The following is a 57671-nucleotide window of genomic DNA, read 5'->3' as shown; positions in this document are numbered from 1 at the left end:
GCAGGACCTGGAACGTGGCCGGGTCAGGCTTCGCGACCATGTCGGATTCGTAGACGCGTGCGAACCCTTCGATGGCCGATCCGTCGAAGCCGATGCCCTCGCTGAAGGCGCCCTCGAGCTCGGCGGGCGCCACCGCGACGGACTTGAGGAAGCCCAGCACATCCGTGAACCAGAGCCTGACGAAACGGATGTCGCGCTCTTCCAAGGTACGGAGCACGAACTCCTGCTGGCGATCCATGGCCGCACCCTAACGAGAACGTGTTAACGACATGTTTCGCGACGCGCCGTTCAAGCGGAAGTGGTGGACACCCCCGCCGGAACCGGCTCGGGTTTGGCCGCCTTGGTGATCGACAACGAGGCGATCGAAGCCAGCACCGCGAGGCCCGCGGCGATGTACCAAGCGAGCGCGTAGCTGCCGGAAGAGTCGCGGATCGCGCCCGCGCCGAAGGCCGCGAGACCGGCGCCGAGCTGGTGGCTGGCGAAGACCCAGCCGAAGACGATCGGACCGGCGGAGCCGAATTGGCGGACACAGAGCGCGACCGTCGGCGGAACCGTCGCCACCCAGTCGAGGCCGTAGAAGACGATGAACGCCCACATGCTCGGCTCCACCGATCCGCTCAGCAGTTGCGGGAGCAGGGCGAGCGAAACGCCGCGAAGGGCGTAGTAGACGCCGAGCAGGATGCGCGGATCCACACGGTCGGTGAGCCAGCCGGAGGCGATCGTGCCGACGACATCGAAGATCCCGACGAGGGCGAGCAGTCCGGCGGCGGTGGTCTGGGGCATGCCGTGGTCGTGCGCCGCGGGCACGAAGTGGGTGCTGACCAGGCCGTTCGTCGTGGCACCACAAATCGCGAAGCCAGCCGCGAGCAGCCAGAACGTCTTCGTGCGTGCTGCCGTGCCGAGGACGGAAAGCGCGCGGCGGGCGGAACCACCCGTGCGGGCGACGGGGGCGACTTCGCCGGGTTCGGCGCCGTAGGCGGTCGTCCCGGCGTCGGACGGGTGATCGCGAACCACCAGGAGGACGACGGGGACGACGGCCAATGCGGCGATGGCGATGACGAGCGACGCCGTCCGCCAGCCTTCGCCGATGGCGAGATTCGCGACGATCGGGAGGAAGATCAGCTGGCCGGTGGCGCCCGCCGCGGTGAGGACGCCGGTGACGACGCCGCGGCTGCGGACGAACCAGCGGGCGGCGACCGTCGCGGCGAAGCTCATCGCCATCGAGCCGGTGCCGACGCCGACCAGGACGCCCCAGCAGAGGATCAGCTGCCAGCTCGCGTTCATGAACACCGTGCCGCCCGCGCCGAGCGCGACGACGAACAACGCCGTCGAGGCGACACGTCGCATCCCGAAGCGCTCCATGAGAGCTGCCGCGAAGGGCGAGAAGAGGCCGTAGAGCACGAGGTTCACGGAGACGGCTGACGCGATCGTCGCGCGGGACCAGCCGAACTCGTTGTGGAGCGGGTCGATGAGGACGCCGGGGGCCGCGCGGAAACCGGCGGCGGCGAGCAGGGCGATGAACGCGGCGGCGGCGACGAACCATGCGCGGTGGAGTCGGGTCTCAGGGTGCACGAGTACAGCGTCATCGCCGCCAGGCCCTGGCGGAAGCGGCCGGAAGGACACTGTGCGAAAGATTCGGGCCAAGGTCATAGGCTCTGGCCATGCGCTGCCGTCACCTCGTGCCGGCGCTGCTGCTCACGTTCGGGCTCATCGGTGGCTGTGCGGGGTCTCCCCCGTTGCCTCCTGCCCAGGAACTCGTGAGCGCGGCGGCCGACTCCCTCGTCTCGTTGCGCAGCGTGCGGTTCACGCTCGGGGTGAACGGCGTCGTCTCCGGGCTGCCGGTGCGGGGGCTCGACGGCGAGGTCAGCCTCGAGGGCGACGCCGTCGGTAACGCCGACCTGCAGGACGACACCGGGCGGATGAAAGTGAAGTACCGGCTGTCCGGCTCCGAGATCACGCTCAGCGGGCCTGACGGCGAGCGGGTGATTCCGGCTTCGGCGGCTTACACACCGCGGGCGATGCTCGGGGCGGACGGCGGGTTGCGGCGGCTGCTGACCGGGGCGACCGACCTGCGCGGCGAACGATTCGAGCGGGTGCAGGACACCGATTCGGTCCGGATCGGCGCGAAGGTGCCGGCCGCGGTGATCGGCGGGATCGTGCCGGAGATCAAGTCGGACGTGGTCGTGAAGCTGTGGATTTCGAAGGACGAGCCGCGACGGCTGGTGCGAGTGTGGCTGCAGGTGCCGCCGACGAGTCCGCAGGACTTCGCGGTGATGCTGGAGTTGGCGTTGACCAGGCACAACGCGGTGGTCGTCGGGGGCGGGCGATAGCAAAGGTCCCTTGCTCCCCCGGCTGGTCCGGGACGGGAGCAAGGGACCTTTGCTATCGCTTCGTCACTTGGCGGTGCAGCGGGTGCCCTCGTCCGGCAGGGCGCCGTTCACCAGGTAGTCGATGCCGATCTTGTCGACACACGAGACGCCCTGGAGAAACACCGTGTGCTGGTTGCCCTCGAACGTCAGCAAAGCTCCCTTGATCGCTTTCGCCAGGTTGACGCCCGCCTGGTAGGGGGTCGCCGGGTCGTTCGTCGTGGAGATGACCAGCGTCTTCGGCAGGCCTTCGATGTTCGGCAGGTGCGGCTCCGACGTGTTCGGCACCGGCCAGAAGGCGCAGGCGTCGCGCGCGGCACCGTCCGGCCTGCCGTCGTCGAGGAACGGCGCCGCCTCCGCGTACCGCTTCTGCGCGTCGAGGAGCTTCGCCGGATCGGTGACCCGCGGGTCGTCGACGCACCGGATCGCGATGAAGGCGTCCTGCGTCGTCCCGTAGCGGCCGTCGGCGCCGCGTTCGTTGTAGAGGTCGGCCAGTTTCTCCAGGCCGTCGCCGCGCTGACGCTTCAGATCGTTGAGCGCGGTGTTCAACGGTTCCCAGAGATCTTCCTGGTAGAGGGCCTGTATCACGCCTGTCGTCGCGTCCTCGTACGACAGTTTCCGGCCGTCGCTGACCGGAACGGGGAAGTCGATCAGCGGCCGCACCAGGTCCTGGAACGCCTTGGTCACGCCTGCGGCGTCACGCCCCAGCGCGCAGTCCTCGCGCGCGGCGCACCAGTTCGAGAACTCCCCGAACGCCTTGCCGAAGCCCTGTCCCTGCGCGACCAGCGACTCCACCGCGTCCTGCTCCGGGTCGACGGCACCGTCGAGGACCAGCGCGCGGACGTTCGCCGGGAAGGCCTCCGCGTAGGCCGATCCGATCCGCGTCCCGTAGGAGTAGCCGAGGTAGCTCAGCTTCGGTTCGCCGATGACCGAGCGCAGGATGTCCATGTCCTTGACGACGTCACGGGTGCCCACGTTCGCGAGCATCGAGGGGCCATGTTCGGTCCGCTCGGAGCATTTGGCGGCGAAGTCCTGGGACTCGGCCTCCTGCTTTTTCACTCCCTCGGGTGATCCGTCCGTCTCGCCGTCGTCCGCGCGGTCCGCGTCGCGTTCGGCGTCGGTCAGGCAGCGGATCTGCGGCTCGCTCGCACCGATCCCACGCGGGTCAAAACCGACCATGTCGAAGCGTTTGCCCAGCTCGTTCGTCGCCGTCCGGGAGGCGAGGCCGGCCGCGGCCTCCATCCCGGAGGCGCCGGGGCCGCCGGGGTTGACCACGAGGGCCCCAATCCTTTCGTCGGTTTCCAGCGCCTTCCGGCGCAGCAGTCCGAGCGTGATCGAGTCGCCTTCGGGCTTCGCGTAATCGAGCGGGACGGTCAGCCGGGCGCACTGTGCGTCCTTCACTCGAAACGCCGCTTTTGCGTCACCGGATGTCGCGTAGGGTGCACAGTCGGCCCAGGTCAGACTCTGTCCGTAGAACTTCTCGAGTCCTGCGGGCACCGGTCCGGACGGAGCGTGCGACTCGGTGGCCGGAGGCGGCGGCTGGGTTCTACCCTCTCCCGACGAGCACGCTGCGACGGTGACGGCGAGCAGGCCGGACAGCGTGATCGCGGCGAATCGTCGGGCACGGGACCTGGCGCTGACATGAGTGAACACGGTTGGATCGTGCCATCGGCCGCGGAACTCGGCCGCACCACCACTGCGTTGGTGATACGGGTGCGGACGGCAGAAGAACAGACGGGAGCACAGGGGTGGCAGCACTGATCAGCCGGGTGGGCAAGAAGCTGCGCCGGATCATCCAGCGGCCGGGCAGCGTCGAGCTGACCCGCTACGAGGCGCTGCTGCCGGCCATCGAGAAGCTCGAGCCGGAGTTGGAGAAGCTCTCCGACGAGGAGCTGACAGAGCGGGCCGGCAAGCTTCGGGACGCCGCGGTCTTCGGCAACGAGCAGCTCATCGAGGTCTGCGCGCTCGGCCGTGAGGCCGCCCGGCGCGCACTCGGCGAGCGCGCCTTCGACGTCCAGCTGCTGGGCACGATGGGCCTGCTCAGCGGACATATCGTGCAGATGGAGACCGGTGAGGGCAAGACGCTGGCCGGTGCGCTGGCCGGTGCCGGGTACGCCCTGCGCGGCAAGCACGTCCACGTCGTCACGGTGAACGACTACCTCGCCCGTCGTGACGCGGAGTGGATGGGACCGATCTACGACCTGCTCGGCGTGTCCGTCAGCTGGATCGAACCCGCGCACTCCCGCGACGAGCGCCGCGACGCGTACGCGAAGGAAGTCACCTATGGCGCCGTCAGCGAGATCGGCTTCGACGTGCTGCGTGACCGCCTGGTCACCCACGAAGAGGACCTGGTCCAGCGCGAGCCCGAGGTGGCGATCGTCGACGAGGCGGACTCCGTGCTGGTCGACGAGGCTCGCGTGCCGCTGGTGATGGCAGGGTCGATCGACCACACCGACGCCGACGAAGAGGTCGCGAACATCGTCCGGCGGCTGCGGCTCGGGCTGCACTACGAGACCGACGCCGACGGCCGCAACGCCTGGCTGACCAAGGCGGGCGCGTCGGTGGTCGAGAAGGCCCTCGGCGACGACATCAACCTCTACGACGAGACCGGCTCCGACCGGCTGCCCGCGGTGAACGTGGCGCTGCACGCGCACGCGTTGCTCACTCGCGACGTCGACTACCTCGTGCGCGACGGCAAGGTGCAGCTGATCAACGCCGCGCGCGGCCGTGTCGCCGAGCTGCAGCGCTGGCCGGACGGCCTCCAGGCCGCGGTCGAGGCGAAGGAGCAGGTCAAGGCGACCGACCGGGGCGAGATCCTCGACTCGATCACCGTGCAGGCGCTGCTCGCGCGCTACCCCGAGGTCGCGGGGATGACCGGTACCGCGGTCGCGGTCGCCGAGCAGCTGCGTGAGTTCTACAAGCTCGAGGTCGCGGTCATCCCGCCGAACACGCCGAACATCCGCGAAGACCAGGAGGACCGGATCTTCGGATCGCCGTCGCAGAAGCTGCGCGCGATCGAGGAGGAGATCCGGCGGGTGCACGAGAGCGGGCGGCCGATCCTCGTCGGCACCCAGGACGTCGCCGAGTCGGAGGAGCTGGCGGAGAAGCTGGCGAAGGTCGACCTCGAATGCGTCGTGCTCAACGCGCGCAACGACGCCGAGGAAGCCGCGATCATCGCCGACGCCGGCAAGAAGGGCGCGGTCACCGTTTCGACCCAGATGGCAGGCCGGGGTACCGACATCCGACTGGGCGGCAAGGACGGCGACGGCCGCGACGAGGTCGTCGAGCTGGGCGGCCTGCACGTCATCGGCACCGCCCGCTACCCGTCGAGCAGGCTCGACGGCCAGCTGCGCGGCCGGTCCGGACGGCAGGGCGACCCGGGCAGCGCGGTGTTCTTCGCGAGCCTGAACGACGAGCTCGTGCTGTCGAACGCGCCGGACGTGCCCGAGGGCATCAGCTCGGACGTCGGCAGCGGCGAGGTCACCGACCCGGCGGCCTTGCGGCAGATCAACCACGCGCAGCGCGTCGCCGAGGGTGTCGACCTGGAGATCCACCGGAACACCTGGCGCTACACGCGGCTGATCGAGCGGCAGCGCGGCGAGCTGCTCGAACACCGCGACAAGGTGCTCCGGACCGCGCACGCGGCGGAGGTGCTGGAGAAGGCGCACCCGGAGAAGTTCAAGGAGCTTTCGGAAGCGGTCGACGACGAGGCTCGCGTCGAACAGCTGAGTCGTGAGGTGCTGCTGTTCCACATCGACCAGCTGTGGTCGGACCACCTGGCGTTCCTGACCGACGTGCGGGAGAGCATCCACCTGCGGGCGCTGGCGCGGGAGACGCCGATCGACGAGTTCCACCGCGCGGCGATCCCCGAGTTCCACAAGATCATCGGCGAGGCGGCCGACCGGGCGGCGAAGACGCTCGAGGAGGCCGAGATCACCGAGGACGGGATCGACCTCGGCGACGCGGGGGTGCGGCGGGCGAACACGACGTGGACGTACCTGGTGCACGACAACCCGTTCGACTCCGACTTCGAGCAGACCATCAAGAAGGTGCGGAGCATGATCAAGCGCAAGTAGCGCGGCGGTCCTGAGCGGGGAGCGGGGGACCTTTGCTGTCACTCTCTTTTGGAGAGCGACAGCAAAGGTCCCCCGCTCTCTTTTCGGGCGAAACCCCAGGTCAGGCGCCCGGCGATAGCAAAGGTCCCTTGCTCCCCCGCCGGTCGGGCAGCAGCAGGCCGGACCCAGGTGGGCGATTCGGCACATCCACTCGTCCCCGCGGAGGCCGGTGGGTGAGAATGACGGCATGCCGCAACTGCGCATCGCACTGGCCCAGGTCAACACCACCGTCGGGGATCTCGAAGGCAACGCCGAGCTCACCGTCGAGTGGACCCGCAAGGCCGCCGAAGCAGGCGCCCACATCGTCGTGTTCCCGGAGATGTCCCTCACCGGCTACCCCGTCGAGGACCTCTCCCTCCGCCCGACCTTCGCCTCCGCCTCGAAGCAGATGGTCGAAGCGCTCGCCCGGCGGCTCGACAACGCCGGTTGCGGCGAGGTGCTCACCTACATCGGGTATCTCGACCTGGACGAGACCGGCCCGCGCGACGCGGCGGCCGCGCTGTACCGCGGCGAAGTGGTCGCCCGCCAGTTCAAGCACCACCTTCCCAACTACGGCGTCTTTGACGAGCACCGCTGGTTCAAGCCGGGCCAGGACCTCGAAGTCGTCCGCTTCCACGGTGTCGACGTCGGCATGGTCATCTGCGAGGACGTCTGGCAGGACGGCGGCCCGATCTCCGCACTGGGCAAGGCGGGAGTGGACCTCGTAGTCGCACCGAACGCTTCGCCGTACGAGCGCGCGAAGGACGACATCCGCCTGCCGCTCATCGCCCGCCGCGCGGCCGAGGCAGGGGCGCCGCTGGTGTACACGAACCAGATCGGCGGCCAGGACGACCTCGTCTTCGACGGCGACTCGATCGTGGTCGGCGCGGACGGCCGCTTGCTGGCACGCGCGCCGCAGTTCGTCGAGCACCTGCTCATCGTCGACACGGACCTCGTCGCGGGCGGGCACACCGCCGAGGGCGAGTTCGAAGGTCTGCGGGTCAAGCGCCGCACGCTCAGCGAAGAACCGGTCCCCGCCTACGAACCGAGCACCGGCTCGGCGATCAGCGAGCCGCTGTCGGACGAGGCCGAGGTGTGGCACGCGCTCGTCGTCGGCCTGCGCGACTACGTGCACAAGAACGGCTTCTCGTCGGTGACGTTCGGATTCTCCGGCGGTATCGACTCGGCTGTCGTGGCGGCGCTGGCCGCGGACGCGCTCGGCGGCGACAACGTCTACGGCGTCTCGATGCCTTCGGAGTACTCCTCGGAGCACTCGAAGGGCGACGCCGAGGACCTCGCCCGCCGGATCGGCGCGCACTACCGCGTCGAACCGATCGCGGACATGGTCAAGGTCTACGTCGAGCAGCTTCAGCTGACCGGTCTCGCCGAGGAGAACATCCAGGCCCGTGTCCGCGGCATGCTGCTGATGGCGCTGTCCAATCAGGACGGTCACCTGGTGCTCGCCACCGGCAACAAGACCGAACTCGCCGTCGGCTACTCGACTATCTACGGCGACGCCGTCGGGGCCTTCGCGCCGATCAAGGACCTGTTCAAGACGCACGTCTGGCACCTGGCCAAGTGGCGCAACAAGGAAGCCGAGAAGAACGGCGAAACCCCGCCGATCCCGGAGAACTCGATCACCAAGCCGCCGTCCGCCGAGCTGCGGCCGGGTCAGCTGGACAGCGATTCGCTGCCCGACTACCTGATGCTCGACGACATCCTCGACGACTACATCGAGGGCGACCGCGGCTACGTCGACCTGGTGGACGCGGGCTTCGAGCCCGAAACCATCGATCGCGTGGTGCGCATGGTCGACAAGGCCGAGTACAAGCGCCGCCAGTACCCGCCGGGCACCAAGATCACGTTCAAGGCGTTCGGGCGGGACCGGCGGCTGCCGATGACCAACGGCTGGCGCGAGGGCACGGTCGTGGCCCGCTCAGCTCAGCGTGACCTGCTTCCCGGCTGAGTTCGTCAGCACGGCCACCAGGCCGGGCTTGGTGTCACGCCGGACGAGCATGTCCATCCCGAGTGCCCGGACCGCGGCTTCGACCGCGGTGGGCTCGGGGTGGACGCCGGTGACCAGGAGCAGCGGGATCGACGGGAGCCCCCGCGTCGTCGGATGCGGGGTGCTCCCCCAGTCGATGAGGAAAGGCGCGAGTCCGTCGAGGCCGCCGGCGCCGGTGAGGCGCCAGGTCAGCAGTTCGCCGTCGTCGGTGGCGCGTGACATCTCGGACGCCTCGCCCGGGTCGTAACCGCGTTCGCGGGCTTCGGCGATCGCGTCGTCGATGCCCTCCGCCCGCGCCGCCCAGGTGACCAGGGCGGGCTCGGTCAGCTCGTCGACGCCGAACGGGCGCGGTCCGACGTGCTCCGGTTGATCCGGGTCGGGCCCGACCACCTCGAGGTAGGCGCCGGCGCCCAGATCGGCCAGATAGTTGGCCGTCCCGAAGCCGACATGCCTTCCGCCGCGTACAGGCGTGACGCCGGTCAGCTCGGCGACGCGCGCGACGGCCTCTTCGAGATCCGGCCCGGCGTAGACGAGGTGATCAAGCACGAGGTCGCTCATGCCCATAGTCCTATCGCAGCCGCCGCGCCGGTGGCATCGCGGCATGGCGGTGCCACCCGAAAAGCGGCGCGGCCGAAACTGTCGGACCGGGCTCGTACCCTGGTCTGCATGACGGCACAGGGCTACGCCGTGTTCGGCACCGCGATCGGCGACTGCGGCATCGCGTGGAACGAACGCGGGGTCATCGCGGTCCAGCTGCCGGAGGGCAGCGAAGAGAAGACGAAGGCGCGACTGACCGCGCGCCTTCCCGAAGCGACCGAAACCGCGCCTCCGGGCGAAGTCCAGCGCGCCATCGACGGGATCGTCTCGTTGATGGAGGGCAAGCGCACGGACCTCACCGAGGTCGGCCTCGACTACGAAGGAGTACCGGACTTCCATCACCGAGTGTACGAGTTCATCCGCACGATCCCGGCGGGCAAGACGCTGACCTACGGCGACATCGCGAACATCCTCGGCATGCCTGGTGGGGCGCAGGCCGTGGGACAGGCGATGGGCCGGAACCCGTTCCCGATCATCGTGCCGTGCCATCGCGTGCTCGCCGCCGGTGGCAAGGACGGCGGGTTCTCAGCGCGCGGAGGAGTCGCCACCAAGCGCCGGATGCTGGTCATCGAAGGCGCCTTGGCGGACGAACCCACGTTGTTCTAAGCGGTGACGGCGGGCGTCCAAGGCTTCAGCCAGGGCGTCTCCGGCCAGCTTTCCGCGGCGGCCATCAACGGGATGGCGGTCGCGCCGTCGATGTGCTCGCGGATGATGTCGGCGTGCCCGGCGTGCCGCGCGGTCTCCTCGATGAGGTGGAACAGCACCCAGCGGACCGACCAGGCTTCGACGTCCTGCGGGTACCAGGGCACGCCCTTCGGCACCGGGACCGGCTGGCCCAGATCGGGGATGCCAGCGATGACGTCCGCGGTACGGCGGGCGACCTCGTCGTAGCGCGCGAAGACGTCTTCGAGCGTCTCGCCGTCAGCCATCACGTAGCCGGCTTCGTAGTCCTTCATCGCCTCTTCCATGGGCTTCGAAGGCTTCTGGAGAAGGATGTCGATCCAGCCGTCTTCCGTGAACGCGGTGTGTTTGATCAGGCCGCCGACGCTCAGTGAGCTCTTGGTCGGGACCGCTCTGGCCTGTTCTTCGGTCAAGCCGTGCGCCGCGATGCGCAGGACGTGGCGCTGCTGCTCGAGGTAGGCGAGGAGACCTTCGCGCTCGTCGGCGATCGGGGGGACGTTTCCGGCCATGACGGTTCCTTCCGTTGGGAAGGGGATCATGACATTCGGCGGCGGCTTTCCGAGGTGATTCGACCTGGAAGAGAGCAAGGGACCTTTGCTATCGCCTCGGCGCTCGGAGGGGGTGTGTGGAAATGAGGACGTTGAGTGTTCCTATTTCCACACGGCCCGTACTCCGCGTAGTGGCGGGTGGCGACTGTGTGGGCGGAGAGAGCAAGGGACCTTTGCTGTCGCTCGTTAGTGACGCTAACTAGCGATAGCAAAGGTCCCTTGCTACTCACGTGGGGTGGTCAGGAGGCGGCGTCCAGTTTCGCCCGCTGTTCTTCGGTCAGCGTGATGTCGACGGCTTCGAGGCTTTCGTTCAGCTGGGCGACCGAAGAAGCGCCGACGAGCGGGATGACCGGGGCCTCGCCGCCGATCATCCACGCGAGCACGACCTGGTTCAGGGTCGCGTCGATCTCCTTCGCGACCTCGCGCAGCGCGGCGAGGCGGTTCGGGGTGCCGGGGTGGTCGTAGTCGAACTCCAGCGGCTTGTCCTCACGGACGTACGCGCCCGCGAGCAGCGGCGAGTAGGCGACGAGCCAGAGTCCGGGGTTCTCGGCCAGGTAGGTGAGCAGTTCACCGGTGAGGAATCCGTTGGCGCCTTCGGGCGAGCGCCGGGCCGGGCGGTCGGTGCGGGCCCGGAGGTACGTGTGCTGGTACTGCAGCACGTCGTACCCCGGAAGTCCCTTCGCGGCGGCGTGGGCACGGCTGCGCTCCACCTTCCACGCGAAGTGGTTGCACACGCCCAGAAGGCCCACCGAACCGTCGGCGACGACCTGCGCGAAACCCTCGACGGTCTCTTCGAGCGGAACCGACCGGTCCTCGACGTGCGCGTACAGCAGGTCGAGCTTCTCCACGCCGAGGTTCTCCCGGCTGCGGTCGACGGCTTCCTTGATCGCCTTCGGGGACAGGCCTTCGATGTTCTCGAACTTGCCGGTGTCGGCGAAGCTCATGCCCGCCGCTTTCGCCCGCGCGCCCATCTTGGTGGCGATGGTGACCTCATCGCCGATGCCGCGGTCGGCACGCCACCGGCCGAGCAGCGCTTCGCTCTCGCCACCCTGCGTCCCGTTGTGCCAGAAGGCGTAGTTGTTCGCGGTGTCGACGAACGAACCGCCCGCCTCGACGAACCGGTCGAGGATCGCGAACGACGTCTCCTCGTCAACGCCGGTGCCGAACGGCATCGCACCCAGCGCCAGCGCGCTCACTTCGCGCCGCGAATCCGGGTTCAGGCCGATCGTGCGAAATTTCATGGGTCCCATCACTTCCTGCGGTCACGGTTGGCGAGCGATCAGGTGCTCACACAACGCTATCGGAACGGATCGCGTTCTGGATCAGATTCATCACGGCTTCCCCGGAATCCATCACGTACATGTGCGCGCCGGGGATCTCGACCGCGTCGAATCCGGCGGTGGTGAACGCCGCCCACTCGCGGATGTCCCCCGCGGCAACCAGTTCGTCGCCCGTGCCGCGCAACGCCGTGATCGGCACGGAAAGCGGTTCGGTGGTGCTGGGGACGTAGTTCTCGTGCATGGTCACGTCCGCGCGCAACGCCGGAAGAAGCAGTTCCCGCAGATCCGGGTGGTACAGCGCCTGATCGACGTGCCCGGACAGAACCTGCACCTGGGCGAGGAACGCGTCGTCGTCCTCACGCACGGACGCGCGGATCTCCTGTGGCCGTACCGTGCTCGGGCCGGGCGAACCGCTGACGAACACGTGGCGCACGGACGGCAGCCGGTGCGCGAGTTCGTAGGCCAGCACGGCGCCGACGCTGTGCCCGAACAGCACCAGGTCCGTCGTCTCGCCCAGATCGGCGACGAAAGCGTCGACGGCGTCGTGCACCGACTGGTACGGCTCGACGTCGATCAGCCGTTCCCGGCCGGGCAACCGCATCGGCACGATTTCGAGATCGTCGGCGGCGAAGGCCGACCACGGGTGGAAGAAGGCGGCACCGCTCCCGCCGAAGGGCAAGCACACCAGTGACGTCATCGCGGCAGCTTCCGGTCGTACCGGATCGGCAGCCGTTCGAGCCCGCGGCTGGCCGAGTTGTCGAAGCGCCACGGCAGGTCCTCCGGCGCCACGGCCAGGCTCAACCCGGGCAGCCGCCGCAGCAGCGTGGTGAACGCGACGGCGCCTTCGACACGGGAAAGCGGCGCACCGGGGCAGAAGTGCACGTTGCCCCCGAACGAGAGGTGCCGGTTCGGTTTGCGGGTGATGTCCAGCTTTTCCGGGTCCTCGAACACTTCCGGATCGTGGTTGGCCGAGTTGATGAGCAGGTGGACGACGCTCTCCTTGCCGATCCGCTGCCCGCACAGCTCCAGGTCCTCGGCCGCGAACCGTTGCGGCGCGCGGTAAACCGGTCCCTCGAAGCGCAGGAACTCCTCGATCGCCGTCGTCACGAGCTCCGGTTCGCCCTTGAGCTTCTCGAACTGGTCCGGATGCCGCAGCAGCGCCTGCATGCCGTTGCCGACGAGGTTCGCGGTCGTCTTGTGGCCCGCGATGATCAGCAGGATCAGCGTGGAGACGATCTCGTCGTCGCTGTAGGCCTCGTCGGCGTCGGCCGTCTTGAGGATGACGCTGACCAGGTCCTCGCGCAGATCCGCGCGCCGCTCGGCGATCAGCTCCACCAGGTACTTCTCGACGTCGTCACTGACCTGCTTGAGCCGCCGGTTTCCCTCGTCGTCCGGGTACGGCGCGTTGCTGAGCACCATGCCCCAGTCGTGCAGCAGCGGCCAGTCCTCGATCCGGACGCCGAGGAACTCGCAGATCACCCGCATCGGCAGCTGCAGCGCGAAGTCGTTGTAGAGATCGGCGACGCCTTCGTCGGGCAGCGCGTCGATCAGGTCGTCGGTGATCTCCTGGATCCGCGGCCGCAGTTCGTTCATGCGGCGCGGGACGAAGGCGTTGCCGACCAGCTTGCGCAGGCGGGTGTGCTTCGGCGGGTCCGCGGTGAGCATGTTCTTGATCAGGATCGGGCTGCTCTGTTCGAGCGCCTCGCGGAACCAGCCGGGCGCGTTGTCCACGCTCTTCGACAGCCGGCGGTCGGCGAAACCCTTGCTCACCGTCTCGTAGTCGGCGACGACATAGGCCTCGGAATTCGGCGGGTACTCGATCGACCGCACCGGGCAGGTGCCCCGCACCTCGGCGTAGCCCGCGTACGGATCCGGACCGGGGTGCGTGCAGAACTCGGCGGGAAGCGGCTCCGGGGAGACGGACGTCTGCTCAGGGGTTTCCAGGCTCATTTTCCATCCTCCGAAGTCGTTTGCTTGGCGAGCTCTTCAGGGGCGGGCAGCGTGCGGATGCGCTTGCTGAGGGTCGGCAGCGCGAACAGCGTCCCGGCGGCGGCCATGAAGACGAAGACCCAGGTCGGACCGGCGAGGTCGAAGATCGCGCCGACGGCGAAGATGCCGATCGGCTGGGCGATCATGCCGACGAACATCACCGCGCCGATGACCCGGCCCTGCAGGTTGTCCGGCACCAGCGCGGCGATGTAGCCGTAGATCAGCGCCCCGACGACACCGGCGCGCAGGAAGATGCAGGCGACGATGACGCCGAGCGGCAGCGTGCCGGGCACGAAGGTTAGCAGGACCGCCGCGACCGGGCCGATCCAGATGGCGTAGGCCATGATCACCGGCGGCCGCACGTACTTCAGCACGATGCCCGCGAGCAGCGCGCCGGTCAGTCCGCCGCCGCCCGCGATGGCGAGCGTCGTGCCGATCAGGGCTTCCGACGCGCCCCGGTCCTGCGCGGTGGCGATCAGGGCGAGGAACATCCCGGAGTGGTTGAAGGCCATGTTCGAGCCCATCGCCCACAGCACCAGGGTCAGGATGATCGGCTGCTTCAGGATGAACTTGAAGCCGTCGAGCATGCTGCCCTTGGGCGCGGCCTTCGTTTCGACGGTCTGGGGCGCCTGCGTCGGCTTCTTGACCAGCAACAGGATCACGGCGGACGCGAGGAACGACAGCGCGGCGGCGAAGAACGGCAGCGCCCTGGCGAGGGCGAACAGCGCACCGCCTGCGGGCGGGCCGGCGACGGTGGCGCCGAAGAACCGGATCTGGTTCTGCGCGGTCGCCTGGGTCAGCTGCGACGCGGGCACGAGCTGTTTGATCGCCGCCATCCCGGCGGGGTTGGACACGCCGAGACAGGTCGCGGACAGGATCACGATGGCGAAGGTGAGCCAGATGTCGACGCCGCCGCTCATCACCAGCACGGCGAACAACGTCAGCAGCACCAGCCGCGCCAGATCGCAGACGATCATGATCAGCTTGCGGTTGAAGCGGTCGGTCAGGCTGCCGCCGGGCAGCGACATCACCCCGGCCACCACCAGCTGCACCGCGCCGACCGCGCCGGCGTAGGTCGCCGACCCGGTGGTCGCGAGAATCAGCAGCGGGTACGCGATCTCCGCCGCTTCCTTGCCGAAGGCGGCGAAGAACTGGCTGATCCACATGGCCTGGAAATCACGGTTGCGGAAGAGCGGCTTCTCCTGGGCCGGGGGTTCCGGCGCCGCCGTGACGGTGGGTTGACTCGTCGCTGTGGACTCAGCCGACATGATCCATCCTCTCGGCGCCCGCGAGAGCACCGTTCAATTCGCGGGCGAGAACGCCCACATGGGGTTGCGTGAGCAGTGACCAGTGATCGCCGGGGGTGGTGAACACCTGGACACCGCCGCCGTACAGCGGGGCGAGACGGGCGTGGAGCCGGGCGGCCCCTCGCCGGTCCGAACCCGCCCGGAACACCAAGGCCCTGGCGGGAACGAAAGGAGGCCGGTAAGGCACCAGCGCGCGGGCCTTGTCCAGCAGTTGCGTGCGCAGCGCCGGATTGCGCCGCACGGCACGGCCGATCGCGCCGAACCCGAAGGCCGCGTCGACGAGGGTCCGCCCGTGACTCACCAGGAAGTCGGGGTCGACGGCCATCGGCAGGTCACGGCGTCCCTGCACGAAACCGTCGAGACCGACCACCGTGTCGACGTCCGCGCCGCGCCGGGTCAGCTGCCGCGCGACCTCGTGGGCCAGCACCGCGCCGAAAGACCAGCCGCCCAGGACGTACGGGCCATCGGGTTGTGTCCGCAGCACCGCGTCGACGTAGCGGGCGGCGATCGTCTCGATGCCTTTTTCCCGGGTGGAAAAGATTTCGAGCCCGTGGACGGGACGTGATCCGGCCAGTTCCTCGGCCAGCGCGCGATAACTGAGCGCGCTGCCCGCGGAATCCGCGATGAGCAGCAAGGGCCTGCCGGGACCGTCCTCGTGGAAGGTCACGACGTCGACAGCGTGCCGAGGCCCCGGCTTCGCGGCCCGTTCCGCGACCAGTCGCGACAACCGGCCGAAGGTGGCCTCCTGGTCGAACTCGGCGACCGGCACGGAAGCGCCGGTCCGCTCGCGGATCTTCGACATCAGGTTCACCGCCATCAGCGATTCGCCGCCGAAGGCGTAGAAGTCGTCCGAGGCGTCCACCGACGGGACGCCGAGCGCCGCGCACCACAGTTGTTCCACTGTGGACTCTTCGTGTCTATCCACAGTGGACTTGACTAGCGATGGCCGTACGACGGTGAAGTCCGGTTCCTCGTCGCTGAAGGGATAAGTCGGCAGCGAGCAGGTGACCGGCCGCTCACCGGGCTCGTCCAGCAATACGGCGACGGCGTCCGCGCCGTGTTCCCAGAGCGAGCCGAGCGCCCGGAGGACACCCCGATCCCCGTCCTCGGCCCGGCCCAGCAACGGCACGGTCACGTGCCCGGCCTTCCAGCCCGCGTGACGGCGGAGCGTGGCGAGCATGGACGTGCCGGGGCCCAGTTCGAGGAAGGTGTCGCACTCGGAACCGAGCAGGGTGCCCGCGCAGTCCTCCAGCAGCACCGGACTGCGGAGCTGCCCCGCCCAGTAACCGGGGCCGCGCACCGCTTCCGGATCCGCCCAGCCGCCGGAAGTGTTGGACACCAGCGGGAATCGTGGCGCCGAGTTCGGCGTGGCGGCCACCGCCTCGGCGAGTTCGTCGGCGGCGGGATTCATCAGCGTGCTGTGGAAGGCCCGCGGGATGTCGAGCACCCGGACGTCGAGACCGGCCAGGAGGTCGCCGTCGAGCAGCCGCGTCATCGCCGCTTCCGGACCCGAGACGACGACGCGTCCCGGACCGCGCACGGCCAGCGAGAGTTCGTCGAAACCCTTGTCCGACAACCGATCCACGAGTTCGCCGGCGCTGGTTCCGACGGCCGCCATCCGGCCGGGCCGGGTGGCCAGCATCGCCGAAGCCCGCAGGTGTACCAGATCCACCGCGTCCGGCAGGGTCCAGAGCCCGGCCAGCGCGGCGGGCGCGTACTCGCCGATGCTGTTGCCGAGCATCGCGCGCGGCCGGATCCCGAGCTCCAGGAGTTGCCTGCCCAGCGCGTAACCGACTGCGAACAGCCCGACCTGGTGCGGCACCAGCTGGGAGAACCAGGCCGGTTCGGCGTCCTCGGTGACGATCGGCGAAAGGTCGAGCCCGTGCCGCTCGCGGACGAGGTCCCGGACTTCGTCGAAGGCGTCCCGGAAACCGGGCAGCAGCCGGTGCGCGGCCGCCCCGGCGGGATGGGTCAGCAGGCCGTGTCCCGGGAACACGAACGCGACCTTGTCGAGCGTGCCCGGTACGGACGCCCCCGGCGCCGCGAGCAGCGCCGCGGCGTCGGCGGTGTCCTCCGCGACGACGGTCTGCCGGTGCCGGTAGACGCGACGGGAAGCCAGCGTCGCGGTGACTTCGGAAAGGTGCAGGTCCGGCGTCGTGCGCAGGTGCTCGGCCAGGTTCGCGCGCATCCGGCCGAGGGCTTCCGGCGCGGCCGCGGACAGCGTCAGCACGCGACGTCCGCCACGCGCGGGCGGCGCCGTCCGGGTGGGTGCCTCTTCGAGGACGACGTGCGCGTTGGTGCCGCCGACGCCGAACGAGCTGACGCCGGCGAGCCTGCCGTCCCGCCCTGTCCACGGCTCGGCGCGGGTGCTCACCACGAACGGCGTGGTTTCCAGTTCCAGCAACGGATTCGGCCGGGCGAAATGCACCGACGGCACCAGTTCCCGGTGCCGCAGCATCAGGACGGCCTTGATCAGGCCCGCCACCCCGGCCGCGGAACCGGTGTGCCCGATGTTGCTCTTGACCGCGCCGAGACGGCACCAGCCGGTCTCGTCGGTGTCCGCCTGGAAGACGTCGGTGAGCGCCTGGACCTCGATCGGATCACCGATCCGGGTGCCGGTGCCGTGCGCCTCCACGTAGCCGATGTCGCGCGGGTCGACCCCCGCCACCTGCTGCGCGTAGCGGATGAGCTCGCTCTGCCCGTCGACCGACGGGGCGGTGTAGCCCATCTTCTCCGCGCCGTCGTTGTTGATCGCAGATCCGCGGATGACCGCGAGGACGCGGTCGCCGTCGCGCCGCGCGTCGGCCAGCCGTTTGAGCACGACGACACCGACGCCCTCGCTGGGCACGGTGCCTCCGGCCTGTTCGTCGAAGGTGCGGCAATGTCCGTCCGGGGAAAGGATTCCGCCGGGTTCGTAGAGGTAGCCGCGTTCGCCGTTGCCGATGACCGCGACCCCGCCGGCGAGCGCGACGTCGCATTCGTCGCCGCGCAGGCTCGCCGCCGCCATGTGCACCGCCGTCAACGACGTCGAACACGCCGTCTGCACGGTGACCGCCGGGCCGCGGAGGCCGAGTTTGTAGGCCACCCGCGTCGCCAGGAAGTCGGGGCCGAGCCCGATGTAGCGGGCCAGTTCGCCGAGTTCTCCGTCCGGTTCGGCGGTGACCTGGTCGGCCCCGCCGTACACGCCGATCCAGCCGGGGAAGCGAGTCGGATCGAGCGCGGCGTCGTCGAGCGCGGCCACCACGCATTCCAGGAACACGCGCTGCTGCGGATCGATGCTCGCCGCTTCCGCGCGGCTGTACCCGAAGTAGGTCCAGTCGAAGCCGCGGGTGCCGGTCAGCAATCCCATCGCCGGGACGAATTCGGGACGCCGCATCAGTTCCGGGTCGCCGCCTGCCGAGAGGATCTCCTCGACGTCCAGTCTGCTGATGCCCTCGGTTCCGCCGCGCAGCGACGACCAGAACCGGCCGAGGTCCGGCGCGCCCGGGTACCGGCACGCCATCCCGATGACGGCGACCGGTTCCTGCCGGTTCACGAGGCGCTCGCGAGGAGCTTGCCCAGGCCCTCCGGCGTCGGGTCGCGCAGGAAGTCGCGCACCTTGAGGATCGCCCCGGTGCGTTCCTTGGCCAGCGTCACCAGCCGGATGGCCGCCATCGAGTTCCCGCCGACGGTGAAGAAGTCCGTTTCCGCGGTGATCTCCTGAGCCGGTTCTCCGATCGCCTCGCTGAACATCGCGAGCGCCGGGCCGAGGTCGTCCCGCGGTTTCGGGGCGGCGGTCGCCGCGACCGCCACCGCGGCCAGCGCGCGGCGATCGACCTTTCCGTTGCCGGTCACGGGAATCCGCTCGACCAGCGCCCACAACGTCGGGACCATGTACGTCGGCAGCCGCCCGGAAAGGGCGTCGCGCAGATCCGCGGTCCCGAACTCGGCGCCTTCGGCCGGGACGACGGCGGCCATCAACCGCTTCTCCGCGCTGTCGCCGTCGGTGACCGCGACGACGGCGTCCTGCACCCGCGGATCCGCGGTCAGCGCGTCGCTGATCGCCGACAGTTCGACGCGGTAGCCGCGCAGTTTGACCTGATCGTCGCGTCTGCCGAGGTACCGGACCCGGCCCTTCGTGTCGACGCGCACCAGATCCCCGGTGCGGTACAGCCGTTCCGGGACGTCCGGCGAGAACTCGCCGAACGCGCGGGCCGTCTCCGCCTCGTCATCGAGGTAGCCGTCGGCGAGGCCGAGCCCGCTGGTGTAGAGCTCGCCGACCGCGCCCGGCGGCACGATCCGGTGCCGGGCGTCCAGCACGTACACCCGGGTCCCGGGCAGCGGCGTGCCGATCGGCAGCGGACCGTCGACGTCGTCCGCGTCCGTCACCGAAAGGGTGGTGGTGAACGTCGTGTTCTCGGTCGGCCCGTAGCCGTTGGTGATGACCAGGCCGGGATGGCGCCGCAGCACCCTGGCGACGTGTTCGTGCGGGACGACGTCACCGCCGGTGAGCAGCTGCCGCAGTCCGGCGAACGCGTCGCCCGCGAATTCCTCGACCAGCCGGAACAGGCCGGCGGTGAGCCAGGCGACGGTGACTTCGTTGTCCAGCAGGAAATCGCCGAGTTCGGTGGGCGTCGGCAGGCCCGCCGGGTACACCTCCAGCGTGGCGCCGGTCAGGAGCGCGCCCCAAAGCTCCAAAGTGGACGCGTCGAAGGCGAGCGGGGACAACCGCAGCACCCGCTCGTCCGGGCCGAGGCGGACGTAATCCGCCTCGTGCACCAGCCGGACGATCGCGCGATGCGGGACGCAGACGCCCTTCGGCTGACCGGTCGAGCCTGAAGTGAAGGCGACGTAGGCGAGCCGCGTCGTGTCCGGATCGACCGGCGGTTCGACGACCTCTCGCACGTCCCAGGACCGCTCCCAGGCCGCCACCACGGGAATCCCGAGCTCGCGGAGGCGCTCCGCCGAGGCGCCGGGCACCAGCGCGGCGACGGGTGCGGCGGACCGCACGATCTTGTCGGAGTGTTCGGCGGGGACGTTGAGGTCGACGCCGACGTACGCGGCGCCCGCCCAGACGACGCCGAGCACCGCGACGGCTTCCGCGATCGACCGGTCCAGTCCGACCAGCACGCGGTCTCCGGGCCGGACACCGGCTTCACGCAGCAGCCGGGCCTGACGTGAGGCCGCCGCGGCGAGTTCGCCGTAGCTGAGCTGGACTTCCTCTTCGCGGACGGCGATCGCTTCCGGGTCCCGGAGGACCACTTCGCGGAAGAGCGCGTCGATCGACGTGGCCGGGAAGTCCTGCCGGGTCTCGTTGATCCCGTCGAGCAGGGCCCGCCGTTCCGGTGACAGGCACCGGATCTCTTCGACCGCGACGTCACCGGCCGAGGCCAGCTGGTCCGCCGCGGCGAGGAAGTCCGCGATGAACCCGTCGGCGTCGGCTCGGCCGAAGACCGCGGACGCGTACTCCAGGTGACCGCCGAGCGCCGGGTCGGCCCGGCCGATCAGCAGGGAGAGGTCGAACTGCGCGCCGCCGCCGTGGCCCTCCTCGATCCGCAGGCGCGCGGACGGGGTCTCGATCCGTTGCGGGACAAGCTGATCGTGCATCCCGAACGAGACCTGGACCAGCGGATGGCAGCCCAGCGTTCGTTCGATCCCGAGCCGGGTGACCAGCTCGTCGAACGGCAGGTCGCCCGCGTCGATGCTCTGTCCGAGCGACTGGTGCACCGAGCGCAGGTACGTCGCCACGGCGGCGTCCTCGGCGACGTCGATCCGAACCGGGACCAGGTTCCCGGCGACGGCGACGAGCTCTTCGAGTTCGGTGCTCCCCCGGCCGGTGAGCGGCACCCCGACCAGCAGATGCCGCGTGCCGGTCCAGCGGCTCAACGTCAGGCCGAAAGCACCGAGCAGGAAGGCGAACGGCGTGATCCCCAAGGCCTTGGCGCGTTCGACGACCGCGGCGCTCGCGGGGACGCCGAAGTCGATCGGCGCCCGCGCGCCCGCGGCGTCCTGGATCGGGGGGCGCTGCCGGTCGGACGGGAGTTCCAGCACCGACGGCACGCCGTCGAGATGTTTCGTCCAGAACTCGGCCTGCCGGTCCCATTCCCCGGTGGCGCGTGCTTCCTCCTGATGGCGCAGGAGAACCCGGGGAGAGACACCGGGCTCCCCCGCGTGCTCGCGTCCGCCGCCGGCCAGTGTCGCGTAGCGGGCGAACAGCTCGTTCACCAGCAGGCCGACCGACCAGCCGTCGAGCACCATGTGGTGCGCCACCAGCACGACAGCCTGGCCACCCGTGCCGGCGGTGCCGCTTTCGACCCGCAGGAGCCGGTACGCCGGCGCCTTCCCGAGGTCGAACGGGTGCCGTCCCTGCCGCGCCGCGAGGGAACGGACGCGCTCGTCGAACTCGCCCGCTTCACCCTCCCAGGTGTGCACCTCGACCGGCGGCGTGTACTGGTCCAGCACCTCGGGCACGACGTCGCCGTCATCGCCGCGATAGACCGTGCGCAGACCCGGATGCCGGGCGACGGTCTGCGCGACCGCACGCTCGAACAACTCCGGCTCCACCGTCCCGTTCTCGACGAAACAGGTGAAGACCAGGTTGTACGGAGACCCGCCGGTGACCCGCTCGATCAGCCACATCCCGCGCTGGGCATGGGAAACCGACTCGGCGAGCGGTTCCGGCCCGGCGGCGGGCTTCCCGGCGGGGACGGCGCCGGCGAAGACGTCGGCGACCGGAGCACCGCTCAGCAACGCGGCCACGGGGATCCGCAGGCCGAGCTTCTCCTGCACGATCGCGGCGAGCTTGAGCGCACGCAGCGAATCCCCGCCGAGACCGACGAAACTGGTGGTGGCGAACGCGCCGGCCTCGATGTCCTGGCCGAGGACGGCACTGGCGTACTCGTTGAACGACATGGCTTTCTCCGGTCGGGACGAGGGGCTGGCGTAGGCGAGGTCAGGCCTGCGGTTCGACCGCGCGCCGTTCGCGGACGGCGCCGAGCAGCCGCTCACGGCTCCCGCGCGCTCCGCCCGCCTGCTTCTTCTCCGCGTTGACCAGCAGATCGGCGTGACCGCGGACGGTGCCGGCGCGGAACAGGTCGACCGTCTTCACCATCCGGCCGGACACTTCGCGCAGCTTCTCCACCAGCACCACGAGGCGCAGGGAATCGCCTCCGGCGTCGAAGAAGCTGACGTCGTCGCCGAACTCCTTGTTGTCGAGCACCTCGCTCCAGACGCCGCGGACGAGGTCCAGGCGCACGGCCGGGTCGTCGAGGTCGAGGGCTTCGGTGGCGGGCTTGAGCACGGGTTCCTCCGGGGATCGGGCGAGATCGGCGACACCGCGTCGCAGATCGAGAAGCAGGCCGTCGATCGTTTCGTCGCTGAAGAGATCGGCGGGGTAGTCGAGCGTGAGCTCCAAGCGGGATCCGTCCGCGACGTGCACGAACAACGCGAGATCCCACTTGCTGTACTGGGGTTCCAGTGGCCGGAACCGGCCGACGACGCCGGGCGCGAGGTCGAACGGCGCGGGCACCTCGGCGAGGTTCACCAGGACCGGGGTCATCGGCAGCCTGCCGACGTCGCGTTCGTCGTCCAGTTCGGCGGCGAGCGCGTCCAGCGGGACGTCGGCGTCGATGAACGTCTCCATGCCGGAGTTCCGCGCCTCACGCAGGAGTTCGCGCCACGTCGTCGTCTCGTCGAGACGGATGCGCAGGACGAGGGTGGACATGAACATCCCGACCACGCCGGCGGAGACCGGATCGTCGCGGCCGGGCCAGACCACCGAGAAGAGGAAGTCGCGTTGCGCGCCGCGGCGGGCGAGCGTCGCGGCGAGGATCGCGACGCCGGTCATGAAGGCGGTGCAGCCCGCTTCGGCGGACGCCGCCAGCACCCGCGCGGTGACCTCTTCGTCGAAGGCGGTGCGCGCGTCGGCGCCGATCATGGACAGGTCGGCGTCCGGGCGCCGGTCGTAAGGCAGGTCGACCGTGGTCGGCGCGCCCCGCAGGCGTTCGACGGCGTCCGCGATCCGGGGCGCCAGCTCACTGTCCGGGATCGGCACCTGGACCTGGGCGGGATGGACGGGTTCGGGCAGCACGACCTCTTCGCCGGTCAGCGCGGCGCGGTAGTGCAGGCCGATCTCGTCGAGCAGGATCTTCCTTGACGTGGCGTCGAAAACGATGTGGTGCACGGTCAGGACGAACACCGTGGTGTCCGGACCGACGCGGATGAGCTCCGCCCGCGCCGGCGGTTCGTCACCGAGGTCGAAGGGGGTGTAGCAGAGGACCTCGACAAGCCGTTCCAGCTCGTCAGTGGTCCAGTCCTCTTCGACGGCGTCGAGGAAGCCGGCCTCCGCGGGCTCGCCGTCGGTCCGGTACTCGACGCGACGGTGGGTGGTTTCGAGCCGGAATCGCGATCGCAGCGCGGGATGCCGCGCCAGCGCCCGGCTGATGGCGTCCGCCAGCGCGCCGTGGTCGATCGGCCCGGTGAACTCGATGACCGACGGGATCAGGTACGTCGGGCGCAGCCGATCGATCCGGTCGACGATCCAAATGCCCTGTTGGGTGGGCGTGGCGACATGCCAGACACTGGCCGATTCAGATGGCATTCCTCTGCCGTTTCCCCAGGTAGATGAACAGCCTGAACAGAAAGAAAAAATGCACAGCGCAAAGAAGAAAACAAATTGACGCGGTGGCTGAATTCCCCAGAAATCGAACCCCCAATTGCCCTCAAGACGCTACGAGGGCACCGCCGCGACTGTCAACTCGTCCATTCGTGGAGATCTGACATCCGAGCTACGAAAGCAGTGATTCGGACACCCTTGACACTGATCGAACACGCGTGCTTGACTCTGCCCGCATCTGGGGTCGAAGCAACGCGGTTCACTGAATGCGTTGTGCTGCAAGGAAAGAAGCGACGGCGATGACAGCCGTCCCCGGCAATTCATTGATCCATTGGGCGCAGTGGCGACTGGGGTGTTCGGCGTAATCCGCCACTGTTCCATTCGGGTGCGGTCACAAACATCGCGGTCAGCCGTTGAATGAAGGGAACGCGCACATGACGGTCGAGGACACCACCAGGGGCTGTCCGGTGCATTTCAGCGGCGCCGACCTGGTCGACCCTTTCCTGTACGCCGACGGCGACGCGCATTCGATCTGGCGTGAACTGCGCGAACAGGACGGGCTGAGCTGGCACCAGGTCGACGCCGAGCGCGGCTTCTGGTCGGTGGTGAAGTTCGCCGACACCGACTTCGTCATGCGCACCACGGAACTCTTCACCTCCGAACGCGGCACCATGCTGGAACTGCTGGGCATGGACGATCCGGCGGGCGGCAAGCAGCTCGTGGTCACCGACCCGCCGCGGCACACGATCATGCAGGCGCGGCTGAAGAAGGCGCTCGCGGTCCGCGCCGTGGACAAGCAGCGCGACATGGTGCGGGAACTGGTGCTGGGCCTCATCGCCCCGCTGGGTGACGGCGGCGTCTTCGATTTCGCGCAGGCCATGATGACCATGCCGATGGCGGTCACCGGGCGGATGATCGGCCTGCCCGAAGAGGACTGGCCGTGGCTGACGAAGCTCACCAGCGCCTGCGTCGCCGCCGACGACCCGGAGTTCCAGATCGCGGACGGCAAGGACGCGACACTGGCCGCCGCCCACCGGGAACTGTTCGTCTACTTCCAGGACCTGGTCTCGTACCGGCGCGACCACCTCAGCGACGACCTGCTCAGCGTGCTGATCTCGACCGAGTTCGAGGGCAGGCACATGTCACCGAGCGAGATCGTCGCCAACTGCTACAGCCTCCTGCTCGGCGCGAACGTCACGACGCCGCACGCGCCGAACTTCGTGTTCGCGGAGTTCATCGAGTCCGATGTCCTCGACGACTGGACGCGGCACCCGGAGACCACGCAGACCGCCGTCGAAGAGGCCCTGCGCTGGTCTTCGCCGGTCAACCACATGCTGCGCTACGCCACCCAGGACGTCGTCCTGCGCGACACGAAGATCGCCGCCGGCGACGCGGTGGTGACCTGGCTCGGTTCGGCCAACCGCGACGAGGAGCAGTTCCCGGACTCGGAGACCTTCGACATCCGGCGCAAGCCGAACAAGCACCTCGCGTTCGGCATCGGGCCGCACTACTGCGTCGGGCACAGTGTGGCGCGGATGAGCATCCGGATCCTGTTCGAGGAGCTGCTGAGCCGGTTCCACGATTTCGCCCCGGCGGGCAAGCCGGAGCGGATCACGTCGAACTTCGTGTCCGGGTACAAGCGGGTGCCGATCACCGCCCGCCGGCGATAGCAAAGGTCCCTTGCTCTCTTTCCGCAGGTCAGCGGGCCACGCGAGAGCAAAGGTCCCTTGCTACCCCTGAGGCCGGACGAACGGGAACAGCACCGTCTGCCGGATCGAGGCACCGGTCAGCATCATCAGCAGCCGGTCGATGCCGATGCCGAGTCCGCCGGTCGGCGGCATGCCGTGTTCGAGCGCGAGCAGGAAGTCCTCGTCCAGTTCCATCGCCTCGACGTCCCCGCTCGCCGCGCGCAGCGACTGGGCCTCCAGCCGCCGCCGCTGTTCGAGCGGGTCGGTCAGTTCGGTGTAGGCCGTGCCGACCTCGGAGCCGAACGCGATCAGGTCCCAGCGCTCGGCCAGCCGCGGGTCCACGCGATGTTGCCTGGTCAGCGGCGAGACGTCGGTCGGGTAGTCGGTGTAGAACGTCGGCAGCACGGTCGCGCCTTCGACCAGGTGCTCGTGCGCCTTCAGCACGAGATCGCCGTGCCCGGCCTCCTCGTTCACCGGCACCCCGGCGGCCCGGCACAGCCGCCGGAGCTCCTCGACCGAGGTCCCCGAGTCGATCTTCTCCCCGAGCGCCGCGGAAACGGCCTCGTGCACCGGGATCACCGGCCAGTCGCCGGAGATGTCGTATTCGACGACGGTCCCGTCCGGCCCCGGACGGCGAACGACCTGCGCGCCGTACGCCGCCTCCGCCGCGTGCTGCACGAGTTCCCGTGTCAGGTTCCGCATAGTATTGTAGTCGGCATAGGCCTGATATGCCTCCAACATGGTGAATTCCGGGTTGTGCGTCGCGTCGACGCCTTCGTTGCGGAAGTTCCGGTTCAGCTCGAAAACGCGCTCGACGCCCGCCACGCACAGTCGTTTCAGGTACAGCTCGGGCGCGATCCGCAAATACATCCGCATGTCGTAGGCGTTGATATGGGTGACGAACGGACGGGCGTTGGCGCCGCCGTGCACGGTCTGCAACATCGGCGTCTCGACTTCGAGGTAATCGCCCTGATGCAGCCTTTCCCGCACCGCGCGCACCACGGTCGACCGCATCCGCAGCATCGCCGTCGAATCCGGGTTCACCGCGAGGTCGAGGTAGCGCTGCCGCACCCGCGTCTCCGGGTCCGTGAGGCCCTTTCGCTTGTCCGGCAAAGGATGCAGGCTCTTCGCCGTAACGGTCCATTCGTCGACGAGCACGGACAGCTCACCGCGCCGCGACGTCACGACCCGCCCGCTCACGCCGACGTGGTCGCCGAGGTCGACGCCCCGCCGCCAGCCGCCGAGGTCGAGGACCGCGGCGTCGAGCATCAGCTGGATCTCGCCGCTGAAGTCCTTGACCCGCGCGAAACAGAGCCCGCCGAGGTTGCGCATCGCGAGCACCCTGCCCGCGACGCGCACCCGGTGATCGGTGTGCGTGTCCGGGCTCAGGCCGCCGAACTTCGAGACGACGTCGCCGAGCAGATCCTCCCGGGCGAAACCGACCGGATACGGGTCGATCCCGGCTTCGCGCAGGCTGTCGAGCTTCGCCATCCGGACGCGGACCTGGTCGGGCCGCCGCACCTGTTTCGGCGCGGGCATGGCCGCGTTCGCGTCGATGCGGTGGACCTCGGCCACGAATTCGTCGGTGACCGTCTCCAGTTTCAGCGCCCGCGCCGATCGTCCGGTCGGGACGAACCCTTCGAGCGCGCCGGCGACGATGCCGACCCGCGGCAGCCGCCGAGCCGAGGAGTAGCAGAGGAAGCGCGGCTCCCAGTCCGGTCCGTACTTGGCGTTGGACCGGTAGAGCGATTCCAGCTGGAAGAACCGCGACGCCATGCTGAGCACGCCACGCCACGCGCGCAGCACCGGGCCCGCGCCGATCCGCTCCCCTTCGGAGAAGACCGCGCGGAACATCGCGAAGTTCAACGAGATCCGCTGCGCGCCAAGGTGTGAACTCGCCGCCACGACCTCGGCGACCATGTACTCGTTGAGCCCGTTCTCGGCGTCGCGGTCGCGCCGCATCAGGTCGAGGGACAGGCCGCGACGGCCCCACGGAACGAACGACAGCATCCCGCGAAGCTCGCCCTTGGCGTCGTACGCCTCCACCATCACGCTGCGGCCGTCGCTCGGATCGCCGAGCCTGCCGAGCGCCATCGAGAACCCGCGTTCGGTCTCGGCGCCACGCCACTGCTGCGCGTGCAGTAGCAGCCTGGCCATCTCGTCGACGGGGATCTCGCTGTGCCGCCGGACTTTCGTGGTGTATCCGGCCCGTTCGATCCGTTTGACCGCTTGGCGGACCGAGCGGCGTTCCGGACCGGCGAGACTGAAGTCGCGGACGTCGAGGACCGCCTCGTCGCCGATCTCCAGCGCGCGCAGACCCGCGTCGGCGTAGACCTTCGCGCCGCGTTCGCTCGCGCCGAGCACGCCGGGCGTCCAGCCGTAGATGCGTGACTCGTGCAGCCAGGCGCGGACCGCGTCCGGCCAGGCGTCGGGATCGCCGATGGGATCCGCGCTCGCGACGCTGGTGCCCGCGAGCACGCGGTATGCCACGGCGGCGCGGCCGTTGGGCGAGAAGACGACGCTCTTCTCGCGCCTGGTGGCGAAATAGCCCAGAGAGTCGTCTTCGCCGTGTTCGGCAAGAAGGCGGCGTACGCGCAGTTCTTCCTCGTCTGTCCTCAAGCGACGGCTGCGCACACCGCGGAAAAGCGTGTACAGCGCGGCCGTCGCGACGGCTGTCGCGCTGAGGTCGAGGACCAGGTCGAGCCAAGCGGGCCCTTCGCCGATGCCGACCTTGCGCAACTGGATGTTCTCGCCGGTCGTGTGGTTGACGACCCACGCGAACCTCGCCCAGGTGTCCACGAGGCGTCCCGGGAAGGCCTCGCTCAGGCCCCAGCCGACGAGGATGACCGCGGCCAGGCCGCCGAACAGGACGGTGAGGCCGTCGCGCCAGGCGCTCGGCGCGAGCCGGGCCGGGAACGCGGGACGCAGGATCCAGAGGAACGCGAACATGCCGATCGAGATCAGGTCGGCGATGGCCAGCACCCATACCTGGTGCGGGATGTGCCGGACCTGCCACGGACCCAGTTTCAGCAGCTCAGGCCACCACAGCAAGGCGGCCTGGAAGGCCAGCGTCACCGCGAGGCCGCCGACCTGGAACAGCAGCAGCGTGTAGAGCGCGGCGCGTTTGCGGCGGCGGAGCGCGGCGCCGAGGACGACGAGCAGCAGGACGATCACGAGGCTCGCGTTCGTCGGGATGCTCAGCGCCGAGAAGGCGACGTCGCCGACCCTGAGTACCGGTCCCTTCACCCCGCCGGCGAGGAGGAGGATCACCGAGAACACGGCCGCGAGCTGCACGAGAGTGGCGACGATTCCGCCCGCCCTCGCCTTCCACGGCGAGACACGGCTCGCTGGGTTTCCCATTCTGGCCTTTCGCGGTGCTCACAGATGATCGACAGCTGCTCTTACTTGACGTCACACAACCCCGTGTGGTTGTCAACGAACATCATCCTCTGGTCTGAATTTCATCCACCACAGGCGTGACGGGCCGGTGTGAAGCTGGTCGCAGGACCTTGGGAGCGGTAATCCCCCGTGTCACGCTTTGAGACGTTCAGCTCCACGACCCGGGGACCTCTTCGAGGCCTCGAGGGAAGGACGGTCGACAAGGATGTCTGCCACCGAAAAGGATCCCGGCGAGCTTGCCGCTCCGTACGGCACCGGCGCCGCTCCCCAGAGTACGTCCGGGAAGAAGGTCCGCGTACACCACCTTCGTGACATGAAGGAGCGCGGCGAAACCTGGCCGATGCTCACCGCCTACGACATGTACACGGCCGCGCTGTTCGACGAGGTGGGCATTCCCGTGCTGCTCGTCGGGGATTCCGCGGCGAACAACGTCTTCGGCTACGACACGTCGCTCCCGGTGACCGTGGACGAGCTGCTTCCTCTGGTCCGCGCGGTGACCCGTTCGACGAAACGGGCGCTGGTGGTGGCCGACCTGCCGTTCGGCTCGTATCAGCTTTCGCCGCAGCAGGCGCTGGAGACGTCGGTGCGGTTCATGAAGGAAGGCCGCGCGCACGCGGTGAAACTCGAAGGCGGCCGGAAGTTCGCGCCCCACGTCGAGGCACTGACGTCGGCCGGTGTCCCCGTGATGGGACATATCGGATTCACGCCGCAGAGTGAACACAATCTGGGCGGCTACCGGGTCCAGGGACGCGGTGAAGCGGCCGAAGCGCTGCTCGCCGACGCACTCGCCCTGGAGGAGGCCGGCGCCTTCGCGGTCGTCATGGAGATGGTGCCCGCCGAAGCGGCGAAGCGGATCACACACGAGCTGAAGATCCCGACCGTCGGCATCGGCGCCGGGCCGGACTGCGACGCGCAGGTGCTCGTCTGGCAGGACATGGCCGGGCTACGGCGCGGCAAGACCCCTCGCTTCGTGAAGAAGTACGCCGACCTCGCCGGTGTGCTGGCGGGGGCCGCGTCGGCGTTCGCGGAGGACGTCCGGCGGGGCGAGTTCCCGGCTTCGGAGCACTCGTTCCACGACTGACCTGCGAAAAGAGAGCAAGGGGCCTTTGCTATCGCCTCCGTCAGAGCGGGCGATAGCAAAGGTCCCTTGCTCCCTTTCGGGGTGGGCCTCGCGAGGCGACCCTCCTTTAGTTGTTCACATACATGAACTTCAATCATGTCCTTGACTAGCGTTCGTAAAGAGGCTTAACGTCTAGCCCGTCGCCGCCACGACCGAGCTTCGATCCCTCGACGAGGAGGACCACGGATGCGTGTTCGTGAGCGGGTTCTGGCCATCGCGACCGGTGCCGCCTTGCTGTCGACGCTGGGCGCGTACCCCGCACAGGCCGCGACGGTCCGCGTAGGGACTTCGGAGCAGCTCTCGGCGGCGCTCGCTTCGGTCACTCCGGGCACCGTCATCGAACTCGCGGCCAACACGACCTTCGCGGGCAACTTCAAGGCGGCGAAGAGCGGCACGTCCGGCAGCCGCATCACGCTGAAGGGGCCGCGAAGCGCGGTCCTCAAGGCCGCGGCCGGGCGCACCCTGGAACTCACCGGCAGCTACTGGAACCTGACCGGCTTCACCCTCACCGGTGGCCAGAAGGGCCTGATGGCGACGGGCGTCAAGAACACCGTCGTCGACGGCGTCAAGGTCACCGGCGTCGGCCACGAGGGCATCCACTTCCAGTACACGAGCACCGACAACGTCGTGAAGAACTCCGAGGTGACCGACACCGGCCTCGAATACGCGGGCTACGGCGAGGGCATCTACTTCGGTTCCGCGAAGGGCAACTGGCCCGGCGGCACGCCCGACCGCAGCGACCGCAACAAGGCGCTGAACAACAAGATCGGCCCGAACGTGCGGGCGGAATCGATCGACATCAAGGAAGGCACCACCGGCGGCGAACTGCGCGGCAACGTCTTCGACGGGACCGGGCAGAGCGGCGAACACTTCGCCGACAGCTGGGTGGACCTGAAGGGCAACAACTACGTGGTCGCGGACAACCGGGGCAGCAAGGTCTTCGTGCACGACGCGACCTACGGCGGCTTCGAGGTCCATGTCCAGCTCGACGGCTGGGGCCGCGACAACACCTTCTCCGGGAACACCGCGGACGTGCGGTCCGACCACGCGTACGGCTTCTATCTCGTGAAGGCCGCTACAGGGAACAAGGTCTGCGCGAGCAACAAGGTGACCGGCGCCGGAAAGGGATTCGCGAACGTGGCCGCCACGGCGGGCTGCTGACGCGATCGAAGACCGGGGGCCCGCTCAGCCCGGCGGCGGGGGCGGGCCCCCACCCTTCGCGCACTCGAAGATTCGGGCACAGTGGTCCTATGGACGACCTCTACCCGCCGATCCATGTGCGCGCCGAGGGCACGCTCGACGTCGGTGACGGGCACCGGATCTACTGCCAGGAGGCCGGGAACCCGGACGGCAAACCCGTGGTCGTCCTGCACGGAGGCCCTGGTAGCGGCATCTCTCCGATGGCCAGGCGGCATTTCGATCCCGAGGCCTACCGGATCATCCTGTTCGACCAGCGGGGCACCGGCCGCAGCACTCCGCACATCGGGGAGCCGGACGTCGACCTGTCGGTCAACACCCTCTGGCACCTCGTCTCGGACATGGAAAAACTACGCGAAAGGCTGAATCTCGAAGAATGGCAGGTGTTCGGCGGCTCGTGGGGCGCGACCCTCGCCCTCGCCTACGCCGAGAGCCATCCGAGCCGCGTCACCGAGATCATCCTTCGCGGCGTCTTCACCGTCCGGCGCAGCGAACTCGACTGGATCTACGGCGGCGGCGCCGCGCACCTCTTCCCCCGTGAATGGGAAGCGTTCCTCGCGCCGATCCCCGAAAAGCGGCGCGAGAACCCGATGTCGGCCTACCACGAACTCGTCTACCACCCCGATCAGGTGGTGCGGGAGCGTGCCGCCATCGCTTGGAGCACCTGGGAAGGCGCGATCGTCAGCCTGCGCCCCGATCCCGCGTTCCACAACCAGTACGCGTCACCCGACTTCGCTGTCACGTTCGCCCGGCTGGCACTGCACTATTTCTGCCATGGCGCGTGGCTCGAAGAAGGACAGTTGATCCGGGAAGCCGGGAAACTCTCCGGAATTCCCGGCGTGATCGTGCAGGGCCGGTACGACGCGGTGTGCCCGCCGGCGACGGCCTGTGAACTGCACGGGGCTTGGCCGGACTCGAAGCTGGAAATCGTGGAAGCGGCCGGGCACGCGGTGACGGATCCGGGGATGCTCGCGGCCCTTCGAGACGCGACGGATTCCTTTCGTTAGAAGCGGTTAAAGCCGTCCGCCCGAAGTCGAGTCGCCCGAAAGCCGTTGCGCCAGATAGACCGGCACCGTCGAAGCGAGGATCAGCACCGCCGCCACGACGTTGACGATCGGCGCCTGGTTCGGCCGGAACAGGTTGTTCAGGATCCAGATCGGCAGGGTTTCCAGGCCGGTCCCGAGGGTGAACGTCGTGACGATGATTTCGTCGAACGACAGCGCGAAGGCCAGCAGGCCACCGGCCATCAGGGCCGAGCGCAGCATCGGGAAGGTCACCAGCCGGAACGTCGTGAGCCCGTCGGCGCCGAGGTCCATCGACGCCTCTTCGAGATTGCCGCCCATGCGCCGCAAGCGCGCGACGACGTTGTTGAACACCACCACGATGCAGAACGTCGCGTGCGCGACGATCGCGGTGAACAGACCGAGGTCGATGCCGAGGATCGTGCGGAAAGCGTTGTTCAGCGCGATACCGGTGACGATACCGGGCAGCGCGATCGGCAGGATGATCAGCAGCGACACCTGGTTGCGGCCGAAGAAACGGTATTTCTGCAGCGCGAACGCCGCCATCGTGCCGAGCACCAGCGCGATCGCCGTCGCCGCGAGTCCTGCTTGGACACTCGTGCCCAGCGCGTTCAGCGCGCCCTCGTTCTCCGCGGCCCGCCCCCACCATTCGAGGGTGAAGCTCGACGGCGGCCAGCCGAAGGTGGTGTCCGCGTTGAACGAGTTGAGCAGGACCACCAGCAGCGGGAAGTAGATGACCGCGAGGCCGAGCACGAGCGCGGCGAGCAGGATGTACTTGGTCGTCCGGGAAAGCCGCATCGCGCGCTCCTACAGGTTGTCCAGCGCACCCGTGCGGCGCACGGCGGCGAGATAGGCGAGCATGATCACCACGGGCACGGTCGCGACGGTCGCCGCGAACGGCAGGTTGTTGGCCGCGCCGATGTTGTCGTAGACGACGTTGCCGAGCATCTGCGACGTGCCGCCGACGATCTTCACCGCGATGTAGTCGCCCAGCGACAACGAAAACGTGAAGATCGACCCGGCGACGATGGCCGGGAACGTCACCGGCAGCACCACGGAACGGAACGTCCTGAACGGCCGCGCGCCGAGGTCGCCCGACGCGTCCACCAAGGAGTTCGGCAGCCGCTCCAGGCCCGCGTAGATCGGCAGGATCATGTACGGCAGCCACAGATACGACAGGGTGATCACCGTCGCGAGCACACCGTAGCCGGGGGTGTCGAGGCCGAACGGGTTGAGCAGCCAGTGCAGGACGCCGTTGCCGGACAACATGGACCGCCACGCGTAGGCCTTCACCAGGTAGCTCGCCCACAGCGGCGTCATGACGGCGATCACCAGGAGCCGCCGCGCCCTCGGCGAGGCGAATTTGGCCATGTAGAACGCCATCGGGAAGGCGATGATCGCGGTGATCACCGTGACCAGCCCGGCGATCCCGACCGTTCGGAGGGTGATCGTGCGATACACCGCGTCGCTGAAGAGGGTGACGAAGTTGTTCAGCGACCACTCGGTCACGACCTGGCCGGTGAAGACGTCGGTCGTCCAGAACGCGGTCACGAACAACGCGGCCAGCGCGCCGAGGTAGGCGAGGCCGAGCCACAGCATCGGCGCGGACAGCAGGATGCTCAGGCGCAGCTTGGGTTTGCGGTACAGGAAGGCGGAGGCTTTCCGCCTCGGCGAATCGAGGGTGGTCGTCATTTTTTCCACCTAGGGATGGGACCGGGAGCGGCCGGCGTTGGGGGGGCCCACCGGCCGCTCCCGGAGTTCGGGGAGGTCAGCCCTTGATCTCGGTCCAGGCGCGCGTCCACTCGCCGTAGTCCTTGCACTTGACGTCCGTGCGGCCGTCGAGGCACTGCGTGATCGGCGTCGTCCAGTACTGGATCTTCGAGGCGTACGCGGCGTCACCGGCGTGGTAGGTGTCGCAGTGCTTCTTGTCCTTGGTTTCGGCGCACGCCTTGGGGTTCGAAGGCGATTCACCGAAGTACTCGGCGACCTGGGCATTGGCCTTCGGGCTGACGATGTGGTTCAGCCACTTGTAGGAGCACGTCTTGTGCGGCGACTTCGCCCCGACCATCCAGGTGTCCGACCAGCCCGTCGCGCCTTCGGACGGCAGCACCGATTCCACCGGCGCGCCCTCGCTCTTGGTCAGGTTCACCGTCACCTGCCAGGCGGTGCCGAGGACGGCGTCGCCGCTCTTGAGCGCCTGGCTCTCCTTCAGGTAGTCCGACCAGTACTCCCCGACCATCGGCCGCTGCTGCTTGAGCAGGTCGACGGCGGCCTGGAACTGCTTGTCGTCCAAGGCGTACGGGTTCTTGATGCCGAGTTCCGGCTTGTGCGTCTGCAGGTACAGCGCGGCGTCGGCGATGTAGATCGGCGAGTCGTAGGCGGAGATCTTGCCCTTGTACGGACTGTTCGCGTCGAACATCGCCGACCACGACGTCGGCGCCGGGTTCACCTTGTCGGTGCGCCAGGTCAGCAGGTTCGCGCCCCAGCCGTGCGGCACACCGTAGGCCACGTTGTTCACGCTGTTCCACGGCCGGTTCTTGAGGAAGTCGAAGACGTCCGCGTAGTTCGGCACGAGAGCGGTGTTCACCGGTTCGACGTCCCCGGACGCGATGAGCCGCAGCGAAGCGTCACCGGAGGCGGAGATGACGTCGTACTGGCCGGTCTTCATCAGGTTCACGGCCTCGTCGGAGGTGCCGAACGCCTTGACGTTGACCTTGCAGCCGGTCTCCTTCTCGAATCCGGTGACCCAGTCGACGGCCGGATCGTTCGAGCCGTTCTCCGCGTAACCGGGCCAGGCCAGCACGTTCACCTGGCCCTCCGGCTGGCCGAGCTGAGCGAGCGCGTCGAGTTTCGGCGGGGTGAAGCCCTGCCCGCCCGGCGCGGCGGCGGTCGAACTGGACCCGGACGTTCCGCAGGCGGCCACGAGCAGGCCGGCGCCGAGCAGGCCGGCGAGCGCGAGTTTCCTGTTCTTCATTGAACAACCTTTCGGTGCTGGGGAGGAGACTGCCTAACCGGCTTCGGGGACGCGGAAGCTGTGTTCGTGCCGCCAGCTCAGGCGGACGCGGCCGCCCTCGAAGTCCGCGGGCTCGGCGGTGTTCTGCCGGACCACGGAGAGCTGGCCGCCTGCGTCGAGCGTGACCTCGTAACGCACGGTCGCGCCGGCGTAGACGGTGTTGGTGACGGTGCCGGTGGCGCTGGTCTCGCCGACCTCGGCGGACTTCGAGAGATCCGCGTCGATGCGGATCTTTTCGGGGCGGATGCTGAACACACCGGGTTTGCCGATGATGTTCTCGGCGCCGCCGCCGCTGAGCAGGTTCGAGGTGCCGACGAATCCGGCGACGAACGCGGACGCGGGCCGCTCGTAGACCTCGACCGGGGAACCGACCTGTTCGATGCGGCCGGCGTTGAACACCGCGATGCGGTCGCTCATCGTCAACGCCTCGTCCTGGTCGTGGGTGACGAAGATGAAGGTGATGCCCACGTCGCGCTGGATCTGTTTGAGCTCGGTCTGCATGGTGTGGCGCAGTTTCAGGTCGAGCGCGCCGAGCGGTTCGTCGAGCAGGAGCACCTTCGGCCGGTTGACCAACGCCCTGGCGAGGGCGACGCGCTGACGCTGGCCGCCGGAGAGCTGGTCGGGTTTGCGCTCGCCGAATTCGCCGAGCCGGACAGTGTCGAGGGCGTCCTTCGCGCGCTGACGTCGCTCCGCGCGGGGCACGCGTTTCACCCGGAGGCCGTACTCGACGTTCTGCTGCACGGTCATGTGCGGGAAGAGCGCGTAGTCCTGGAAGACCGTGTTGACGTCGCGGTCGAACGGCGCGAGACGGCTGACGTCGCGGCCGTGCAGTTCGATCGTGCCCGCCGTCGGCAGTTCGAAGCCGGCGATCATGCGGAGCACGGTCGTCTTGCCGGAGCCGGACGGGCCGAGCATCGAGAAGAACTCGCCGGGCGGGATGTCGAGGTCGACGCCGTCGACCGCGTGGACCTGGCCGAACTCCTTGCGCAGCCCGCGCAGCCGGATCGCCGGATCCCCGCCTCCACCTGCGGAAGTGATAGCAAAGGTCCCTTGCTCCCCCTCGGCGGGGGCAGGCGCTTGATGCGGCATGGCGTGCCTTTCGGTGGTCGTCACAGCGCGCTCATCACGTGCTTGACGCGGGTGTAGTCCTCGAGGCCGTAGAGCGAGAGGTCCTTGCCGTAGCCGGACTTCTTGAACCCGCCGTGCGGCATCTCGGCGACCAGCGGGATGTGCGTGTTGATCCACACGCAGCCGAAGTCGAGCTTCCCGGCCAGCCGCATCGCCCGCTGGTGGTCGGTGGTCCACACCGACGACGCGAGCGCGTATTCGACGCCGTTGGCCGCGGCGAGCGCCTCGGCTTCGGAGGTGAAGCGCTGCACGGTGATGACCGGGCCGAAGATCTCCGTCTGGCTGATCTCGTCGTCCTGGCGGACGCCGGAGATCACCGTCGGTTCGTAGAAGTACCCCTCGTCACCCTGCCGACTTCCTCCACAGTGGACGATCGCGTGCGCGGGCAGCCGGTCGACGAACCCGGCCACCCGGTCCAGCTGGGCGGCGTTGTTGAGCGGGCCGTACGTGACCGACGAGTCGCCGGGCTTGCCGGTGGTGGTCGCCCGCGCCTGCCGGGTGAGCGCCTCGACGAAGGCGTCGTGGACCTCGTCGGCGACCAGGACCCGCGTCGCCGCGGTGCAGTCCTGGCCGGCGTTGAAGTACCCGGCGGCGGCGATGCCTTCCGCGGCCGCTTCGACGTCTGCGTCGGCGAAGACCACTACGGGGGCTTTACCGCCGAGTTCGAGGTGTACGCGCTTCACGTCCTTCGCCGCCGAAGCGGCGACTTCGATCCCTGCGCGCACGGAGCCGGTGATGGACACCATCGCGGGGATCTCGTGCTCGACGAGCGCCCGCCCGGTGTCACGGTCGCCGCAGATCACGTTGAACGCGCCGGGAGGCAGGAATTCGGCGCAGATCTCGGCGAGGAGCAGGGTCGACGCGGGGGTCGTGTCGGCCGGTTTGAGCACCACGGTGTTGCCCGCGGCGAGCGCGGGGGCGATCTTCCAGACCGCCATGAGGAGCGGGTAGTTCCACGGCGTAACCTGCGCGCACACGCCGATCGGTTCTCGGCGCACGAAAGAGGTATGCCCTTCCATGTATTCGCCCGCCGACCGTCCCTCGAGGACACGCGCGGCCCCCGCGAAGAACCGCAACTGGTCGACGATCATCGGCAGTTCCTCGGCCGCGGTGAGCGCGATCGGCTTGCCGGTGTTCGCCGATTCGACGAGCACGAGGCCGTCCGCGCGCGCTTCGACGGCGTCGGCGATCTTCAGCAACGCGAGCTGGCGTCGCGCGGGCGTGGTCTCACGCCAGTGTTCGAAGGCGGCGGCCGCGACCTTCAGCGCGCGGTCGACGTCCTCGGGGCCGGCGACGGCGGCGGTGCAGTACGGGCGGCCGGTGACGGGATCGACGACGTCGGCGACCGCGCCCGACGCGGATCCGAGGTACTCACCGCCGATGAAGTGCTTCAACTGCTGCACGAGACCTCCAGGGGCCTGGGGGCGTGAGGCGATAGCAAAGGTCCCTTGCTCCCTTTTGGGGCGGCGAGGGAGCTAAAACATATAAGTCCAGATGTTAAATGACAAGACGATGGGGCAAGATTGGTTCCATCGGGTAGTAGTTCGGGCGAAGGGCCACCATGCGCAAGGGGATGTCGCACAGCGCGCGGTCAGCGATGTTCGCGCCGCTCGACCAGATCGGCCGGGCGGAAGCGGTCACCGCGCGGCTGGTCGACGCCATCACGCTCGGGCTGCTGGCCGACTCGGAACAGTTGCCGAGCGAAGCCGAGCTGGCCGCCCAGTTCGGTGTCTCCACCGTGACCGTTCGCGAAGCGCTCGTGGCCTTGAGGCAGCAGGGGCTCGTGGAGACGCGACGCGGCCGAGGCGGCGGAAGCTTCGTGAAGACGCCCGCCAACCCTTCGGCAGCTTCGTGGCGAGAGCGCCTTCGCACGGTCTCGCTGTCCGAACTTCGCGACGTCGGCGATCACTACCTCGCCATCGCCGGCGCCGCGGCCAAACTCGCCGCCGAGCGGAGTTCCCCCGAAGACATCGAGCGGCTCGAACTGGCGACCGAGGACATCCGCACCGCGACCGGCACCGAGGCGTCGCGCGCCGAGCGCCAGTTCCACCTCGAAATCGCGGCGGCCGCGCAGTCGCCACGACTGACCAGGGAAGAAGTGCAGTTGCAGAGCGAGCGGGGCGGCCTGCTCTGGCTACCGCTCGAACCGCACGGCACCCGGGAAAACGCCTACGCCGAACACCGCGCGATCACCGCCGCCATCGCCCAGGGCGACGGTGAACTGGCCCGGAAACTCACCGAGGAACACATCCTCGACGCGATAGACCGGCTGGCGGACGTGCATTTAGACCTTCTGGCCCCTTAAGCTGCGGCATCCGCGCATCCGAGGTGAGCATCGTGAACGACACACCGTCCGCCGGTTCCGAGGTCGTCGATCAGGTATCCGCCCTGGTCGAGGACGTCTTCGGCAGACTGAAGCCGGTTCTGGCCGGCGCCGAGGGGCTTTTGGCCGCATCAGGCGACGTCACGGCCGAAGACCTGCCCCGCCTCCGGCCGCAGGTCTTCGACGTCCTCGGCGGCCTGGTCGTCGGCGCCGGGTTCATCAGCGCGCCGAACGCGCTGGCCGATCAGGAATTCGGCTTCGAATGGTGGACCGAGACCGGCGACGCCGAACCGGTGCAACTGGTCATCAGTCTCGATCCGGACAGCGACAACTTCCTCGACTACACCCGGCAGTCGTGGTTCACCGTCCCGCGTGACACCGGCCGCCGCCACATCAACGGCCCGTACGTCGATTACCTCTGCACCGACGAATACACCCTGACCTTCACTGTGCCCGTGCGGCGCGAAGGAGCCTTCGCGGGGGTCGTCGGCGCGGATGTCTACGTGCGCGAGGTCGAGAGGCTGCTGCAGCCGAAACTGCGTGCCCTCGGCGGCCGCGCGGCCCTGGTCAACGCCCAGGGCCGGGTGATCGTGTCGAACAACGCGCGGCAGGCCACCGGATCGCTCGTCCGCGAGGTCGACGTCCCGGCGTGGTGGTCCTCCGGCGCGGCACCGGTCACGACGGAGAGCGGCACGCAGCTGCGCCGTTGTGGGGACTCGCCGATCGCGTTGGTCAGGTCCGAGCGCTGACCTGCAGCGCGAGCCAGAATTCGGCACGCACCCCGGGGGAATCGAGATCACGGCCGGTCAACTCGGCGACCTTGCGCATGCGGTTGCGCAAGGTGTGCCGGTGGACGCCGAGCCGCGCGGACGCCAGATCCCAGTGACCGTGGTGTTCGAGCCAGCAGGTCATTGAGGCGACCAGTTCACCCCGGCCGGTTTCGTCGTGCTGCCGCAACGGTGCCAGCAGGCTGTCCGAAAACGCTTGTGCCGCCTGGGAATCGACCAGCTCCAGGAAGCCGCGTCCGGCGTGTTCGGCGAATCGGACCAGTGGGGCCCGCTCGGCCTTCGCCGCTTCCGCCGCCTGCTTCGCCTGCCGGAGCCCGGCCGGGAAATCCACTGTGGACACCGGATCGGAGAGCCCGGCGTGCAGTCCGCCGATCCGGGAAGCCTGCCGGGCGACGGCGTCCACATCGCCGAACGCGACGACGAACGCCCCCGACTCGCCGAAGAACACCTTCTCCCCGGCCACTTCGGCGTCGAGCGTGTCGGCGAGCGACCGGCGCGCGGTCGCGGGGCCGGTGACGGCCAGAACGGGCCACGGGGCCTCCGGGACACCGCCCCACAGCGACTTCATCGTCCGCGTGGCGAGTTCCGCCTGCCCCGCGGCGAGCAGGTCGCACAGCCCCGACCGCAGCCGCCGCAACGCCACGACGTGCTCTCGGTTCTGTTCCAGCGCAAGGGAAAGCAACGACACCGCGGTGTTGACGATGTGCTGCCCGGCGGCGTCGAGCGACTCAGGGGTCCCGACCACGAGCACGCCGCGCGCGCGGGTGTCGAGAGTCTGGAGTATGACCTCGTCCTCCCCTATCGCCGTCACCAGGATGCCCGCGCGCAGCCGAGCGAGATCTTCCCGGACCTCGTCGGCGAAAGGGCGCGCGGACGTCGGCGCGGCTTCGGTGACCGCGCCCGAAGAGTCGAGCAGGAGCACCCAGCCGTCGACCAGCTTCGCCAGTTTGCGCACCACCCCGCCGGGGCCGCCCTTGCCGACCGCGGTCCTGGTCAATTCCTGCTGCCCCTTGCCGGTGCGCACGAGCGAGGCGTATTCGTCGGCGGCGACCGCCCGGGAGACCGCGCGCGTGATCGCGATGAACGGCGTCTTCCTCGGCACTTCGAGTACTGGGAGCCCGACCTCTTCGGCGGTGTCCACCAGGGACCGCGGGATGCTCTCGTGACTGAGGCCGACGCCGAACCCGAGCCCGGCCACCCCGGCGTCGACCAGCCGCCGGATGTACCCGGGCGACGTGGTCTCGTCGAGGGCGAGCCCGGTGGTCAGCAGCAGTTCGCCGCCTTCGAGGAACGCCTGCGGGTCGGTCAGTTCGGTGGGGTGGACCCAGCCGATCGGCCGGTCGAGCGCGGCCTCCGCCGCCCGCGCGCGCAGGCCGAGCGGGCGTTCGGCCACGAGGGCGGCGAGCGTCAGTGCCATGTTGTCCAACTCTACGCGCCGATATGGACAAGATGTCGAGCTGACGTCGCCCGGCCGGGCTTTCATCCTGGAGGGCGACCCCGTCCCTCGCGTCCGCAGGAGTTTGGCCGTGACCGTCACCACCGAGACGCAGCGCAGGCTGCGCACCGAGATCCCCGGCCCCGCCTCGCGCGCCCTGCAGGAACGGCGCGCGGCCGTCGTCGCCGCGGGCGTGAGCTCGGTGCTGCCCGTCTACGTCACCTCGGCCGAAGGCGGCCTGCTCACCGACGCCGACGGCAACGTCCTGATCGACTTCGGTTCCGGCATCGCGGTGACCAACGTCGGCCACGCCGCCCCCGCCGTCGTGGACCGCGTCCGCGAGCAGGTAGGCCGGTTCACGCACACGTGTTTCATGGTCACGCCGTACGAGGGCTACGTCGAGGTGTGCGAAGCACTCGACAAGCTGACGCCGGGCACCCACGAGAAGCGTTCGGTGCTGTTCAATTCCGGCGCCGAGGCAGTCGAGAACGCGGTGAAGATCGCGCGCGCCGCGACCGGCCGCCAGGCTGTCGTCGTGTTCGACCACGCCTACCACGGCCGTACCAACCTGACGATGGCGCTGACCGCGAAGTCCATCCCGTACAAGCACGGTTTCGGTCCGTTCGCGCCCGAGGTCTACCGGGTGCCGGGGTCGTACCCGTACCGCGACGGCCTGTCCGGCCCCGAAGCGGCGCGGATCGCCATCGATCGCATCGAGAAGCAGATCGGCGGCGACCAGGTCGCGGCCGTCGTGCTGGAGCCGGTGCAGGGTGAGGGCGGGTTCATCGAGCCCGCGCCCGGCTTCCTCCCCGCGCTTTCCCGCTGGTGCGCCGAAAACGGCGTCGTGTTCGTCGCCGACGAGGTGCAGACCGGGTTCTGCCGCACCGGCGAGTGGTTCGCCTCCACGCACGAAGACGTCGTGCCGGATCTGATCGCCACCGCCAAGGGCATCGCGGGCGGTCTCCCGCTCGCCGCCGTCACCGGCCGCGCGGAACTGCTCGACGCCGTCGGCCCGGGCGGGCTCGGCGGCACCTACGGCGGTAACCCGATCGCGTGCGCCGCGGCGCTCGGCTCGATCGAGACCATGCGCCAGGAGAACCTCGCCGCGTCGGCGAAGCGCATCGAGAACGCGGTGCTGCCGCGGCTGCGCGCGCTGGCCGAGGAGACCGGCGTGATCGGCGACGTCCGCGGCCGCGGCGCGATGCTGGCCGCCGAGTTCGTGAAGCCGGGCACCACCGAACCCGACGCCGACCTGACCAAACGCGTCGCGCAGGCATGCCACCAGGCCGGCGTCGTCGTCCTCACCTGCGGCACCTACGGCAACGTCGTCCGGCTGCTGCCGCCGCTTTCCCTGTCCGCCGAACTGCTCGACGAGGGCCTGACGGTCCTGGAGCACGCTGTCCGTACGGAGGCTTCCAAGTGAGCACTTTTCCCTTCTGGGTAGCCGGAAAGCCGGTCACCAGCGGCGAAACCGCCGTCGTCCGGCACTCCTTCGACGGGAGCGAGGCGGGCTCGCATCACGTTCCGTCCACTTCGGATATCGAGACCGCCGTCCAGGCCGCGCACGACGTCCAGGACGAGTTCGCGACCCTGCCGGCGCACGTCCGGGCGGGCGCGTTGGACCACGTGTCCCGAGTTCTGGGTGAGCGGTCCGAAGAGATCGCGCAGCTGATCACCGCCGAGTCGGGCAAGCCGCTGAAGTGGTCGCGCGGCGAGATCGGGCGCGCGGCGTCGACGTTCCGCTGGGCCGCCGAGGAAGCCCGCCGGTTCTCCGGTGACCTGCAGCGGCTCGACACCGACCCGGGTGGAACCGGACGGCTCGCGCTGGTGCGCCGGGTGCCGAAGGGACCGGTGCTGGGCATCACGCCGTTCAACTTCCCGCTGAACCTGGTGGCGCACAAGGTGGCGCCCGCGATCGCGGTCGGCGCGCCGATCGTGCTCAAGCCCGCGCCCGCGACGCCGCTGACCGCGCTGCTGCTCGGCGAGATCCTCGCCGAGACCGATCTTCCGGCCGGGAGCTGGTCGATCCTCCCGGTGAGCAACGAGGAATCGGCCAAACTGGTGGCCGACCCGCGCCTGCCGGTCGTGTCGTTCACCGGTTCCGTGCCGGTGGGCTGGGGCATCCGCGACAGCGTGCCGCGCAAGCACGTCGCGCTGGAGCTCGGCGGCAACGCGGCGGTCCTCGTCTGTCCCGATTGGACGGACCTGGACTTCGCGGCGCAGCGGATCGCGACCTTCGCGATGTACCAGGCCGGGCAGTCGTGCATCTCGGTGCAGCGCGTGTACGCGCATGCCGACGTCTACGACGAGCTGCAGGCGAAGGTGCTGGAGCAGGTGCGCGCGCTCGGGACCGGAAACCCGCGCACGGACGGCGTCGACGTCGGGCCGCTGATCAACACCGCCGCCGCTTCCCGGGTGGAATCGTGGATCACCGCGGCTGTCGAAGCCGGCGGCGAACTGCTGACCGGCGGCAAGCGCGACGGCGCGACCGTGGAACCGACCGTGCTCGCGAACGTGCCGGAGGACGCGTCGGTGATGGCCGACGAGGTCTTCGGGCCGGTCGTGTCGATCACGCGGGTGGAGTCGGTGGAGGACGGCGTGCGCCGGATCAACGACTCGCGCTTCGGGCTCCAGGCGGGCGTGTTCACGCGCGACCTGCCGACGGCGTTCGACGTGTCCGCGAAGCTGCGCGTCGGTGGCGTGCTCGTCGGCGACGTGCCGAGCTTCCGCGCCGACCAGATGCCCTACGGCGGCGTGAAGGACTCCGGCGTCGGCCGCGAAGGCCCGGCTTCGGCGATGGCGGACTTCACCGAGGAACGCGTCACCGTCCTGACCGGCCTGACCCTCTGATCGAGCGCTCCAGGCTCACGCGTCGAAGAGACTCGTGAGCCTGGAGTGGGCCTCGACGAGCGAAGGGCCGTACCAGGTCAGGTGGCGCCCGGAGACCAGGACGTACTTCGCGCCCGGGAACGCTTCGGGGCCGTCGTCGGCTGTGAACTCGTAGGGCTCGTCAGGCAGAACGAGCAGGTTCGCGTCTTCGGCCGCGAAGCGCGCCTGAAGCGCTTCGAGCTTCGGGCGCGGGTAGCGCTCTTCGTCGTCCGCGTAGGCGTTGCCGATCCCGACACGATGCAGGACGTCACCGCCGAAGGTGTCCCGGCCGAGCACGATCCACGGCTTCCGCCACACCGGCACGACCGCCCGGAAGCGCTCCGGCAGGGTCTCCCGCCACACCTCTTCGGCCTCGACCAGCCAGTCCGGCTCGGCGAGGTCGTAGGCCTGCGTCAGGATCCGCCGGATCGAAGCGAGCGCGCCGGGCACGGTCGCCGACGCCTCCATCACCCAGACCGGGATTCCGTTGGCGCGCAGGCGTTCCACGTCCTCCGGCCGGTTCTCCTCGGAGTTGGCCAGCACCAGATCCGGTGCGAGTTCCAGGACTTTGTCCACGTTCGGATACTTCGAACCGCCCACCCGCGGGACGTCCAGGTCGACCGGATGGGTGCAGTAGTCGGTGGCGCCCGCGAGCCTGCCCGGGGCGCTGACCTCGACGGCCTCGGTCAGCGACGGCACGAGCGAGACCACCCGCGCCGCCGGAGCGCGCAGCGGGACCACTTCGCCGAGGTCGTCGATCATGCCCGCTCGAACGACAGTTTCCGCTTGTCGACGTCGACCGCGGTGAGCCGGACGCGAATCCGCTCGCCTTCCGGCAGCTTCTCGCCGGTGCATTTGGACATCACCGGCGGATCTTCGACCAGGATCTCGGCCTTGGTCTCCTCCGCGCGCAGCACGATGGCGCCGAACTCGCCGCCGATGTGCTCGGCCATCACCCAGACCTCGACCTGGTCGATGCAGGCCCGTTCGACCTTCGCCGCCAGCGTGTCGGACGCGGTCATCTGCTCCGGCACCTCCGCGAGCGCCGCGCGGACCCACGCGGGCACTTCGCGACCGGCGCTCACGGCGAGGCAGATCTCGGTGGCGAACCGGTCGACCAGCCGCCGGATCGGCGCGGTGACGTGGGCGTACGCGCCGCCGATCCCGGCGTGCGTGGTCAACGCGGGGAGTTCGCCGTCGAACGCGGTGTATCCGGCTCCGCGCAGAAGCCTTGTGGTGTCGGCGAAAAGCGCCATGGACGCGGGCTGTCCCGGGTCGAGCGCGGCCAGGAACTCCGACACGCTCTTGCCCTCGGGCCAGTCGATGTTCAGCGCCTGCGCGGACCGGCCCAGCCATTCGACCGCGTCGGCGTCGGGCGGGGGCAGCGTGCGCAGGACGCCGATCCTGGCGTCGATCATGATCTTGGCCGCGGCCATGCCGGTGAGCAGCGAGATCTCGGCGTTCCAGGCGTCGACGTCGTTGCGCGGCCGCTGGATCAGCGCCCAGCCGCCGTCGGGGTCGCCGCTGATCTCCTGCTCCGGCAACTGGAGTTCGACCGCGCCGCGCCGGATCGCGAGTTCGCGGCGCAGGCGGCCCAGCTCCGGCAGCGCCGCGACCGATGGATGCGGCTCGCCCGCGTCGATCGAGGCCTGGACGGTCTCGTAGTCGAACTGCTCGGTGGACCGGACCAGTGCGCGGCGGACGTTGGTCGCGGTCGGTTCGCCGCCCGCGTCGACGTCGATGGTCCACAGCACGGCGGGCCGGGTCTCCCCCGGCAGCAGGCTGGCCGCGCCTTCGGACAGCACCGGCGGGTGCAGCGGGACGTTCCCGTCGGGCAGGTACAGCGTCTGCCCGCGGCGCCGCGCTTCCTTGTCGAGCGCGCCACCCGGCGGGATGAACGCGGCCAGGTCGGCGATCGCGTAGTGGACCCGGAACCCGCCGCCCTCGACGCGCTCGATCAGCACCGCCTGGTCGAGATCCTTGGCACCGGGCGGATCGATGGTGACGAAGGGCAGACCGGTGGCGTCCTCGCGGCCTCCCGCCGACTCCAGCGGGTCGACGACCGCCGCCTCCGCCTCGGCGAGCACCTCGGGCCCGAACGACTCCGGCAGCGAGAACTCGGCTCGCAGGCGACCGAAGTCCCCTCCGGCCGTGTGTGTCCTGATCACGAGTGGAGGCACCACCCAACCCTATCCCGATTCGGCCAGGTTGATCGCCCGTTCGGGCGCGAGCCGGTCGGGTGTACGTTACCGGCGGAAATGAAAACCGATACCCTTTTCACAACGACAGGAAGGGCCGTGGCGTGAAGATCGCGTTCGTCGGGAAGGGCGGCAGCGGCAAGACCACGCTGGCGTCGCTGTTCACCGCGTACCTGGCCGGTGGCGGGAAACCGGTGCTGGCGATCGACGCGGACATCAACCAGCACCTCGCCGTCGCGCTCGGCGCCAGCGAGGAAGAGGCCATCGCGTGGCCGACGCTGGGCGACAGCATGGGTCTGATCAAGGAATACCTGCGCGGCGACAACCCGCGGATCGCCGACGTGGCCTCGATGATCAAGACGACCCCGCCGGGACGCGGATCGCGGCTGGTCCGGCCGTTCGAGGACAACCCGATCTTCGAGGCGTGCTTCCGCGACTTCGGCGGCGTGCGGCTCGGGGTCACCGGCCAGTTCGACGAGGACGACCTCGGCGTCGCCTGCTACCACTCGAAGGTCGGCGCGGCGGAGCTGCTGCTGAACCACATGATCGACGACGCGGGCGAGTACGTCGTCATGGACATGACCGCCGGCGCCGACGCGTTCGCGTCCGGTCTGTTCACGCGGTTCGACGTGACGTTCCTGGTGTGCGAACCGACCGTGCGCAGCGTCGGCGTGTACCGGCAGTACGCCGACTACGCGCGGGACTTCGGGGTGCGGCTGGTCGTCGTGGGCAACAAGGTGACCGAGGACGAGGACATCGACTTCCTCCGCGAGGAGGTCGGCGAAGCGCTGCTGGGCTGGATGGAGAACTCTCGGCACGTCCGCGCCGCCGAACGCGGCCGCGCGCGCCCGATCGGCGAACTCGAGGCGCACAACCTCGCGACACTGGGCTCGATGCTCGCGACCGTCGACTCCGAGCAGCGCGACTGGGCGCGCTACCAGCGTCAGGGCGTCGAGTTCCACCTCCGCAACGCGCGGGCGTGGGGCAGCGGGCGGACTGGGGAGGACCTCACGGCCCAGGTCGACCCGGAGTTCGTGCTCGGCCCGGCGCTGGCGCGGCAGGACGCCTGACCCGCGGTTCTCGGCACGAGGGAGAGCAAGGGACCTTTGCTAGCGTTCGTTAGCACACTAACTAACGACAGCGAAGGTCCCTTGCTTTCGCTTCTCTTAATGTTGAGAGAGGCGTAGGTCCGTGAAGGCCTCCTTGCCTACCCTGAAGGTAGTGAAGGAGGCCTTCACGGACTCTGGGTCCCTCAAGGAGGCCTTCACGGACCACCGACTCGCCCCGGAAACCCCAGGCGCCTCAAGAACCTCAGTGACCTCAAGTGTCACGGCGGGTGCGTGTGAAGGCACCCTTCACGCGGCTGCGCCGAGGAAACTCGCCCTTCACGCCAGCCCAAGTACATGAAGGGGTCCTTCACGGCCCCAGGCTCAGGCCAGAGGGCGTTCATGTACCGAACCACCGGCGACCGGACATAGGCGACAGCAAAGGTCCCTTGCTCTCTTTTCGCAGGTCAGCGCGGCCCGGCGGCGCTCAGTCGCCGCTCCACTTGGCGTCTTCGGCGTCCGCCTGCCGCGTGCGTTCCTTGGCGATGTCCAGGGCGCGCCTGGCCGTCGCCTCGTCCGGGTACGGGCCGAGGAGGTCGATGCTCCGGCCGCGTTCCAGGTGCTCGACCTGGTTCGTCTTGGTGTTGAAGTACCAGCCCTGATCCGGGTTCGGGTCGCTCGACATGGGTCAAGCCTGACATCACCCGGACGTCCTGTCATCACTTGCGATAGCGGTACGGGATCTCCGTGGGGTCACCGGTCGGGCCGAACTCGTCGCCTTCGGACGAGTCCGTCTTCGAGCTTTCCGGCACGCTTTCGGCGAGTTCGTCGAACCAGCCCCTGTCCATCGGAACGCCGCGCGGCGGAGTGGGGAGGTCCGGCGCGACGGGGATGCCCTGCGGCGGCGAAGCGGAGGACGTCGGCTGCGGCAAGGGCCCCGAAGGCGGCCCTGCCACTGGATGGGTGACCGGAGGCATCGCTGACGGCGGCGGGGTCGTGGCGGGCGGAGGCGGACTCGCGGGCGCCGGTTCCGGCTCGGCCTGCGGCGGCGCGACGGACTGCGGTTCCGGCGTCGCCGGAGGCGCGCTCACCGGCGGCGGAGGCGGTGTCTGGTTCGCCAAGGGAGGCCGCGTCTGACTCGGCTGAGGCAGAGGTGGCTGCTGAGGCGCGGCGGACGGAGGCGGCTGCAGGACGGACGGCGGGGTGGCAAGAGGCGCCGTGTGATTGCCCGGCGGCGCGGCGGGAGGCGGTCCGGCGGGAGGCGCCACGGGCGGGCTGACCGTGCGCCACACCGGCGCGGGTCCGATGTTCATCGGCGCCGGAGCGCGCGGAGGCTGCTGCTGCGGTGGCGGCTGCTGCCCGGGCGCGGGCGGCGCGGCCTGCTGCGAAGGCGGTGGAGGTGCCTGACGCTGCGAGGGCTTCGGGATCGGGTCGAGACAGGAGACGAGCACCGTGGTGTTCGCCGGATCGTCGATCTTCCGGCCACTGCGCTCGCGGTAGATCATCTCGCCTTCGGTGTCCATCTCGACCAGGTAGCCGGCCTCCGCCAGCTGTTCCTCGTCGAGGTCGACGAGCTTTTCGTAGCGCGAAGGGACAACCCGGTAGACGGGCCAGGCGAGCCTGGCGTTCTCGTGGTGGAACTGGGCCAGCAGCGCGGCCATCTGCTGCTGCCAGGGCAGCGACATCCCTTCGGCCAGCGAACGCGGCAGCACGACGTAACCGGGGTCGACCCCCGGCCAGCCCTGGTTCAGCTGGTCCGCCAGCGGCGTGCTCGACGCGGGACGCGCCGCCTGCCGCGCGGGCTGTGCGGTGCCGAAAAGATCGCGGGGGTCGACCTCCGGGCCGCCTCCCGTCGCGGGCTTGCCTCGCCTTCCGAATTTCCGTGCCACGCTCTTCATCCTCTGCCAGTGTGCGGCCGCGTGCCGGTGGACAGGCCGCCACTTCGGGTGAATCCGATGGTCTCGCGATCGCGATACCACGCGGGCACCATGCTAAACGCCAGGACGGACCGCCTGCGCGACCACTTCGGCCTCGTCGAAGGAGAAGTCGCGGATGTGGACCGGCACCCCGGTCTGCTGGGCCTCGACGATCTTGCCCTCGCCCAGGTACATCATCACGTGGTGGATGGTCGCCGGATTCGACGGCACGGTGGCCAGGAACAGCAGGTCACCCGGCTGCGCCTGCCGGACCGGCAGCATCGCGCCGCCCTTGTACTGGTCCCGCGAAACCCGCGGCAGGATGATCCCGGCCGACTCGTACGCCCGCAGCATCAGCCCGGAGCAGTCGTAGCTGTTCGGCCCGGTGGCACCCCAGATGTACGGCTTGCCCTGCTCGCCGAGGGCGAACTTGATGGCCTGCGCGGCGGCCTGGCTCGGCGGCACCACGCTGCCCACGCTCGACCCGCAGCCGACGACGTCGACGATCTGGCCCTCGTTCTGCACGAGGAGGGCCGCCATCGGCTCCCAGCTGTGATACCGGTCGGGGAAGCCGGACCGCTCGACCCGCTGGGCGGCGTCTCCGGGACGCATGTTCTCCCAGTCCGGCACCGCGAGCAGCACGTCGTAGAACTTGTTGACCTGGTACGGCGGGTCGGTGACCTGCGCGACGGTGCCCCAGCCCATCGACGGCCGCATCTGGAAGATGCCGAGCGAGTCGCGGTCGCCGAAGGTCAGGTTCCGCAGCTTGGACTCGGTCATCCCGGCCTGGATCGCCACCTGCCACGCGCGCGGCGACAGCGTCCGCTGCTTGCCGACCGAGATGATCAGCGCGACGATCCCCTTCTGTTCTTCGTCGAGCTTGTTGATGTCCGAAGAACCGCGATCGGCCTGCCCGGGCAGGGTCGGCCCGATCGACGCGTCGCAGGAGGTCTTGACGACGCCGCCCGCCTGGGCCTCCATGTGGTCGGTCACCACCTTGGTGACCGTGCTCGTGGTGACCACCGCGGCGAAGACCGCGGCGATCAGCACGCCGACGATGATCCCGATCTTCATCGGGTCAGCTCGCTTGAGCGAACTTGGTGACCCGCCACCCCGGGTTCGTCTTGACGACGGTGACCCGGACCTTGGGCCCGTCCGTCGGGACGTCGACGTCCATCGATCCGGCGACCGACAGCACGACCTGCGGCTCCCCGGTCACCCTGGAGGCGGGGATCCTCGCGAGTTCCACCGTCGTCAGTTCCGTGGCCAGGTACTCGTCGGTGGTGTACGGCTTCAGTCCGTTCAGCCACTGCTCGGTCGTCATGCCGTCCGGATGGTTCGCCCATGCCGTCACCCACTCCTTGGCGACCCTGACACCGTCCTGGTCAGGTGGCGCGGAAGACGGCGGCGGCTGGGTGGTCAGCCTCGGCGGCAGCGTCGACGTCACGGTGACCGGCGCGGCGACGCCGGGACGCGAGGTGGCTGTCGCCGACGCACCCGGCCCGTTCGCCGTCTGCCCCGGTTTTCCGATGGCCTTGGGCAGCAGGATGCCCAAGGCGGTGAGCACCACCGCGAGGACGACCAGCGTGCCGACGAGGTGGCGGGGCGAGCGCAGCGGCCAGCCCCACAGTCTGCGGTAGACCGCGGTACGCCCGCGGTTGGTCCTGATCGGCATGGGTCACCGGCCCACAGCGTGGTCTGTGTCCCGGACTTCCTCGCGGACCTCCAGCCCACGCGAAGGCCGGTACAGCACGAAGACCGGCTTGCCCGCCACGACTTCGGGGTCGACACGGCGAGGACGCGGCGTCGACGGCCCCGCCTGCGCCGGCACGGCGCCCGAGTAGTCGGGAGTGGCGTAGCCGCCACCCGCGGAGTTCATCCGCGACGGCACCACGACCGGTTCCGGTTCGTCGCTCCAGCGCCGGTCGGCGACCGGTGAGGTGTCGACGCGGCGGCTCGGTACCTGGATCGGGCTCCGCCCGCCCGAGGTGAACATGGAGTCGCCCGGATTGCCCGCGGCCGGGTTGTACTGGCCGAACACCGGTACGCCTCCGCCGCCGGCGGGCAGCGCGGGCAGGCCGCCACCGCCGCCGACCGCGCCGGGCCACGGTGCTCCGGACCAGGCCGCCGCGGGCCTGATCGCGCCGGATCCGTTGTCGAGCCGCTGGGAGCTGGCGAAGATCGTCGCCTCGGGCCGGAACCGCCCGCCGCCGATCGTCGCGCCCACGGGACCGCGGAGGTCGCCGTCGACGACGTCGTCGGTGTCGCGGACGTTCTGCCAGAACGCGTCCTGCGGGGTCGGCTCGTTGTTCTTCTTGCGGAAGCGCGAGAAGAGCCCGCCGCGGGGCGACGGCATCGCTCCGCCGACCATGCCGACGGACATCTCGACCATCTGCCACAGCCGCCGCACCGGACGGCCGACCATGAACAGCAGCACGGTGATGATGGCCGCCAGCGCCATCTTCGTCAGCAGGGACAACGAGTTCCCCGTGGTGAAGATCGCCTCCAGCAGGAGCGTGTGCACGCCCGCCAGTACCGAGAGCACCATCAGGTTGAAGGCGACCGCGCCGAGCACCTTGAGGATCCGTTGCATGATCTGCGGCTGCAGCAACGCGATCAAGCCGATCAGCGGAGCGGTCAGCACGAAGATCCGGATCAGCACCTGCGCCAGCAGGACCGTGGCCTTGGCCAGCAGCTGGAACAGCGAGTAGAAGATTCCCTGGCCGAGAGCCAGGAAGCCGGCGCCGACGCGGCTGCCGTCCTCCCCGGTGAAGTAGCCGGTCGCCGGGCCGAGTTTGGTGGAGATGTCCTTGAACGCCGCCTTCTTGGAGTCCACCAGCGCGGTGTCGGCGTCCCCGCCCTGCAGGATCTGGGTCCTGGTGAAGGCACGCGCGTCCAGGAGGGCCGGACCGTACTGGAGTGCCTGCGGGGAGTCCGGCGTGCCGAACTCGCCCCGGAGCCAGTTGTCGTAGACGACCCGGCAGTGCAGTTCGGTCGGGACCCGGTCCCACGGCTGGCGGGCGGCCACGGCTTCCGGGGTCGCCTGGCACGGCTGAGCCGAGGGTGCCTGCGGCGGGGTCGGCGGCGGGTTCTTGGCATCGTCGATGAACCCGGCCTGGATGTTGGTGGTGGTCTGCACGATCGCGTTGTCGATCGGATCGATGAACCGCAGGAGCGCGAGCGACGACGCGGCCAGCCAGACCGCGGCCAGCCCGTACAGCGCCCGTTTGCTGACCGCGGCGAGATCGCCGCGCCAGATGTTGCGGAACAACATGATCGACATGATCAGCGCGGCCAGGCCGAACAACTGGGCGTAGATGTTGTTGAAGACCTTCTCGGCCCCCGACTTGACGGCGTTGTACAGCGGGCTGAGGAGGCTGCCCTGCAACACGGTGTAGTGCAGTGAGTTCGTGGCACCGACGATGTTCTTGCCGATGTTGAACAGCTGGTTGCCCGCCCAGGTGTCGATCGTCGAGTTGGGCGAGGTGATGCCCGCCAGCGGGCCGCAGTCGGTTTCGAAGGTGTCCCAGACGTGTCCGGCGTAGCCGTAGACGTTGTACGGACTGCCACCCTCACCACGAGCGATCACGGACGGGTCGAGCGCGCCGACCATGCCGGCGCCGGGCCGTTCCGGGTTCGGCGCCTCACCACAGGCGGCGGCCGACGCCGCCGGAGCGGTCGCCACGGCCTGCAGACCCAGGATCAGCATGACGACGAACATCGTCGCGCGGCGGCTGGGTCTGGTCTTGCCCGGCCGCGGCCCCTCTTTCCAACGGCGGCGCAGCGCGTGCCACCCGGCGGCGAACGCGAGCACGAACGCCAGTGTCATCACTGTGTTCATGCGGCATCCCTGCCGGTGCCACCCTTGCCGGCGCGCGCGTGCTCGCCCTGACTCCCGTTCCCGTTGGCGCCGTGCCCGTTCTGGACCGCGCCTTGCACTTCTCCGGTTTCGGCCGCCAACGGGTCCGGGGCGCCGAGCATCTGTTCGTCGGTGAGACCGACCTCGAGTTCGGCCGCGAGCTCGAGGTCCTCTTCGAGCTCGAAGTCGTCCTCCGGCGGCGTGGGGACGTACTGCTTCTCCTCCGGGACGGCGATCTCGTTGCCCGGCTTGGCGGGTTTGGCGTCGGCCGAACCCGGCGTGGTGTCCATGACCCGGCGCAGGTGTTCCAGGTGCGGCCCGGAGAAGTCGACGCGGATCCGCTCCACGCCGCCCGCGCCGTCGCCGAAGATGAACTGCCGCGGATCGACGTCGCGCTGGATGTCGCGTTGCGAGCCGGGCCGCCTGCCGAGCGCGGCGACGACCTGCTCGTAGCCGACGCCGACCGGGACCTTCAGCAGCCGCAGCGCGTCGGCCTGGGCGTCGTCGTCGTCGAGCCGTCCGACGAACACCGAGTCCAGCAGCGCCACGAAACCCTGGATCTTCAGGAAGTCCGCAGGGATCTGCGAGGACAGCAGCACCCGGACGTTCCACTTCCGCGAGTCACGCGCGAAGCGGTTCATCAGCACGCGGCCGGTCGGGACCTCGGAGAGGAAGAACGCCTCGTCGATCCAGACGCCCTTGCGCAATTCCTTGGGCTTCTCGTACACCGACCGCTGCGTCAGCCACGCGGCGAGGTTCAGCATCTCGACACCGAGGGATTCCGCGTCCGTCCAGTACTCCCGCGGGACACCGTCCTTGGGCAGGGTCAGCCCCGCCATGGTCAGCACGGTCATCCGGTCGTCGCGGGTCTCGGCGTACGGGTCCGCGTCGGACTCCGGGATGAGCAGCGCCATCCGCTCGCGCATCTCGTCGAGGAAGTCCGCGACGACGACGGCGTGCTCGTGGTGCTCGCTGGAGTCCCGGCGCAGCGCGTCGATGACCTGGCCCGGGTCTGCGTCAAACCGGCCGCCGACCGCGCGGACGGCGCGGAGCAGCACGATCCGGGTCTGCGCCATCCGCGAGACCTCGTACGGCAGGACACCGGTGAGGACGTCGAGCACGAGACGACGCCGGGTCGCGCCCGCGAGGGCCTTCTCCCGCCGCCAGGAGCGCTCGGGGTCGTCCTCGTCCATGAAGTGCTCGATCTGCGGCTCGGCGACCACCCGGTACGGGTTGAGGATGCCGGGCTGCGCGTTGAGCAGGTTGATGTTCCGCGCGTACGGCCGCAGCTCGGGCAGGTCGCACAGCCGCGACAGCGGGCCCGACGGGTCGAGGATCGTCCAGTGCGCGCCCGCGCGGAGCGTCTTGTAGACGATGCCGCCGCCGAGGAACGACTTGCCGCCACCGAGGCCGGCGACCATCGCCGTCAGCCCGGAGCCGTCGCGGATCTCCTGCGCCATCCACGGGTCCCAGGCCACCGGGCGCCGGGTCGCGGTCACGGTCTCGCCGAGCAGGATGCCGCGGCGGTCGCCCACCTCGGCCGTCGCCGTCGGGACCGACGAGGACGCCCACACGACCGAACCGCGGCGCATGTACGCCGCCGAGGCCAGCGGCTCGCCGGGGATGAACTCCCTGGCCAGCGCGTACTGGGCTTCCGGGTGCTCGACGGCGATCTTCGGCTTGTAGAGGTCGAGGAGCTGCTGGGCCAGGCGCAACGCGTCGCGCTCCGTCGGCCCGGACACCGCCAGCCGCCACCACGACCGGACCCGGGTGGCCAGCGCGGTGAAGCCCGACGTCATCTCGTCGTCGATCTCCAGCACCCGGCCCGCCTGGCGGGCCAGCGACTGCGGCGGCTCCAGCTCATGCTCGTCGGTGTAGTGCTTGACCTGCGAACGCACCTTGTTCATCTGGCGCTGCAGCTCACCGGCGACCTCTTCCGGGCGCCGGACGTAGATCCGCGCGGACACCTCGACCGCGGCGGGCAGCCGGTCCGCGTGCTGGATCCACGGGTCGTCGACCTCGGGGATCTGGAGGCCGTGCATCTGGCCGACGGTGAGGACGGCGAGATGCCGCGAGACCCCGGCGTTCGACCCGGTGCGGCCGCGGACGGTGACCGTCGGCGCGTACGGCTCGGCATGGAAGTCCGCCGCGTCGGTGAAGCTGGCGAGGTCCTCGGGTTCCCAGGCGGCGCCCGGGACCGCGGGCATGTTGCGCGGCGCGGGCAGACCCAGCGAGCACGAGCGGTGCATCAGCCAGGACATCTCCTCGGCGTGCACCGGGCGGCCTTCGAGCCCGGCCGAGCCGATCACCTGGTCGAGGTGTTCGACCTCGGAGTCGAGCGCGGCCAGTTCGGCGTCGACGGCCTCCGGCAGGATCTTGCGCAGCACCGGGGCGGCGCTCTCGACCGCGCGGTCGATCATCCGCCTGGTCTGCACCTGGACACCCAGGTAGACCTCTTTTTCGGCCATCGAACGGCCCATCAGCTGCTGCTGCTCGCCGATGAGGTAGTCGTCGAAGGACAGCGCGCCCTGGACGTCCTGGGGACGGCCGACGGCGTTGTGCACGTGGGCCTCGGCCCACATGCGGATCGGGTACGGCCGGTTGGTCACGCGCAGGTGCAGCCAGCGGCCCTGGAGCTCCGCGTACTGCCCGGCGATGGCCGCGATCAGGTCGCGGCGCTGCGAATCCGACCGGAACGACCAGCGCTGCGGCGCGAGCCGGTACCAGGCGTAGACCTCGTAACCGGTGCGCAGCAGGTGCCCGTCGATGCTTCGCGCCGCGATGGACGGGGTATAGGTGGGTATGGCCGCCTCACCGGGCAGCCGCCTCCCCTTGCCGGCCTTTTTGGGCTGCGCGGAGCGGACCTGCTGGGGCGGGTTCCAGGCCCCTTGCTGCAGGTCTCGATCACGTTTTCCTCGGCTTCCGCCGCGACCGAACAACGACTACCTCCCGGCCTGAGCCGCGGGGCGGCTCCGACGCGCTCGTGGTGTTCCCTGAGCTCCGGCGCCGCCGCCGTAGCCGTGGTGCTGGTACTGCCGTCTCCTGCGGTGCTTCGGTAGCGGGCGGTTCGCCCGTACCCGGACACGGGACGCGCTCGCCGCGCCACCCGTGCCCGTGGTCCGTTCTCTGGGTGAGTTGAGCTCTTTCGCCGCCATCGCGGCCACGGCGCCCAGCGGGCGCTCGTGGCTGATCTTGGCCGTGATCAACCTGGTGATCACAATTGTGGCGACGAAGGCCCAGGCGGTCGAGAAGAACCCGAAGCTCCAGCCCGCCCACCGTTCGGTGGTGAGCACGAGCAGGAAGACCGGGATACCGACGAGCCACGCGACGTAGCGGGCTCTCCAGGGAAAAGTCGCTTTCGGCGGGCCGAGCCACACGGCGTCGACCCGGTAGACCTCGTCATCGGTGCGGATACGCAACGCGGGCCCTCAGCCTGTGAAGAGGCCGGCGATCCACTGGCCCACGTTGACTCCGGCGCCACTCACCGCGAGGCCGATGATCGCCAGCGCGATCACCACACCGGCGAGTCGGCGCATGACACCGGCGTTGTCCCCTTTGCCACCGCCCAGCCACAGGAGCAGAAGCGCGACGGCCAGCAGTACCAACGGGATGATGTTGTCGATCAGCCAGGTACGGACATTGCCGGTGCCGAGCTGTCCGCCTTGGGCCAGCGTGTCGAGGGTGGTCAAGGTCATCATCGCATTACTCCCGGTGCGCGGAGAGGGGGATCGCGCGGTTCTGGCTCGGTGGTGCTTCGAACATCATGGCGTCACGAGGCGTAGTGGTCAAAGCGCGCTCTGTAGATATCGATTTGTCTACCGGTGACAGAGCGAGGCACAGCACCACGACCATCCTCGGTCTCCATCATCGTTGCAAGGGTCGTCTGGATTAACCCCGGACACCCGTATTTCGCAGTGCGCAGTCGAAAACACCCGGCTGCGACGCTTCTTGCTCACTGTGAGTACGGGTGGATCGCGGAAAATCCGGCCGCGACCAGTGTGACATGACTCGTTCGGTGGCTTCTCACGAGTCCGCTGGGTGAGCACGCATTCGACAAAATTCATGAGCGCCGATCAAGCGAAGGTCACACTTACGTTACCCAAAGCGAAATCGGCACGGTCATTTTCACTACATAGCGTGATTATCGGCCCGTCGCGAACACATTCGCGGGAAAGGCGCCCGCTTCGACGGCCTGGCGGCTCAACGGCCCGCACAGCTCGTGAAGCCGCTTGGTCTTCTCCTCGCCGAGGTGCTCCCAGGGTCCGGTCGACGCGGCGTTCGTGGCGGCCTCGATCCGCTCGCGCAGATCGTTCCCCGCCTCGGTCAAGCCGCCTTCGGCGTCGAGGACGCCCCTTTCGCGGAGCTTCGCGACCGCGCCGTCCCACTGCTCGTCGCTCCAGCCGCGGGACGCCTTGGCCGCGGCGGCGAGGAAACCCTTGCCGGTGGCGGTGTGCGAGACGAGCGCGGCGAGCCCGTCGAGATCGTTGATGACCAGCGCGGCGATGTGGCCGTCGCCGCGGTATTCACGCAACAGGGTGATGGCGTGCCAGAGCGCGAGGTGCGGCTCGCTCGGCCAGCCGACGCCGGCGTGCCCGGCGTAGAGCGGACGGCCGTCGGCCTGACAGCCCCCGGTCGCCTCGCGGGCGAGCTCGGCCGCCTCGGCGACCTGCTCGGAGCCCAGGGTGTCCTTGCCGAGCAGCCTGGTCAGCGCCGCGTCGACGGCTTCGAACCGCGCCTCGATGATCTTTTCGGGCGTGGCCAGCGTCCAAGCCCGCGGGAGGTACTTGGCGACCAGTTCGGGGTTGAAGTTGTAGAAGGTCGCCGCGACCACGCCGGGACCCACCGCGCCCATCGGCGCCGCGCGGCCCGCGAAGTAGGTCATGCGACCCGGCCGGAGACCCGCGCCGGTGAGCGCGGCTTCCGTCTCGGGTGCGAAGTAGGTAAGGGAATGCAGTACATCGAACGTTCCGCGGAACCGTCCCGTGACCCGACTCGCTTCGCCCATGAGGGCACCCTACCGGCAAGTAGAGAGGGGGCGCAGCGTCCGAAAGGGCCGGGGGCCCGGCGCGACGGGAGCAAGGGACCTTTGGTGTCGCGTCCCGAGGGTAGGCGCAGGTGAGGAATGGGCCGGGTGGGCGTGACCCTCGCCACCACCGCCCGCATCAGGCGGGAAGGAGCATGCCGTGCCGGACCAGCTCCCGCACGACCGGC

43 protein-coding genes (1 of these 43 running past the window's edge) are annotated in these 57671 nt (G+C 69.3%); 13 read left to right on the top strand and 30 right to left on the bottom strand.

Annotated elements, in window-relative coordinates; genetic code table 11:
• Together glnA and AB0N89_RS29690 are read right to left on the bottom strand one after the other, a co-directional pair.
• Positions 1–238 carry the 5' portion of a type I glutamate--ammonia ligase gene (gene glnA / locus AB0N89_RS29695; protein WP_007035311.1) on the bottom strand. It extends 1106 nt beyond the left edge of the window, so only the first 238 of its 1344 coding nucleotides appear in the window; the start codon lies at positions 236–238; its stop codon lies off the left edge, out of view.
• Positions 239–288: 50 nt separating this feature from the next.
• Positions 289–1572, bottom strand: a complete 1284-nt coding sequence (locus AB0N89_RS29690; RefSeq protein ID WP_364211035.1) for an MFS transporter — start codon at positions 1570–1572, stop codon at positions 289–291.
• A gap of 89 nt (positions 1573–1661) precedes the next feature.
• Between AB0N89_RS29690 and AB0N89_RS29685 the strand changes: the two genes are divergently transcribed.
• Positions 1662–2330, top strand: a complete 669-nt coding sequence (locus AB0N89_RS29685; RefSeq protein WP_364211033.1) for an LppX_LprAFG lipoprotein — start codon at positions 1662–1664, stop codon at positions 2328–2330.
• A gap of 63 nt (positions 2331–2393) precedes the next feature.
• On the opposite strand, the gene AB0N89_RS29680 is transcribed toward AB0N89_RS29685, so the two are convergent.
• Positions 2394–3965, bottom strand: a complete 1572-nt coding sequence (locus tag AB0N89_RS29680) for an alpha/beta hydrolase (RefSeq protein WP_364211043.1) — start codon at positions 3963–3965, stop codon at positions 2394–2396.
• A 149-nt stretch (positions 3966–4114) separates the two neighbouring features.
• Here AB0N89_RS29680 and secA2 point away from each other — a divergent pair, with 149 nt between their 5' ends.
• Positions 4115–6442 carry an accessory Sec system translocase SecA2 gene (gene secA2 / locus AB0N89_RS29675; RefSeq protein WP_364211031.1) on the top strand — a complete coding sequence of 776 codons (2328 nt, stop codon included), beginning with the start codon at positions 4115–4117 and terminating at the stop codon, positions 6440–6442.
• Between the two features lie 226 nt (positions 6443–6668).
• The gene (locus AB0N89_RS29670) at positions 6669–8426 is read left to right on the top strand and encodes an NAD+ synthase (protein WP_364211029.1); all 1758 of its coding nucleotides are present in this window, start codon (positions 6669–6671) and stop codon (positions 8424–8426) included.
• On the opposite strand, the gene AB0N89_RS29665 is transcribed toward AB0N89_RS29670, so the two are convergent.
• Entirely contained in the window at positions 8397–9023 is a 627-nt protein-coding gene (locus AB0N89_RS29665) for a VOC family protein (RefSeq protein WP_364211026.1), read from the bottom strand. The two genes, AB0N89_RS29670 and AB0N89_RS29665, sit on opposite strands and share 30 nt — an antisense overlap.
• Positions 9024–9131: 108 nt before the next feature.
• Between AB0N89_RS29665 and AB0N89_RS29660 the strand changes: the two genes are divergently transcribed.
• Positions 9132–9668: a methylated-DNA--[protein]-cysteine S-methyltransferase gene (locus AB0N89_RS29660; protein ID WP_364211023.1), complete on the top strand. Its 537-nt coding sequence runs from the start codon at positions 9132–9134 to the stop codon at positions 9666–9668.
• On the opposite strand, the gene AB0N89_RS29655 is transcribed toward AB0N89_RS29660, so the two are convergent.
• The 8 genes from AB0N89_RS29655 to AB0N89_RS29620 all read right to left on the bottom strand — a co-directional run bounded on the left by AB0N89_RS29655 (position 9665) and on the right by AB0N89_RS29620 (position 23445).
• Positions 9665–10252 carry a DinB family protein gene (locus AB0N89_RS29655; protein WP_364211020.1) on the bottom strand — a complete coding sequence of 196 codons (588 nt, stop codon included), beginning with the start codon at positions 10250–10252 and terminating at the stop codon, positions 9665–9667. The two genes, AB0N89_RS29660 and AB0N89_RS29655, sit on opposite strands and share 4 nt — an antisense overlap.
• Before the next feature lie 278 nt (positions 10253–10530).
• Entirely contained in the window at positions 10531–11532 is a 1002-nt protein-coding gene (locus AB0N89_RS29650; RefSeq protein WP_364211017.1) for an aldo/keto reductase, read from the bottom strand.
• A 46-nt stretch (positions 11533–11578) separates the two neighbouring features.
• Positions 11579–12268, bottom strand: coding sequence for an alpha/beta fold hydrolase (locus AB0N89_RS29645; protein ID WP_364211014.1), 690 nt, complete (start codon positions 12266–12268; stop codon positions 11579–11581).
• Positions 12265–13521 carry a cytochrome P450 gene (locus AB0N89_RS29640; RefSeq protein WP_364211011.1) on the bottom strand — a complete coding sequence of 419 codons (1257 nt, stop codon included), beginning with the start codon at positions 13519–13521 and terminating at the stop codon, positions 12265–12267. Before AB0N89_RS29640 ends, AB0N89_RS29645 begins: the two co-directional genes overlap by 4 nt.
• Complete coding sequence (locus AB0N89_RS29635) at positions 13518–14828, bottom strand: MFS transporter (protein ID WP_364211008.1); 1311 nt, start codon at positions 14826–14828, stop codon at positions 13518–13520. The genes AB0N89_RS29640 and AB0N89_RS29635 overlap by 4 nt, the downstream gene beginning before the upstream one ends.
• Entirely contained in the window at positions 14818–18402 is a 3585-nt protein-coding gene (locus AB0N89_RS29630; protein WP_364211006.1) for a beta-ketoacyl synthase N-terminal-like domain-containing protein, read from the bottom strand. The genes AB0N89_RS29635 and AB0N89_RS29630 overlap by 11 nt, the downstream gene beginning before the upstream one ends.
• Positions 18399–21758: an amino acid adenylation domain-containing protein gene (locus AB0N89_RS29625; protein ID WP_364211003.1), complete on the bottom strand. Its 3360-nt coding sequence runs from the start codon at positions 21756–21758 to the stop codon at positions 18399–18401. The genes AB0N89_RS29630 and AB0N89_RS29625 overlap by 4 nt, the downstream gene beginning before the upstream one ends.
• 40 nt (positions 21759–21798) lie before the next feature.
• The gene (locus AB0N89_RS29620; protein WP_364211000.1) at positions 21799–23445 is read right to left on the bottom strand and encodes a condensation domain-containing protein; all 1647 of its coding nucleotides are present in this window, start codon (positions 23443–23445) and stop codon (positions 21799–21801) included.
• A 449-nt stretch (positions 23446–23894) separates the two neighbouring features.
• Between AB0N89_RS29620 and AB0N89_RS29615 the strand changes: the two genes are divergently transcribed.
• The gene (locus AB0N89_RS29615) at positions 23895–25130 is read left to right on the top strand and encodes a cytochrome P450 (RefSeq protein WP_364210997.1); all 1236 of its coding nucleotides are present in this window, start codon (positions 23895–23897) and stop codon (positions 25128–25130) included.
• A 60-nt stretch (positions 25131–25190) separates the two neighbouring features.
• Here AB0N89_RS29615 and lysX read toward each other — a convergent pair whose 3' ends face one another.
• Positions 25191–28508: a bifunctional lysylphosphatidylglycerol synthetase/lysine--tRNA ligase LysX gene (gene lysX, locus AB0N89_RS29610; protein WP_364210994.1), complete on the bottom strand. Its 3318-nt coding sequence runs from the start codon at positions 28506–28508 to the stop codon at positions 25191–25193.
• Between the two features lie 244 nt (positions 28509–28752).
• On the opposite strand from lysX, the gene panB reads away from it, so the two are divergent.
• The 3 genes from panB (at position 28753) to pip (ending at position 31871) form a co-directional block, all read left to right on the top strand.
• On the top strand, positions 28753–29628 hold the full coding sequence (gene panB, locus AB0N89_RS29605) for a 3-methyl-2-oxobutanoate hydroxymethyltransferase (protein ID WP_364210991.1): 876 nt from the start codon (positions 28753–28755) through the stop codon (positions 29626–29628).
• Between the two features lie 225 nt (positions 29629–29853).
• Positions 29854–30828: a hypothetical protein gene (locus AB0N89_RS29600; RefSeq protein WP_364210988.1), complete on the top strand. Its 975-nt coding sequence runs from the start codon at positions 29854–29856 to the stop codon at positions 30826–30828.
• An 89-nt stretch (positions 30829–30917) separates the two neighbouring features.
• Entirely contained in the window at positions 30918–31871 is a 954-nt protein-coding gene (gene pip / locus AB0N89_RS29595; protein ID WP_364210985.1) for a prolyl aminopeptidase, read from the top strand.
• A gap of 6 nt (positions 31872–31877) precedes the next feature.
• On the opposite strand, the gene AB0N89_RS29590 is transcribed toward pip, so the two are convergent.
• The 5 genes from AB0N89_RS29590 to AB0N89_RS29570 form a co-directional block, all read right to left on the bottom strand.
• On the bottom strand, positions 31878–32684 hold the full coding sequence (locus tag AB0N89_RS29590) for an ABC transporter permease (protein WP_364210982.1): 807 nt from the start codon (positions 32682–32684) through the stop codon (positions 31878–31880).
• A gap of 9 nt (positions 32685–32693) precedes the next feature.
• Entirely contained in the window at positions 32694–33578 is an 885-nt protein-coding gene (locus AB0N89_RS29585) for an ABC transporter permease (RefSeq protein WP_364210979.1), read from the bottom strand.
• Positions 33579–33654: 76 nt separating this feature from the next.
• Positions 33655–34860, bottom strand: coding sequence for an ABC transporter substrate-binding protein (locus AB0N89_RS29580; RefSeq protein ID WP_364210976.1), 1206 nt, complete (start codon positions 34858–34860; stop codon positions 33655–33657).
• 33 nt (positions 34861–34893) lie between these two features.
• On the bottom strand, positions 34894–36012 hold the full coding sequence (locus tag AB0N89_RS29575; RefSeq protein WP_364210973.1) for an ABC transporter ATP-binding protein: 1119 nt from the start codon (positions 36010–36012) through the stop codon (positions 34894–34896).
• On the bottom strand, positions 36009–37430 hold the full coding sequence (locus AB0N89_RS29570; protein ID WP_364210971.1) for a gamma-aminobutyraldehyde dehydrogenase: 1422 nt from the start codon (positions 37428–37430) through the stop codon (positions 36009–36011). The genes AB0N89_RS29575 and AB0N89_RS29570 overlap by 4 nt, the downstream gene beginning before the upstream one ends.
• A gap of 158 nt (positions 37431–37588) precedes the next feature.
• On the opposite strand from AB0N89_RS29570, the gene AB0N89_RS29565 reads away from it, so the two are divergent.
• Together AB0N89_RS29565 and AB0N89_RS29560 are read left to right on the top strand one after the other, a co-directional pair.
• Complete coding sequence (locus AB0N89_RS29565; protein WP_364210968.1) at positions 37589–38332, top strand: FCD domain-containing protein; 744 nt, start codon at positions 37589–37591, stop codon at positions 38330–38332.
• A 32-nt stretch (positions 38333–38364) separates the two neighbouring features.
• Positions 38365–39099 (top strand): cache domain-containing protein, encoded by a 735-nt coding sequence (locus tag AB0N89_RS29560; protein ID WP_364210965.1) that lies wholly within the window; start codon positions 38365–38367, stop codon positions 39097–39099.
• Here AB0N89_RS29560 and AB0N89_RS29555 read toward each other — a convergent pair.
• Complete coding sequence (locus tag AB0N89_RS29555) at positions 39083–40555, bottom strand: PucR family transcriptional regulator (protein WP_364210962.1); 1473 nt, start codon at positions 40553–40555, stop codon at positions 39083–39085. The two genes, AB0N89_RS29560 and AB0N89_RS29555, sit on opposite strands and share 17 nt — an antisense overlap.
• 109 nt (positions 40556–40664) lie before the next feature.
• Between AB0N89_RS29555 and gabT the strand changes: the two genes are divergently transcribed.
• Positions 40665–41996, top strand: a complete 1332-nt coding sequence (gene gabT, locus AB0N89_RS29550; protein WP_364210959.1) for a 4-aminobutyrate--2-oxoglutarate transaminase — start codon at positions 40665–40667, stop codon at positions 41994–41996.
• A complete protein-coding gene (locus AB0N89_RS29545) occupies positions 41993–43423 on the top strand; it encodes an aldehyde dehydrogenase family protein (protein WP_364210956.1) in 1431 nt (476 codons plus the stop codon). The genes gabT and AB0N89_RS29545 overlap by 4 nt, the downstream gene beginning before the upstream one ends.
• A 15-nt stretch (positions 43424–43438) precedes the next feature.
• On the opposite strand, the gene AB0N89_RS29540 is transcribed toward AB0N89_RS29545, so the two are convergent.
• Both AB0N89_RS29540 and AB0N89_RS29535 read right to left on the bottom strand, forming a co-directional pair.
• Entirely contained in the window at positions 43439–44203 is a 765-nt protein-coding gene (locus AB0N89_RS29540; protein WP_364210953.1) for a helical backbone metal receptor, read from the bottom strand.
• Complete coding sequence (locus tag AB0N89_RS29535) at positions 44200–45609, bottom strand: RNB domain-containing ribonuclease (RefSeq protein WP_364210950.1); 1410 nt, start codon at positions 45607–45609, stop codon at positions 44200–44202. The genes AB0N89_RS29540 and AB0N89_RS29535 overlap by 4 nt, the downstream gene beginning before the upstream one ends.
• A 134-nt stretch (positions 45610–45743) precedes the next feature.
• Here AB0N89_RS29535 and AB0N89_RS29530 point away from each other — a divergent pair, with 134 nt between their 5' ends.
• On the top strand, positions 45744–46709 hold the full coding sequence (locus tag AB0N89_RS29530; RefSeq protein ID WP_364210947.1) for an AAA family ATPase: 966 nt from the start codon (positions 45744–45746) through the stop codon (positions 46707–46709).
• 463 nt (positions 46710–47172) lie between these two features.
• Here AB0N89_RS29530 and AB0N89_RS29525 read toward each other — a convergent pair whose 3' ends face one another.
• From AB0N89_RS29525 to AB0N89_RS29485, 9 genes are all read right to left on the bottom strand, one after another.
• Positions 47173–47370, bottom strand: a complete 198-nt coding sequence (locus AB0N89_RS29525) for a hypothetical protein (RefSeq protein WP_364210944.1) — start codon at positions 47368–47370, stop codon at positions 47173–47175.
• A gap of 34 nt (positions 47371–47404) precedes the next feature.
• Positions 47405–48583 carry a hypothetical protein gene (locus AB0N89_RS29520; protein WP_364210941.1) on the bottom strand — a complete coding sequence of 393 codons (1179 nt, stop codon included), beginning with the start codon at positions 48581–48583 and terminating at the stop codon, positions 47405–47407.
• A 93-nt stretch (positions 48584–48676) separates the two neighbouring features.
• Positions 48677–49675, bottom strand: coding sequence for a C40 family peptidase (locus AB0N89_RS29515; protein ID WP_364210938.1), 999 nt, complete (start codon positions 49673–49675; stop codon positions 48677–48679).
• 4 nt (positions 49676–49679) lie between these two features.
• Positions 49680–50276: a hypothetical protein gene (locus AB0N89_RS29510; RefSeq protein WP_364210935.1), complete on the bottom strand. Its 597-nt coding sequence runs from the start codon at positions 50274–50276 to the stop codon at positions 49680–49682.
• Between the two features lie 3 nt (positions 50277–50279).
• Positions 50280–52442: a magnesium transporter gene (locus AB0N89_RS29505; protein WP_364210932.1), complete on the bottom strand. Its 2163-nt coding sequence runs from the start codon at positions 52440–52442 to the stop codon at positions 50280–50282.
• A complete protein-coding gene (locus AB0N89_RS29500) occupies positions 52439–55399 on the bottom strand; it encodes an ATP-binding protein (protein WP_364210929.1) in 2961 nt (986 codons plus the stop codon). The genes AB0N89_RS29505 and AB0N89_RS29500 overlap by 4 nt, the downstream gene beginning before the upstream one ends.
• Before the next feature lie 3 nt (positions 55400–55402).
• Positions 55403–55879 carry a hypothetical protein gene (locus tag AB0N89_RS29495; protein WP_364210926.1) on the bottom strand — a complete coding sequence of 159 codons (477 nt, stop codon included), beginning with the start codon at positions 55877–55879 and terminating at the stop codon, positions 55403–55405.
• Between the two features lie 9 nt (positions 55880–55888).
• On the bottom strand, positions 55889–56158 hold the full coding sequence (locus AB0N89_RS29490; protein WP_364210923.1) for a hypothetical protein: 270 nt from the start codon (positions 56156–56158) through the stop codon (positions 55889–55891).
• A 443-nt stretch (positions 56159–56601) separates the two neighbouring features.
• Entirely contained in the window at positions 56602–57465 is an 864-nt protein-coding gene (locus AB0N89_RS29485) for a hypothetical protein (RefSeq protein ID WP_364210920.1), read from the bottom strand.
• Between the last annotated feature and the right edge of the window lie 206 nt (positions 57466–57671).

Source organism: Amycolatopsis sp. NPDC089917, from assembly GCF_040684635.1.
Classification (GTDB): Bacteria; Actinomycetota; Actinomycetes; order Mycobacteriales; family Pseudonocardiaceae; genus Amycolatopsis.
This window is presented reverse-complemented; position numbering and strand designations above follow the sequence as displayed.

What these genes read in the sequence shown, in the direction of transcription:
- AB0N89_RS29505 (WP_364210932.1), bottom strand. Translation starts at nt 52,442, where the DNA reads ATGAACACAGTGATGACACTGGCGTTCGTGCTCGCGTTCGCCGCCGGG.
- AB0N89_RS29515 (WP_364210938.1), bottom strand. Translation starts at nt 49,675, where the DNA reads ATGAAGATCGGGATCATCGTCGGCGTGCTGATCGCCGCGGTCTTCGCC.
- pip (WP_364210985.1), top strand. Translation starts at nt 30,918, where the DNA reads ATGGACGACCTCTACCCGCCGATCCATGTGCGCGCCGAGGGCACGCTC.
- AB0N89_RS29590 (WP_364210982.1), bottom strand. Translation starts at nt 32,684, where the DNA reads ATGCGGCTTTCCCGGACGACCAAGTACATCCTGCTCGCCGCGCTCGTG.
- AB0N89_RS29565 (WP_364210968.1), top strand. Translation starts at nt 37,589, where the DNA reads ATGCGCAAGGGGATGTCGCACAGCGCGCGGTCAGCGATGTTCGCGCCG.
- AB0N89_RS29520 (WP_364210941.1), bottom strand. Translation starts at nt 48,583, where the DNA reads ATGAAGAGCGTGGCACGGAAATTCGGAAGGCGAGGCAAGCCCGCGACG.
- AB0N89_RS29665 (WP_364211026.1), bottom strand. Translation starts at nt 9,023, where the DNA reads ATGAGCGACCTCGTGCTTGATCACCTCGTCTACGCCGGGCCGGATCTC.
- AB0N89_RS29525 (WP_364210944.1), bottom strand. Translation starts at nt 47,370, where the DNA reads ATGTCGAGCGACCCGAACCCGGATCAGGGCTGGTACTTCAACACCAAG.
- AB0N89_RS29645 (WP_364211014.1), bottom strand. Translation starts at nt 12,268, where the DNA reads ATGACGTCACTGGTGTGCTTGCCCTTCGGCGGGAGCGGTGCCGCCTTC.
- AB0N89_RS29640 (WP_364211011.1), bottom strand. Translation starts at nt 13,521, where the DNA reads ATGAGCCTGGAAACCCCTGAGCAGACGTCCGTCTCCCCGGAGCCGCTT.
- AB0N89_RS29540 (WP_364210953.1), bottom strand. Translation starts at nt 44,203, where the DNA reads ATGATCGACGACCTCGGCGAAGTGGTCCCGCTGCGCGCTCCGGCGGCG.
- panB (WP_364210991.1), top strand. Translation starts at nt 28,753, where the DNA reads ATGTCTGCCACCGAAAAGGATCCCGGCGAGCTTGCCGCTCCGTACGGC.
- AB0N89_RS29555 (WP_364210962.1), bottom strand. Translation starts at nt 40,555, where the DNA reads ATGGCACTGACGCTCGCCGCCCTCGTGGCCGAACGCCCGCTCGGCCTG.
- AB0N89_RS29490 (WP_364210923.1), bottom strand. Translation starts at nt 56,158, where the DNA reads ATGATGACCTTGACCACCCTCGACACGCTGGCCCAAGGCGGACAGCTC.
- AB0N89_RS29625 (WP_364211003.1), bottom strand. Translation starts at nt 21,758, where the DNA reads ATGTCGTTCAACGAGTACGCCAGTGCCGTCCTCGGCCAGGACATCGAG.
- AB0N89_RS29635 (WP_364211008.1), bottom strand. Translation starts at nt 14,828, where the DNA reads ATGTCGGCTGAGTCCACAGCGACGAGTCAACCCACCGTCACGGCGGCG.
- AB0N89_RS29510 (WP_364210935.1), bottom strand. Translation starts at nt 50,276, where the DNA reads ATGCCGATCAGGACCAACCGCGGGCGTACCGCGGTCTACCGCAGACTG.
- AB0N89_RS29600 (WP_364210988.1), top strand. Translation starts at nt 29,854, where the DNA reads ATGCGTGTTCGTGAGCGGGTTCTGGCCATCGCGACCGGTGCCGCCTTG.
- AB0N89_RS29485 (WP_364210920.1), bottom strand. Translation starts at nt 57,465, where the DNA reads ATGGGCGAAGCGAGTCGGGTCACGGGACGGTTCCGCGGAACGTTCGAT.
- AB0N89_RS29650 (WP_364211017.1), bottom strand. Translation starts at nt 11,532, where the DNA reads ATGAAATTTCGCACGATCGGCCTGAACCCGGATTCGCGGCGCGAAGTG.
- AB0N89_RS29620 (WP_364211000.1), bottom strand. Translation starts at nt 23,445, where the DNA reads ATGCCATCTGAATCGGCCAGTGTCTGGCATGTCGCCACGCCCACCCAA.
- AB0N89_RS29655 (WP_364211020.1), bottom strand. Translation starts at nt 10,252, where the DNA reads ATGGCCGGAAACGTCCCCCCGATCGCCGACGAGCGCGAAGGTCTCCTC.
- AB0N89_RS29580 (WP_364210976.1), bottom strand. Translation starts at nt 34,860, where the DNA reads ATGAAGAACAGGAAACTCGCGCTCGCCGGCCTGCTCGGCGCCGGCCTG.
- lysX (WP_364210994.1), bottom strand. Translation starts at nt 28,508, where the DNA reads ATGGGAAACCCAGCGAGCCGTGTCTCGCCGTGGAAGGCGAGGGCGGGC.
- AB0N89_RS29585 (WP_364210979.1), bottom strand. Translation starts at nt 33,578, where the DNA reads ATGACGACCACCCTCGATTCGCCGAGGCGGAAAGCCTCCGCCTTCCTG.
- AB0N89_RS29660 (WP_364211023.1), top strand. Translation starts at nt 9,132, where the DNA reads ATGACGGCACAGGGCTACGCCGTGTTCGGCACCGCGATCGGCGACTGC.
- AB0N89_RS29615 (WP_364210997.1), top strand. Translation starts at nt 23,895, where the DNA reads ATGACGGTCGAGGACACCACCAGGGGCTGTCCGGTGCATTTCAGCGGC.
- AB0N89_RS29685 (WP_364211033.1), top strand. Translation starts at nt 1,662, where the DNA reads ATGCGCTGCCGTCACCTCGTGCCGGCGCTGCTGCTCACGTTCGGGCTC.
- AB0N89_RS29670 (WP_364211029.1), top strand. Translation starts at nt 6,669, where the DNA reads ATGCCGCAACTGCGCATCGCACTGGCCCAGGTCAACACCACCGTCGGG.